Annotated in this window: 54 protein-coding genes, 1 tRNA gene and 1 pseudogene (1 of these 56 running past the window's edge); 10 read left to right on the top strand and 46 right to left on the bottom strand. The window is 35.2% G+C overall.

Annotated elements, in window-relative coordinates; translation table 11 throughout:
- The 5 genes and pseudogenes from RK01_RS13715 to RK01_RS05930 all read right to left on the bottom strand — a co-directional run.
- Positions 1–1,431, bottom strand: a 1,431-nt coding sequence (locus RK01_RS13715) for a GH25 family lysozyme (protein WP_016172377.1), incomplete at its 3' end; no start/stop codon positions are given.
- A gap of 63 nt (positions 1,432–1,494) precedes the next feature.
- Positions 1,495–1,974 (bottom strand): GNAT family N-acetyltransferase, encoded by a 480-nt coding sequence (locus RK01_RS05915; RefSeq protein ID WP_016172378.1) that lies wholly within the window; start codon positions 1,972–1,974, stop codon positions 1,495–1,497.
- Between the two features lie 167 nt (positions 1,975–2,141).
- Positions 2,142–2,595 (bottom strand): annotated as a pseudogene (tnpA, locus tag RK01_RS05920) (IS200/IS605 family transposase).
- Between the two features lie 201 nt (positions 2,596–2,796).
- Positions 2,797–3,405 (bottom strand): superoxide dismutase, encoded by a 609-nt coding sequence (locus RK01_RS05925; RefSeq protein ID WP_016172380.1) that lies wholly within the window; start codon positions 3,403–3,405, stop codon positions 2,797–2,799.
- A gap of 99 nt (positions 3,406–3,504) precedes the next feature.
- Positions 3,505–3,945 carry a GtrA family protein gene (locus RK01_RS05930; RefSeq protein ID WP_016172381.1) on the bottom strand — a complete coding sequence of 147 codons (441 nt, stop codon included), beginning with the start codon at positions 3,943–3,945 and terminating at the stop codon, positions 3,505–3,507.
- 156 nt (positions 3,946–4,101) lie between these two features.
- Here RK01_RS05930 and RK01_RS05935 point away from each other — a divergent pair, with 156 nt between their 5' ends.
- Both RK01_RS05935 and RK01_RS05940 read left to right on the top strand, forming a co-directional pair.
- Positions 4,102–4,911 carry a DUF1189 domain-containing protein gene (locus tag RK01_RS05935; RefSeq protein ID WP_016172382.1) on the top strand — a complete coding sequence of 270 codons (810 nt, stop codon included), beginning with the start codon at positions 4,102–4,104 and terminating at the stop codon, positions 4,909–4,911.
- An 89-nt stretch (positions 4,912–5,000) separates the two neighbouring features.
- Positions 5,001–5,945 carry a phosphoglycerate dehydrogenase gene (locus tag RK01_RS05940; protein WP_016172383.1) on the top strand — a complete coding sequence of 315 codons (945 nt, stop codon included), beginning with the start codon at positions 5,001–5,003 and terminating at the stop codon, positions 5,943–5,945.
- Positions 5,946–6,198: 253 nt separating this feature from the next.
- Here RK01_RS05940 and RK01_RS05945 read toward each other — a convergent pair whose 3' ends face one another.
- The 21 genes from RK01_RS05945 to RK01_RS06045 form a co-directional block, all read right to left on the bottom strand.
- Positions 6,199–7,134 carry a glycosyltransferase family 2 protein gene (locus tag RK01_RS05945; protein WP_016172384.1) on the bottom strand — a complete coding sequence of 312 codons (936 nt, stop codon included), beginning with the start codon at positions 7,132–7,134 and terminating at the stop codon, positions 6,199–6,201.
- A 22-nt stretch (positions 7,135–7,156) separates the two neighbouring features.
- Positions 7,157–7,450 carry a HesB/YadR/YfhF family protein gene (locus RK01_RS05950; protein WP_016172385.1) on the bottom strand — a complete coding sequence of 98 codons (294 nt, stop codon included), beginning with the start codon at positions 7,448–7,450 and terminating at the stop codon, positions 7,157–7,159.
- Positions 7,451–7,462: 12 nt separating this feature from the next.
- Positions 7,463–8,128 carry a potassium channel family protein gene (locus RK01_RS05955; RefSeq protein ID WP_016172386.1) on the bottom strand — a complete coding sequence of 222 codons (666 nt, stop codon included), beginning with the start codon at positions 8,126–8,128 and terminating at the stop codon, positions 7,463–7,465.
- 100 nt (positions 8,129–8,228) lie between these two features.
- Positions 8,229–8,858, bottom strand: a complete 630-nt coding sequence (locus RK01_RS05960; RefSeq protein WP_016172387.1) for a response regulator transcription factor — start codon at positions 8,856–8,858, stop codon at positions 8,229–8,231.
- A gap of 53 nt (positions 8,859–8,911) precedes the next feature.
- Complete coding sequence (locus RK01_RS05965; RefSeq protein WP_016172388.1) at positions 8,912–9,970, bottom strand: sensor histidine kinase; 1,059 nt, start codon at positions 9,968–9,970, stop codon at positions 8,912–8,914.
- Positions 9,967–10,698: a cell wall-active antibiotics response protein LiaF gene (gene liaF, locus RK01_RS05970; protein ID WP_016172389.1), complete on the bottom strand. Its 732-nt coding sequence runs from the start codon at positions 10,696–10,698 to the stop codon at positions 9,967–9,969. Before liaF ends, RK01_RS05965 begins: the two co-directional genes overlap by 4 nt.
- 333 nt (positions 10,699–11,031) lie before the next feature.
- Positions 11,032–11,511 (bottom strand): transcription elongation factor GreA, encoded by a 480-nt coding sequence (greA, locus tag RK01_RS05975; RefSeq protein ID WP_016172390.1) that lies wholly within the window; start codon positions 11,509–11,511, stop codon positions 11,032–11,034.
- A gap of 106 nt (positions 11,512–11,617) precedes the next feature.
- Positions 11,618–13,039: an endolytic transglycosylase MltG gene (mltG, locus tag RK01_RS05980; RefSeq protein ID WP_016172391.1), complete on the bottom strand. Its 1,422-nt coding sequence runs from the start codon at positions 13,037–13,039 to the stop codon at positions 11,618–11,620.
- Between the two features lie 70 nt (positions 13,040–13,109).
- On the bottom strand, positions 13,110–14,642 hold the full coding sequence (locus RK01_RS05985; RefSeq protein WP_016172392.1) for a glycosyltransferase family protein: 1,533 nt from the start codon (positions 14,640–14,642) through the stop codon (positions 13,110–13,112).
- Positions 14,635–15,645 (bottom strand): XcbB/CpsF family capsular polysaccharide biosynthesis protein, encoded by a 1,011-nt coding sequence (locus RK01_RS05990; protein ID WP_016172393.1) that lies wholly within the window; start codon positions 15,643–15,645, stop codon positions 14,635–14,637. The genes RK01_RS05985 and RK01_RS05990 overlap by 8 nt, the downstream gene beginning before the upstream one ends.
- Positions 15,632–18,025, bottom strand: a complete 2,394-nt coding sequence (locus tag RK01_RS05995; RefSeq protein ID WP_016172394.1) for a CDP-glycerol glycerophosphotransferase family protein — start codon at positions 18,023–18,025, stop codon at positions 15,632–15,634. The genes RK01_RS05990 and RK01_RS05995 overlap by 14 nt, the downstream gene beginning before the upstream one ends.
- Positions 18,026–18,054: 29 nt before the next feature.
- Complete coding sequence (locus RK01_RS06000) at positions 18,055–20,451, bottom strand: CDP-glycerol glycerophosphotransferase family protein (protein WP_016172395.1); 2,397 nt, start codon at positions 20,449–20,451, stop codon at positions 18,055–18,057.
- A gap of 16 nt (positions 20,452–20,467) precedes the next feature.
- Entirely contained in the window at positions 20,468–21,202 is a 735-nt protein-coding gene (locus RK01_RS06005; RefSeq protein WP_016172396.1) for a WecB/TagA/CpsF family glycosyltransferase, read from the bottom strand.
- Positions 21,199–22,338, bottom strand: coding sequence for a CDP-glycerol glycerophosphotransferase family protein (locus RK01_RS06010; RefSeq protein WP_016172397.1), 1,140 nt, complete (start codon positions 22,336–22,338; stop codon positions 21,199–21,201). The genes RK01_RS06005 and RK01_RS06010 overlap by 4 nt, the downstream gene beginning before the upstream one ends.
- Before the next feature lie 191 nt (positions 22,339–22,529).
- Entirely contained in the window at positions 22,530–22,721 is a 192-nt protein-coding gene (locus RK01_RS06015) for a hypothetical protein (protein WP_016172398.1), read from the bottom strand.
- Positions 22,722–22,996: 275 nt separating this feature from the next.
- Positions 22,997–24,295 carry an asparagine--tRNA ligase gene (gene asnS, locus RK01_RS06020; RefSeq protein WP_016172399.1) on the bottom strand — a complete coding sequence of 433 codons (1,299 nt, stop codon included), beginning with the start codon at positions 24,293–24,295 and terminating at the stop codon, positions 22,997–22,999.
- Between the two features lie 55 nt (positions 24,296–24,350).
- Complete coding sequence (locus RK01_RS06025; protein ID WP_016172400.1) at positions 24,351–25,544, bottom strand: pyridoxal phosphate-dependent aminotransferase; 1,194 nt, start codon at positions 25,542–25,544, stop codon at positions 24,351–24,353.
- A gap of 90 nt (positions 25,545–25,634) precedes the next feature.
- Positions 25,635–26,138, bottom strand: coding sequence for a cell wall elongation regulator TseB-like domain-containing protein (locus RK01_RS06030; RefSeq protein ID WP_016172401.1), 504 nt, complete (start codon positions 26,136–26,138; stop codon positions 25,635–25,637).
- Between the two features lie 81 nt (positions 26,139–26,219).
- Entirely contained in the window at positions 26,220–28,970 is a 2,751-nt protein-coding gene (locus RK01_RS06035) for a helicase C-terminal domain-containing protein (protein ID WP_016172402.1), read from the bottom strand.
- Positions 28,971–29,229: 259 nt separating this feature from the next.
- On the bottom strand, positions 29,230–29,430 hold the full coding sequence (locus RK01_RS06040; protein ID WP_016172403.1) for a cold-shock protein: 201 nt from the start codon (positions 29,428–29,430) through the stop codon (positions 29,230–29,232).
- Positions 29,431–29,778: 348 nt separating this feature from the next.
- The gene (locus RK01_RS06045) at positions 29,779–30,900 is read right to left on the bottom strand and encodes a baeRF6 domain-containing protein (protein WP_016172404.1); all 1,122 of its coding nucleotides are present in this window, start codon (positions 30,898–30,900) and stop codon (positions 29,779–29,781) included.
- A 176-nt stretch (positions 30,901–31,076) separates the two neighbouring features.
- Here RK01_RS06045 and RK01_RS06050 point away from each other — a divergent pair, with 176 nt between their 5' ends.
- Positions 31,077–32,411 carry a Y-family DNA polymerase gene (locus RK01_RS06050; RefSeq protein ID WP_016172405.1) on the top strand — a complete coding sequence of 445 codons (1,335 nt, stop codon included), beginning with the start codon at positions 31,077–31,079 and terminating at the stop codon, positions 32,409–32,411.
- Between the two features lie 163 nt (positions 32,412–32,574).
- On the opposite strand, the gene RK01_RS06055 is transcribed toward RK01_RS06050, so the two are convergent.
- Positions 32,575–33,507, bottom strand: coding sequence for a DUF7916 family protein (locus RK01_RS06055; protein ID WP_016172406.1), 933 nt, complete (start codon positions 33,505–33,507; stop codon positions 32,575–32,577).
- Between the two features lie 272 nt (positions 33,508–33,779).
- Here RK01_RS06055 and RK01_RS06060 point away from each other — a divergent pair.
- Positions 33,780–33,853, top strand: a tRNA-Arg gene (locus RK01_RS06060).
- 34 nt (positions 33,854–33,887) lie between these two features.
- Here RK01_RS06060 and RK01_RS06065 read toward each other — a convergent pair.
- The 11 genes from RK01_RS06065 to sfsA form a co-directional block, all read right to left on the bottom strand.
- Positions 33,888–35,048 carry a GNAT family N-acetyltransferase gene (locus RK01_RS06065; protein ID WP_016172407.1) on the bottom strand — a complete coding sequence of 387 codons (1,161 nt, stop codon included), beginning with the start codon at positions 35,046–35,048 and terminating at the stop codon, positions 33,888–33,890.
- A gap of 200 nt (positions 35,049–35,248) precedes the next feature.
- Positions 35,249–35,662, bottom strand: coding sequence for a DUF3284 domain-containing protein (locus RK01_RS06070; RefSeq protein ID WP_016172408.1), 414 nt, complete (start codon positions 35,660–35,662; stop codon positions 35,249–35,251).
- A complete protein-coding gene (locus RK01_RS06075; RefSeq protein WP_244874954.1) occupies positions 35,659–35,853 on the bottom strand; it encodes a DUF3188 domain-containing protein in 195 nt (64 codons plus the stop codon). Before RK01_RS06075 ends, RK01_RS06070 begins: the two co-directional genes overlap by 4 nt.
- Positions 35,854–35,927: 74 nt before the next feature.
- Positions 35,928–36,149: a hypothetical protein gene (locus RK01_RS06080; RefSeq protein ID WP_016172410.1), complete on the bottom strand. Its 222-nt coding sequence runs from the start codon at positions 36,147–36,149 to the stop codon at positions 35,928–35,930.
- 171 nt (positions 36,150–36,320) lie between these two features.
- Positions 36,321–37,742: a PTS sugar transporter subunit IIC gene (locus RK01_RS06085; protein WP_016172411.1), complete on the bottom strand. Its 1,422-nt coding sequence runs from the start codon at positions 37,740–37,742 to the stop codon at positions 36,321–36,323.
- Positions 37,743–37,870: 128 nt separating this feature from the next.
- Positions 37,871–38,203 (bottom strand): PTS lactose/cellobiose transporter subunit IIA, encoded by a 333-nt coding sequence (locus RK01_RS06090; protein ID WP_016172412.1) that lies wholly within the window; start codon positions 38,201–38,203, stop codon positions 37,871–37,873.
- Positions 38,204–38,221: 18 nt separating this feature from the next.
- Positions 38,222–38,545, bottom strand: a complete 324-nt coding sequence (locus tag RK01_RS06095; RefSeq protein ID WP_016172413.1) for a PTS sugar transporter subunit IIB — start codon at positions 38,543–38,545, stop codon at positions 38,222–38,224.
- Positions 38,546–38,687: 142 nt separating this feature from the next.
- Complete coding sequence (locus tag RK01_RS06100; protein WP_016172414.1) at positions 38,688–41,393, bottom strand: sigma-54-dependent transcriptional regulator; 2,706 nt, start codon at positions 41,391–41,393, stop codon at positions 38,688–38,690.
- Between the two features lie 54 nt (positions 41,394–41,447).
- Positions 41,448–42,716 carry a DEAD/DEAH box helicase gene (locus RK01_RS06105; protein ID WP_016172415.1) on the bottom strand — a complete coding sequence of 423 codons (1,269 nt, stop codon included), beginning with the start codon at positions 42,714–42,716 and terminating at the stop codon, positions 41,448–41,450.
- Positions 42,713–43,735 carry a Gfo/Idh/MocA family protein gene (locus tag RK01_RS06110; protein WP_016172416.1) on the bottom strand — a complete coding sequence of 341 codons (1,023 nt, stop codon included), beginning with the start codon at positions 43,733–43,735 and terminating at the stop codon, positions 42,713–42,715. Before RK01_RS06110 ends, RK01_RS06105 begins: the two co-directional genes overlap by 4 nt.
- A gap of 65 nt (positions 43,736–43,800) precedes the next feature.
- The gene (gene sfsA, locus RK01_RS06115) at positions 43,801–44,541 is read right to left on the bottom strand and encodes a DNA/RNA nuclease SfsA (protein ID WP_016172417.1); all 741 of its coding nucleotides are present in this window, start codon (positions 44,539–44,541) and stop codon (positions 43,801–43,803) included.
- 126 nt (positions 44,542–44,667) lie between these two features.
- On the opposite strand from sfsA, the gene RK01_RS06120 reads away from it, so the two are divergent.
- From RK01_RS06120 to RK01_RS06125, 3 genes are all read left to right on the top strand, one after another.
- The gene (locus RK01_RS06120; RefSeq protein WP_016172418.1) at positions 44,668–45,024 is read left to right on the top strand and encodes a DUF4828 domain-containing protein; all 357 of its coding nucleotides are present in this window, start codon (positions 44,668–44,670) and stop codon (positions 45,022–45,024) included.
- Between the two features lie 95 nt (positions 45,025–45,119).
- A complete protein-coding gene (locus RK01_RS13720) occupies positions 45,120–45,266 on the top strand; it encodes a hypothetical protein (RefSeq protein ID WP_016172419.1) in 147 nt (48 codons plus the stop codon).
- A gap of 177 nt (positions 45,267–45,443) precedes the next feature.
- Positions 45,444–46,745, top strand: a complete 1,302-nt coding sequence (locus RK01_RS06125; RefSeq protein WP_016172420.1) for a serine hydrolase — start codon at positions 45,444–45,446, stop codon at positions 46,743–46,745.
- Between the two features lie 77 nt (positions 46,746–46,822).
- Here RK01_RS06125 and RK01_RS06130 read toward each other — a convergent pair whose 3' ends face one another.
- Complete coding sequence (locus tag RK01_RS06130) at positions 46,823–47,305, bottom strand: GyrI-like domain-containing protein (RefSeq protein ID WP_016172421.1); 483 nt, start codon at positions 47,303–47,305, stop codon at positions 46,823–46,825.
- A gap of 132 nt (positions 47,306–47,437) precedes the next feature.
- Here RK01_RS06130 and RK01_RS06135 point away from each other — a divergent pair, with 132 nt between their 5' ends.
- A complete protein-coding gene (locus tag RK01_RS06135; protein ID WP_016172422.1) occupies positions 47,438–48,640 on the top strand; it encodes a YdcF family protein in 1,203 nt (400 codons plus the stop codon).
- Positions 48,641–48,689: 49 nt separating this feature from the next.
- On the opposite strand, the gene RK01_RS06140 is transcribed toward RK01_RS06135, so the two are convergent.
- A complete protein-coding gene (locus RK01_RS06140; RefSeq protein WP_016172423.1) occupies positions 48,690–49,193 on the bottom strand; it encodes an HD domain-containing protein in 504 nt (167 codons plus the stop codon).
- Positions 49,194–49,310: 117 nt separating this feature from the next.
- Positions 49,311–50,069: a TrmH family RNA methyltransferase gene (locus RK01_RS06145; protein ID WP_016172424.1), complete on the bottom strand. Its 759-nt coding sequence runs from the start codon at positions 50,067–50,069 to the stop codon at positions 49,311–49,313.
- A gap of 98 nt (positions 50,070–50,167) precedes the next feature.
- On the opposite strand from RK01_RS06145, the gene RK01_RS06150 reads away from it, so the two are divergent.
- Positions 50,168–50,449 carry an acylphosphatase gene (locus tag RK01_RS06150; RefSeq protein WP_016172425.1) on the top strand — a complete coding sequence of 94 codons (282 nt, stop codon included), beginning with the start codon at positions 50,168–50,170 and terminating at the stop codon, positions 50,447–50,449.
- Positions 50,450–50,642: 193 nt separating this feature from the next.
- Positions 50,643–51,587 (top strand): membrane protein insertase YidC, encoded by a 945-nt coding sequence (yidC, locus tag RK01_RS06155; RefSeq protein ID WP_016172426.1) that lies wholly within the window; start codon positions 50,643–50,645, stop codon positions 51,585–51,587.
- 305 nt (positions 51,588–51,892) lie between these two features.
- Here the strand turns inward: yidC and glyS are convergent, their stop codons facing one another.
- The 5 genes from glyS to recO all read right to left on the bottom strand — a co-directional run.
- Positions 51,893–53,968 carry a glycine--tRNA ligase subunit beta gene (glyS, locus tag RK01_RS06160; RefSeq protein WP_016172427.1) on the bottom strand — a complete coding sequence of 692 codons (2,076 nt, stop codon included), beginning with the start codon at positions 53,966–53,968 and terminating at the stop codon, positions 51,893–51,895.
- 1 nt (position 53,969) lies between these two features.
- Positions 53,970–54,884: a glycine--tRNA ligase subunit alpha gene (gene glyQ / locus RK01_RS06165; protein WP_016172428.1), complete on the bottom strand. Its 915-nt coding sequence runs from the start codon at positions 54,882–54,884 to the stop codon at positions 53,970–53,972.
- A gap of 78 nt (positions 54,885–54,962) precedes the next feature.
- A complete protein-coding gene (locus RK01_RS06170) occupies positions 54,963–55,202 on the bottom strand; it encodes a hypothetical protein (RefSeq protein ID WP_016172429.1) in 240 nt (79 codons plus the stop codon).
- Between the two features lie 337 nt (positions 55,203–55,539).
- Positions 55,540–57,255 (bottom strand): formate--tetrahydrofolate ligase, encoded by a 1,716-nt coding sequence (locus RK01_RS06175; RefSeq protein ID WP_420864512.1) that lies wholly within the window; start codon positions 57,253–57,255, stop codon positions 55,540–55,542.
- A 198-nt stretch (positions 57,256–57,453) separates the two neighbouring features.
- Positions 57,454–57,671, bottom strand: the 3' portion of a protein-coding gene (gene recO, locus RK01_RS06180) for a DNA repair protein RecO (RefSeq protein ID WP_016172431.1). Its footprint extends 553 nt past the window's final position; the window shows 218 of its 771 coding nt (coding positions 554–771); its start codon lies beyond the right edge, outside the window; it ends in the stop codon at positions 57,454–57,456.

Raw genomic sequence — 57,671 nt, forward strand, 5'->3', positions numbered from 1 at the left:
CTGTTTTACTGCATCATTTCGTATCTCCGCTCTATAACTCGTACTGTCACTTGATAGAACTGGTTCATTAAATGCCTTCGCATCTAACCAACCAACCTTTCCATCAATCATTTCAATTTTATAATAAGTACCACCACTACTAGTCAATACCTTGCTAGTTACATTAAATTTCTCTCCTCCATATTTACCCGCATTCTCTAAGGACTCATTTGTTGAGGATGTGCGGTAAGGCTCAGTCCAAATAGAAAATTGTCTAGCTAGAGTAGAATTTTTAACTACAAGTGTATAGTTTACTGGACTGGTATTAACAACTTTATCCAAATTCAAATTAAAGGCATCTTTATCAATCCACACTATTTTCTGATCAAAAATAACTTTCCAGTAAGTAGAACGATTAGTCACTGCAACTTCTAGGACATTCCCCGTTCGACCAGCAAATTGTCCTGCATTTCCATAGTTTATTATTCCTTCTCGTGTATTGTAGATATCCGACCATACTCCGTGTTTAGAAGATAAGCTTTTATCTTTAACTTGAATAGAAAAATCAGTTTCATACGATTTATTAATAGAATCATATGTTTTACCTGTAAAGCGACCTCTATAATCAATGTTAATATCAAAAGTTCCGATTCCTGTACTAACATTTGGATATTTAAAATTTGAAGCCCATTGCCATGCTGTATAAGCAGAATTCAACAAATTATTTTTACTTGGATTTACAGGATATTGTGCTATCCACAAATTATTATTTCCAATTTTTTGAGAATCGAGTTTCGGATTTGGTCCCCAAACCCAACTTGCTGATGTATAATGAATAACATTTTTATATCCTCTTGAATTTAATTGTTTCGCAAAAGTTTGCGAATTATTAGTTATTGTTGTTCCCTCGACAGTATAATCTTCAATATCATTAACCATGACTGTATTTTTCGAAAGATTTAAAGAGTCAGCAGTACTTGCAAAAAAGTTTGCTTCTGAAATCGCTTCTTGACTGTTTTTAAACTTACTATAATGATAGACAGAAACCGTTAGTCCAGCAGCTTTAGCATTACTTATTTGAGAAGCCATATACGTTTTGTTCTGATAGTAAGTACCCTCAGTCAATTTTACTACGACTCCACGCAAGCCATAATTTTTCATCTGTTGATAATGATTTACGGAAATATATTCATTCCACGATGAAATATCAATAAAATCCTTGTTGGGCAAAGAATTATCTGTTGCCCAAAAATATGTATCTTTCATAGTAGTAAATAGTTTAGGTGATATTAGTGACTGTTGATTCATCTCTTTATTTGATTTGTCTAAACGCTGTTGTATTGGATCACTTGCAATATCTAACCCAAAATCATCAGCATACACATTATTTCCTACAATGCAACAAGCTAGTACGCAACAAAACAGTAATAAATTATAAATAATTTTTTTCATTCTTCTTCTCCATATTCTGTAATCGATACTTCATTTTATCATAAACTGGTTCTCGAAAATAAACTACTTTTCCAAAATGTAATCATTCATAATAAATCCGTTTCCAATTTCATCGTCTTGTGTGTTAACAATTTTAAAGCCACGATGTTGGTAAACTGCAATAGAATGCATGTTATCTCGATTCACTCGCAATTGTTGCTTCAAACCTAACTCTTCACTTAAAATATCATACCAATCAAAAATTTCTCGCATTAAACCTTGACCACGAAATTCTTTTTTGATGTAAAGTTTACTAATATAAATGACATCTTTTCTTATTTCATAAGCTGTGTAACCAATAATTTCATCAACTAATACTAATGCAAAATAATGGACACCATTTTTTATTTCAATTGCAATGTTTTCTTTGGATTGATAATTGTGTAACATAAAATTCACTTGTTCCGCTCCAATAATTGGCGTAAACCATTCTTGCCAAATTTCGACAATGACTGGATATAATGCTGTAATTTCTTGTTTTGTTTCAACCTTTTTCTTTTTCAAATTATCTCCCCCAAATCATAACCACCCTTCAAAAGGGTGGTTTGCACTAGGGCTATAAGCCCTTTACACCGGCCAGCGCCTAAAGACGCTGGCTTTCTCATTTCATGTTCAAGCCATATTGCCTTTGCCACTTTTGCTCACCTTTAAAAAGGTGATTGTATTACTCTCTAACCCTTAAAAGGGTCTTCATATTCTCGAACACTCAATTTATCTAGTGCTATATCACGTTTCTCTTGTTCTTGAATGTATTTTCTTATGGTCGCTTCATTCAGTCCCACTGTACTTACATAATAGCCTTCTGCCCAAAAATGTCGATTTCCAAACTTATATTTTAAATTTGCATGTTTGTCAAAAATCATTAACGCGCTTTTTCCTTTGAGATAGCCCATAAAACTGGACACACTCATTTTTGGTGGAATACTCAATAACAGATGAACGTGATCTGGCATCATATGCCCTTCTAATATTTCCCCCCTTATATTTACATAACTGTTTAATAATCTCTTGAATGCTTGCTCGATATTGATTATAGATGATTTTTCTTCTATACTTTGGTGTGAATACAATGTGGTATTTACATAGCCACTTTGTATGGGCTAAACTATTTGCTTTATTAGCCATTTCTTATCCCTTCCTTTCGTTATCAATATGACCTGAACAATCATATTTTAACGATATGAAGGGCTTTTTGGTAGAACCATTGATTCCCCACCTGCATAGCAGGTGGTTTTATGTTTCACTCGCTTTGCGAGTTCAACTAGGTCTAAAGACAATAATAAAAAAACTGTGATGAAAGTTTCCCTTCACCACAGTTTAGACTAATTACTTCACATTTTCAAAGTGTTCGTTTGCTTTATCCCAATTAACAACTTCCCAGAAAGCTGCAATATAATCAGGACGCACATTTTTATATTTTAGATAATAAGCATGTTCCCAAACATCTAAACCGATAATGGGAGTTTTGCCTTCCATTAATGGTGAATCTTGGTTCGCAGTTGACATGATAGATAATTTACCGTTATTTACCACTAACCATGCCCAACCAGAACCGAAACGTCCTGTCGCAGCAGTTTTAAATTCACTTTTGAAATCTTCAAAAGAACCAAATGTTTCGTCAATAGCATCCTTTAAAGCTCCAGTTGGCGTTCCACCAGCATTTGGTGCCATAATTTCCCAAAAGAATGTATGGTTTGCATGTCCACCACCATTATTTTGAACAGCAGTACGAATATCAGCAGGAATTTCATCCATATAGGCAATTAATTCTTCCACACTTTTTTCTGCTAGTTCAGGATATTTTTCCAAAGCAGCGTTTAAATTTGTTACATATGTGTTGTGATGTTTATCGTGGTGTAAGTGCATTGTCTCCACGTCGATATAAGGTTCCAATGCGTCAAATGCATAAGGTAATTCTGGTAAAGTATAAGCCATTTTTGAACTCCTCCTAAATGTTATTTACAATGTAAACACTATCAGAGAAAAGTTAATTATTCAAAAAATATGCCTCGTTTTACTGAATTTGAGCAACATTTACATTATCTTATCTTTTGGCTTAAAAATAAATAATTTACTAAAAAGATAGTTTGCAATGACAACCAATACTTGGGTAAATAACTTCGCCAGTAAATCACCAGTTTGTAATATATCAATAAAAATCACCATAGAAATCATATCTAATCCAAAAGATAGTAATCGATAAAATACAAATTTACTAAATTCTATAATTAATTCTTTTATATCCTTCGTTTTCGAATGAAATACCCATATCTTATTAGTGATAAAAGCAAATACTATTGCCACCGCATTAGCAACAATATTTGCGATAACATAGTTTGTTTTTATTCCTTCTCTAAAAATAAAATAGATTATTATATTTACAAGCGTGGTTAAACCGCCAAAAAATAAATAAATAAAAACTTCCCATAAATGTCTTTTTTCTAATTCGTTTCTAAATTTCAAATAGTAATTCACAAAATTACTCCCTTACTTGTTCATTTCGTTTTTTATCATACACAAAAATCACCTTCTATTCTAGCAATTTCGAATATATTTAATCAATTCTCCTTGTAAAAGCCCTAGACCTTCGATAGAATGGATTGAATACTTATAAAAGGAGTCCTGCTCTGAATGTTATCATTAATTAAAAGTTCTTTTTTTCAGTTTCAACAATTACTGGAAGCAAAAAAATTACCATTTGGTAAGGTAATTGGTTATATTTTTATTCTGGGTGGTATTCTTACTCTACCTCTTGCCTATAAAGTAAGTAGCGTATTCCACGATATTCAACAAGATGGCCAAAAAATTGCCGCTAAATTACCTGATTTTACTATTGAAAACAACCAACTTAACCCGGTAAATTCCAATGAAAAAGGATTCATCTATCAAACAGATTCGATTATTTTTACTTTTGATCCTGAAGGAAAACGGACCGAAAAAGATATTACAACCGATATGGTAGGAAATTTTTTAAGCATCGGTCTTTTAAAAGACCGTTTAGTTGTTGCGATGCCAAGTACTGGAGCAAGTACGGCACTTTTAGGAGATAATCAATTAGTTATTCCATATTCTGAAGCTGCGCTAAAATCTTTAGATGGCGAACATATCCGCGAATACTTAGAAAAAACCAAGATTCCTTGGTGGATGTATCTTGTTGCCTTTTTAGTTTCTCTTTATCCAAGCGTAATCAATTTATTGGTGACTTTACTATTTGCTACTCTGGGAGCTACACTACAAACAAAGATGCGACGTACTCAATTAAGTAGTTTTGAAAATTTTAAAATTGTTGTTTTTGCCGCAACTTTACCCGTTATTTTAACGGCAGTGATTCACTTTATTACCATGAATTTTGATAGTACAATGTTTATTTTGATCGCAACCTTGTTTATTTACAATCAGGTAACAAAGGGAATGACACGTAAAGAAAAAAAATCAGACTAGACCTGAGACTCTTTTCAAAGTTTGAAAAGAGTCTTTTTAATATACCTTTGATACAATAGTAACAGCTAATCAATAAAGGAGAGATTGTCATGACAAAATTTATCTTATCCACCCGTCCTTTTAAAACGGAACATCTTGATAAAATTAAAGAGATAGCTCCTCAGTATCAGCTCATTACTAAGGTTAGATCAGCAGAAGATTGGCAAAACGTTAAAATCACAATTGGTTGGCAAAACGAATGGACGCAACTATTATCAAAGCAGACCAGTCTGAGATGGGTACAAAGTATTTCCGCCGGTGTGGATTATCTCCCGCTGCAAGAATTTAAAACACACAAAATTTTATTAACTAACGCAAAAGGCATCCACAAAGAAGCTATCAGTGAACATGTGCTAACGACTATTTTGATGCGGCTGCGTGGCTTTAATGAAGCTATAATCGGTCAACGCCATAAAAAATGGACGCACAATATTTTTTATGGCAAGTTAGAAGAACAAAAAATTCTGATTGTGGGCACTGGTCAAATTGGGCAAGAACTTGCTAAGACTTTGAAACTACTGGGCAATCAACCAGTAGGTGTTAATACAACTGGCCATAAAGTAGAAAATTTTGAAAAAACCGTTGCTATTTCAAAATTAAAAACAATCGTTGATCAGTTTGATTTTGTAATAAATATTCTACCTTTAACGGATGAAACTTACCATTTATATGATGCTGATTTTTTTAATGCGATGAATCAAACTGCAACTTTTATTAATGTAGGGCGAGGAGCTAGTGTTGATACAACAGCCTTAACTTCAGCTTTACAAAGAAGGTTAATCGCTTATGCAGCATTAGATGTTTTTGAAGAAGAACCACTTCCTCTAAGTAGCCCTTTGTGGGATTTAGATAATATTTTAATTACGCCTCATATTGCTGGAATGGTACCACATTTTCAAGATAAATTTATGACAATTTTTTTACAAAATCTAGCATCCTTTGTTACTAATCAAACTGTTACAAAAAATCATGTAGACTTGACAAAAGGTTATTAAATTCGGGAATATTTTGTCCTAGAAAAGCTAAACAGAATCACTCAACTCTTAAGCAACAAGACGAAATCTTGATAATTACATTTGAATTTTTCAATATTTTGACTTATTGCCAGAGTATGTATATTCGTACAGTTAGACATTGATATCCTGTTATATCGGCTTTATTTCTTGGGCCAATCATCCAATCCCCTTACAAAAAATAAAAATCTCCGTGGATAGTTAAGAAGTTATTCTTTAACTACCCACGAAGGTTTTAGCGATTATCCTGATCTGATTCTTTTACTAAGTAATGAGGTCTTTTTTTTGTTTCTAAAAATATTTTACCAATATATTTGCCGATAATTCCTAAGCAAAGCAACTGTAAGCCACCCACAAATAGAAAAATGGAAACCATGGAAGGCCAACCACTTGTTGGATCTCCAAATAGCAATGCCCGTACCACAATAAAAATTAAAGCAATACCAGAACCCAAACAAGAAAACGCCCCTACAAAAGAAGCAATATTTAATGGTAAATCCGAAAAATTGACAATACCATCAATCGAATATTTCAAGAGTTGCCAAAAAGACCAAGATGTTTTCCCCGCGATGCGTTCCACGTTTTCATATGCAATATATTCTGTGTTAAAACCTACCCAACTAAAAATTCCTTTTGAAAATCGGTTATATTCCGTAATTTGTAAAACTGCATCCACCATTTTTCGCGTCATCAATCGAAAATCCCGTACACCAGGTACAAGTTCAGTATCACCAATTTTATTCATCAAACGATAAAACAGGCGGGCAAAGAGACTTCTGATTTTTGGTTCCCCATCGCGATTTTTTCTTCTGGTAGCAACACAATCCAAATTATGGTCAATTAACAAATCATACATTTTAACTAACAACTGCGGTGGATCTTGCAGATCAGCATCCATCAAAGTGACATAATCTCCTTTGGCGTTTTGTAGACCGGCATAAATCGCCGCCTCTTTACCGAAATTACGAGAAAAGGAAAAATAATGTATTTTTTGAGGTCTCTCTTGTGACTGCTGCTTCAATAATCGCAGTGTTTGATCAGTAGATCCATCATCAATTAAAATATATTCCACTTCTAGTGGTAAATTTCCCTCTATTTTTTTCATTTCTTTAAAAAAATAAGGTAAACTTTTTTCTTCGTTAAAACAAGGTACAATCACCGATAAAAGCATCCACTTAGGCTCCTACTAAATTTTATTCTTCATGAAATAAATACTTGGGCTCATTTAATTTTTCATCTAAATCGACTGTCAAATCATACCCTTTGAAAAACCATTCATCTGCCTCATCAGCATAAAATAAAATTCCATCTGCAGTTGTTTTTGCAATGGGATTTTCTGGTGTATCAACTGACATCCCCACCGAAAAACCTTCATGGACTTGGGTATTCCCATAAACTTTTCCATAAAAACGAACACCCATTTCAGATTCAACTGTTAATTCATTTTTAAACCATTGTGCTGCTTTTGGTGTTATTGTTATTTTCATCAATATCCCTCACTAATCATTCATTTTTTCGTCTAAAATATCGACATCATCGGTTTCCCCAATTACTAATAAATTATCATTTTTTAAAACAATTTCATCAGCAGTAGGTGAAACAATTACTTTGCCATTAACCCGTCGAATTCCTACTACCGTTAAACCAAAATTTTGGCGAAAATTCAAATCGGCTAACGTTTTATCATAAAATTTTGGATTGGTTACGCGAATTTCTGCTAAAGAATAATCATCAGATAATTCAACATAATCTAAAATATTTTTAGAAACTAAATTATGCGCGATCCGCACACCCATATCCCGTTCTGGGTGCACCACGCGATCCGCTCCAATTTTTTCTAATACACGCGCGTGATATTCATTTTGTGCTTTAGCTAAAACATTTGGCACACCCATTTCTTTGACCATTAATGTTACCAGAATGCTCGCTTGAATATCTTCTCCAATTGCTACAATGACATGATCAAAATTTCGAATCCCTAATGATCGTAAAGTCATTTCATCTTGTGCATTTCCCACAACTGCATGGGTTGCAATATTCATATATTCATTTACCCGGTCTTCACTGCTGTCAATGGCTAGTACTTCTTGACCGGATTCAATTAAAGTACGACAAATACTACCACCAAAACGTCCCAAGCCAATAATGGCATAATTTTGTTTCATTTTATTCTCCTCATCTCACATATTAAAAAAATCAGTGGCTTCAACTTATGAAGCTAGTATAACAAAGACCCCTTCGTTGTGCTATCGAAGAGGTTTTTTTCTATTTAGCTAAGCCGTGTTTAAAAGCATAGATAGTAGCTTGCGTGCGATCTTCTACTTCTAATTTGGATAAAATATTGGACACATGTGTTTTCACCGTTTTTAAAGTGATAAAAAGTTCATCGGCAATCTCTTGATTACTTTTCCCTTGAGCAACCAATAATAAAATCTCCCGTTCTCGGTTCGTTAAATCTTCATGTAAAATTGGTGTTTTATTCGTTAAACGATTCATCATTTTACTGGTAACTTCCGGTTCTAAAATTCGTTCTCCACGATACGTAGCACGAATGGCATCCGCAATTTCATGTGCTGTAGAAGTCTTAAGTAAGTAGCCAGATGCCCCAGCTTCAATAGCCGGATAAACTTTTTCGTCGTCAATAAAACTTGTGACAATCAAAATTTTGGCTTCTGGCCAAGCTTTTAAAATGGCTTTTGTCGACTCAATGCCATCCATAACATCCATCACTAAATCCATTAAAATGACATCTGGTTTTAATTCCAACGCCTTCTCATAGCCAATTTGACCATTTTCGGCTTCTCCAACAACTTCTATATCCTCTTGAATAGATAAATACGAAGAAACACCTAACCGCACCATTTCGTGATCATCTACAAGTAAAACTTTAATCACACCCACATCCTCCTTCAAACAAAATCCTATTTTTCAGTATTGCATTTTACATACTAGACAATGGGAATTTTTATTTCCACACTTGTTCCTTGTCCTTTAAAACTAATAATTTTGCATGTACCCCCAACACTTGCTACCCGCTCTTTAATATTCATTAAACCATAACTACCAGCATTTTGCTCGCCTGTATCAAAGCCAACACCATCATCGATCACCCGTAACAAGACATTTTGTCCTACTTTGTGCAAGTATACTTCCAATTCCTCTGCTTTAGCATGTCGTAAAGTATTAGATAGTAATTCTTGGACAATCCGAAAAAGTTGATCTTCAATCGTGGGCGCCAAAATGATTTCTTCAGCTTCCCATTTCAATTTGATTTTTATTTTGGACTGCAACTCCTTTAATAGCTGCTCTATTCCCATCTTCAAGCTTTTTCCTTCTAGACTAACCGGGCGTAAGTGCAAGAGTAATGCGCGCATTTCCGATTGTGAAGCATTGATAATATCTGATACCATTTGCAATTGTTTCTGCTGAGGAAGCGGAAGTTCCATTTTTTTTGCTTGTTCATTTAAAGCCGATAACATCATCATCGCTGCAAATAGTTGTTGTGAAACAGAATCATGTAGCTCACGGGCTAGCCGATGCCGTTCAATTTCCAAAATTTCTTCTTTAGTTTGTCCGTCCATTAATTGTGGACGACTATTTAAAACTTGCAGTTCAGTGGACAATTCGTTTAATTTTCGACCAATTTGGGTAATATCTTGATCAATAGCAGTTAAATAATGGTTTTCTTTAGAATGTGATAGCGGTTCACCGACTAAGTCAGAATCATAATTGCCGGCTACTAATAATCTTAGCTTTTCTTCCACGCCACCATAAGAACTCTTACGAAATAGAGAAATTAAGATATATGTGACAACGCCAAAACCAATAGATATAGCTAAGATATAAAATATCAAAGGTAAAAAGAAAATTCGCGTTTGAAGAGAAACTAACCACCAATTTTTGACGTTATTGGCATGAAGATAAGAAAATAAAACCAAAATCAAGGTAATAAAAATCGCAATACCGGTATAAAGTGCAATCATTCCTTTTGAGATTTTTGCCATCATACACGAATCACCTCAATATCACCAATTAAGGTACTCGATAGAATTTTAATCCGACGTTCACTCGTATCATAATCTTCACTGTATACCGTAATTCTTTCACTTCTTAGTGTAGTTTGTTCCCCTACAAAAGTTACATTGCCAATAAAGCTGCCATGTTCGATTGCAATCCCAATTCCTAAGGGAACTAAAATTCTTGTTCTTCCAAAGCCTTTTCGCAACATAATAATATTATCCCGTTTTGGTAAAATTGTATTCCCTAAATCAATAATCGTATCCCCGGAAAGCATATTAATATTAATATCATCCCACTCAAAGACTTGATTGCCAATTCTCTCATTGCCAAACAAATTTTGGCGCTCTCTTTTATTAGGATGTAAGCTAGGAACTGTAGTTTCTACCATAACCATCTGTTTTTTCTTCCAAAAAGCATTTTTTGTTAAATCAATTCCTGTCAGCTCTACCCCTTTTAAGCCAACAAATAAAACACCAAATACCAACATCAACCAAACAGCAGGATTATTTAATAAGCTAATAAATACAGCAAGTCCGCCAACAATTAACCAAAAATTCGTTCTGCGGCCTCTTTTTTTTGTACGAGATGTTGCGTATAAGCATAGCACGCCAAAAATTAGCAATAATAATAAAGGCGGACTGTTGAAAATCTGCCATAATGCATAAAGAAACAATAACGCTTCAACTACAAGAAAAAAACGCCATGGACTTTTCAAATTTACCACCTCCTACAAAATATATTTCTCAAAATTTTATCTTTAAATTTCTATTTTTATTTTCCACAACATTTCTATTTTATCATACCGAAAAAGGAATGAAATAAAATCAGACTTTAGAATGAAAAAATTGATGAATTTAGCTACTAAAACTCGGAAATTTTTTATTTATTGTTTTTTTAACAACTTTGAAAATTTTTTTCCAATAGAAAACTATTTTAGAAAGTAAAAGCCAGTTTAAGAATCCCGTGATACGGTTCTTAAACTGGCTTTTACTATACTCTAAAACTTTCAATAATTATATTGCTTTTGGAAAAGTTTCACCGGCTTTTATTAAGCTTGTTCCACTTTTGTTATTTTCACTAACATACTCCCACCAGGGGTTTGAATTGTTACTTCTTCGCCAACTTTTTTCCCAATTAATGCTTGCGCAATTGGAGAATCGTTAGAGATTTTACCAGAAAACGGATCTGATTCGGCACTTCCAACAATTGTATATTCTTCTTCATCTCCATCTGGTTGTTCGATAAAAGTAACTTTTTTTCCAAGAGAGACTTCATCAGTATCCACGCCGTCATTATCAATAATTTGGGCAAAACGAATCATATTTTCTAAAGTAGTGATCCGGCCTTCTACAAAAGCTTGTTCATCTTTAGCAGATTCATATTCAGAGTTCTCAGATAAATCACCAAAACCACGGGCAATTTTAATTCGTTCAATAATTTCGCCACGTTTTACTGTTTTTAATTCTTCTAATTCTTGTTCTAATTTTTCTTTACCTTCAACTGTCATTGGATAAACTTTTTCTACCATGGTAAATTCTCCTTCATTTTCAACTCTAAAATCGCAAATAGTAACCTTTTCGCAATTAATATCGAAAAGGTTACCATGCTTTTTTTAAAATGTAAATGACAATAATCTAATTATTGACATATTTTTCGACTAAAGCCAAATGTTCTTCATAAGTTTCAGCGTAATAAACTTTACCAGTTTTAATATCTGCTACAAAGTAATAATAATTGTTGGCAGTTGGATCTAGGACTGCCTTAATTGATTGTTCACTTGGACTATCAAATGGCCCAGGACCATAACCAGTATTCGTATACAAGTTATAAGGTGAATCCACTTGTAAATCTTTATTATAAACTTTTTCTTTATGTTCACCTAGCGCATATAGTATTGAGATATCTGATTGTAGTGGCATCCCTGCTGCAATCCGGTTAAAGAAAACTTGAGCAATTTTTTTACGGTCAGTTTCTGTTACGCCTTCTTTTTCCACTAAGGACGCAAGTGTTATAACCTCTTGTACATCCATATTTTTTTGCTTAATCGTATCATAATATGCAGACATAACCGTATTCGTTTTATCAATCATTTGTGTCACAATATCTTCTAAAGATGATGTTTTATAGTAATCATATGTGGCTGGGAACAAATAACCTTCTAAACGATAACGAACACCTTTAGCTTTAGCAGCGCTTGTTAAAAGATCTGGATATTTTTCTTGCATTTTTTTAAAGAAATCTTCATTTTTCATTAAATCAAGAAAATCAGATTTTTTAATTTTGGTATCTTTGGCAATAATATCGCCAATTTTATCAATATCAACACCCTCAGGGATCGTCAATTTGGCATCAGCACCCGCAGTTCCAGCACCGCCGCCTTGCAAATTCTTACTAATGTCATCTAAAGACATCGAAGGTGAAAAATGATAACTTCCGGCTTGAAAACCGGTTAGATTATTAAATTTTGTATAGTAGTTAAACACCATACCACTTTTAATTACTTTATCTTCTTGTAAAATCTCCCCAATTTGCTTATTCGAGGATCCACTTGGTATTTCTACAGCAACAGTCTTTTTATTATCCGGATCTAACGGCTGTAAGCTGCTGGAAACGTAGCGATACACAGAAAATCCCAGAATACCACCAATTACTAGCAAAGCGAGCACGACGACTGTCACTATTTTACTAACAATCCGATCTTCTTTTTGCCGCATCTTGCGTCGTTGCATTTCATCTGCAGAGACACTAAGCGTTGGTTTTGTAGCATTACTCATTTTTTCATTTTTAGGTTTCTTTTTTACTGGCGCTTTTTTCTTTTCAGTAGATTCTTTTTTTGTATTTTGGAAACTGTCCTTTGCGCCACTACTTCTTCTTGAACCGACTGATTCTTGGGATACATTTAAACGCTCTCTTTGGTTCTTTGATTGACTATTTTTATTTTGTTGGCCTTGACGATTTGAACTTCTTTTTTCCTTTGAAGTTCCCTCATCTGAGTTATTTAACGAATTTAAAATCTTGTCTTTGAAAGATTCTTCTTCTGGATGTTGTTTAGACAAAACAACTCCTCCTTACTCTCATGATACTAGCTTGTACCATTATACACGAAAGTAAGAAGGAGTAAAATGCTTAATTTAATATATTCAAATTTCTTGATAAAATCGATTCTCTAATTCTCATAATACTGTTGAAGAATGTATGATAGAAAACAGGAATAAAACAATATAAATATCTAGGATTTGTTTCCCAAAGCGTCAAAAATATTATTAATCCTATTATCGAAATCTGCATCGTCCATTCAAAAATGTTCCCCTTAGGTATAAAAAAGCCGCTAATAAGAACTATAATTAAAAACATTCCCCATATAAATTGAAAATATCGTTCAAAACTTTTATCTTTCATTTTTTTCTGCAGAAATCCACTATTATTTTTGGTACCCCAAAGTGCATATAAATCTGTGAACATATCTCCCGAAGTCCATGTTCTACTCATTTTTTTGACAAACAAAAATTGGAATAAATCTTGTTTTCCAAAACTGCGAACTCTTTCTTTTATTACAGTCTTAGAATTTTTTTCTTTTTCTTTATATCCATCAATTGATCTTGTTTTGATCAAATCATCAATAAAAAAACCTCCATTTGTTTTTGTATTTAGTCCCATTGCTACCCAATGTGCAAGAGGAATTTCAAATTTTTCTCGTTCACTATTAGTAATGGGCATAAACCAAGAAAAAAATAGGTTCATTAAAATTAAAATACTGAAAAATGAAGCACCCAAAGTTAACCCAGTTTTTATCAAAAAATTTTTTTCAGATATTTTTTTTACAATTATACTTATTATCAAAGCAACAAATATAATAATTGCAAAAGCTTTTATTTTATAGCCGAGAGCACAAAATATAGCTATACAAAATAATATCGATATTTTTTTGTAATCTGATTTATAACGTGATACTAAATAACATATAGTACTAATAAAAAACAAGCCCAAAGTATCAGTATAAAGAAATTCACTGAAGAATAAGATAGGAAACATCGTAGTCAATAAAAATAAAGGTAAAAACATATTCTTTAATTTCCATTCTCTTTTTGCAGTTTTACCAATCATAAAAATACTGATTGTTATAATCAAGGAATTTATAATTATCATAAATTTGTAACCATCTTCAACTCCAACGGAAGGGTGAAAAAGGAACATTAGTTTACAGAGATTATACACAATGAAAAAAATAAAATCATTGTTAGGATAGTTACCAAAATAATCGACTCGTGTTAGATTTCCAGTTTTTGCATATTCAAACGCGCTTGTATAAACAGTTGCAAAATCCCAATTTTCTAGTCCAACCCTTAATGATAGTCCTATCGAGGCAATGATAAAAAAAATTAAAAGAAATAAGGCAAAAAGCATTAACTTATTAACGATTTTCAACTTACATTTCGTAAAATTTCTTTTTTTTCTACCTTTTTTATGTTTTATGTTTATCTTTAAATATGAACTAATAACATATCCAATCAACACCAAGGCTAATACTTGAAGAAAGAGTACACTGGGCATATTAAAAAGATTAAACCCAATATTTAGAATTATTATCCAAATAATAGCGAGAAGAAAAATCATCTGAAATATGTTCATTATATAACTTTCAAATTTTCCTTTATTCATCGATATTCTCCTCACATGATTTTATTTCTTCATGAATTAATTTATTTAAGAAGATGCTTATTTCTAGCTTTACATTACGCCCCATGTTTCCATTTTCGTCAAAAAAATTATAAGGAAAAATAATTGTAGTAGCCAACTTATTCATTTCTTCTTTTATAGTCATAATATTATCTTTAGTATATATCACAAACCTCTTGTCTTGTTTTTCAAAACTACTGAACTTCTTCTCGATATCAATTTTAGGCATGTATGAAACTAGTACGTCTAATTCATCATCTTCGGTTAAAGTCTCAAATTCTGCTTGAGGATCGCAAACTACACTTACATAATTACCAAGATACGAATGATACAGCGCAGCTATGGCTCCCTTATGGCTTCCTGTCAAGATTGTTTTATTTGATCCAATCCCATATTGTTCTTTAACTTCAGAAATTATATTTTGAACATTTGTTTCAATTTCTGTATTAGTTTCAGTATTCATATATGCACTTCCGTATAGACCATTGCTATCCATAATACGAAGTACAACTGAATTTCCTATAATGTAATTATCTATATTAGAAAAAAAGTCAGGAAAAATGCGTCTTGTAATTTTCGAACTTAGAATATCTGTACGTTTACTAGGATACGAAGAAAATACAACAATTAAGTTGTTATCTGCAGACTTACTAAAATCTTCTGGTTCATTTATCGTAAAAAGAAAGTCTCCAAGCTGCAATAAATCATTTCTTTGCCAAATAGTGTTTACTTTATCTTTTTTTACAAAATAGCTAATTTTCTTTTTATACCAATATAAAACATAGCCATTTTCATTTAACTTTCTAAGGACATTAGCAGATTGTTGATTTAACGTTGCACTTTTTAACAAGTTATAGTACTCATCCAATTCAATGCCAATCTTTTCTTGTGAGAAGTCAATTTTATCATTTATCCCATAAATTTTTGTACGCTTAAAAATTTTATTAAAAAGTTGATTACTCTGATTACTCTTAACAATTTCCATTCTTTTCCTCCATAAAAACATCTTCCGCTAAAATTTTCATCAACTCATTGGTAGAGTTTTCTGTATCATTACTCATTAAAACATCACAAATAATTTCATCATAAAAATCCATTTCAGGTTCAATTATCTCTCTAACCAATTCTTCTTCTGTATATGATTTACCGATTAATCCCGTTAGATCTTCTAAATCAAAATACCAACCGATATTTTGAGCGTATTGTTGCTTATCTTCTTGTAAAACGACAATTTTTTTTCTAGTATGGGCAAAATCAAACATAGCAGAAGAATAATCTGTAATTAGTGTTTCAGAAAGCAAATAAAGCTCCTGAATGTCTGTAATGTCATTATAGAAGCAATGGATACGCGAATCAAGATTAGCATAATGTCGCCGTAAATAAGCTTCATTAGGATGAAGTTTAACAATCAAATGATAATTTGTCGGTAATAGACTAATCAATTTTTTTAAATCAAGATTGGATAGGTCATCACGTTTTTCTTGACGCCAAGTAGGGCAATACAAAACATACTTGGATCCATTTGGTTCAGTTCCGAAGTATTTCAGATGTAATCGCTCGATTTCATTAAAATTAATATTATTTTCTATTAAATAAGTATTCTTAGGGGCACCAATTTCCAAGATTTTTAAATTCGAATTTTTTTCCAATTGAAATGCACTTGTAATATATCTGGTATTCCTTGGGGAACTACTTAATAAATAGTCCCATTTCATCATCCGGGGTTGAAATGCTTTCAACTGTTTTTGCTTTTCTTTTACATCGGCCAAATCAGCGACCATTTTCTTCAGTGGGAATCCGTGCCATGTTTGGAAGAATATTTGACCCTCTCGTTTACCCACCTTATCAAGAGTATTACCATTTACAATAACTAAATGAGATTTACGAAAAATAGATACATATCTATTACTTCCTGTTCTAATTGGAATAAAGTGATATTTATATATTTCCATATCTACCAACTGATTAACAGAGCTAACAAATATTTTGGTGTCTGGATAACGTTTCTTTATTGCAAGTGCTATATACTTAGGATCCCCAGAAAAATTTTTGCCATGAAAGGATTCGATAAAAACATAATCATTCTTTATCGTTTCCTCTACTATAGAATTTTCAGAATGAGTAGTGTTTTTTTTCAAAAAGTTGGTAATTTTTAAGGAATATTTTTGTAACTTTTTACTTTTTACAAATCTTCTAAAATAGGGATTTCGGTTTCCTCTTTTAATAAGCCTTCCCCATAAAGTTTTATTTACTAAATGTGAGGTATAAATTTCATTTACAATTTCCGAAGCATTTACATCACCATCAAAACTAGTTGTATAATCACTTTTTATTATCTTATCAATATACTCACGTCCATAGTTTTTCGTAATACAGTTTGTTTTAATGTATTGTAAATCATGCTGATATTTTCGGTCTAACCAAGGTAGTTCCACAAACTGAATCACAGTTTGTGCATCTGCTTTAATATCTTTGGTCAACCATGCCACGTTTTCAAGGTCCCCGTAAATCTCTTTTAAAACACCATCGTCACCAGGATATAAAATTGCGGGCATTCCTTGACCCAAGGCTTCCATAATTGAGTAACCGAAAGTTTCTGCTCTTGAAGTACTCAAATATATATAATTAGTGGGTGGTTCATAGTTAATAAATACATTATCATTTAAACCATAAGCATTAATAAGATTTTTATATAAAACTCTCGCTATCCCTTGTCCGTTTATGAAAAGCTTGTAGTTAGTCATACGTTTTTCTTTTACCAAATACCGCATTAAAGATATCGCGTACGCAATATCTTTAGAAGTTTCATCAAACCGAGAGAAGATAAAAAAATTAGTGGGTTTACTTGGTTTGTCTTTAATTTCATTTACAAAAAATACATGACGAATACTAATTGAAAAAGGAATCACATTGTCTTTGCCAAGTTTTTGTTTTAGTAATTTGGCAGTATTAATTGTTGAAACACGATAAATATCGACAGCATCCGCGGCAAAATCTGATCCTATTTCAACATTATAAATTGGCGCATGAACTTCCCCAATAATTTTACTATTTGGATACGTCTTCTTTAGTGCTCTTGCTAATACAAACAAAGATTCTCTGGTCAGTATGTAACTATCTAAGGCTTCGCCAGACAGAACATCATTTATATTTCTAAATGACACATTTCTTCCAAGTGACTCTCTATTAACTAGTTCCTTTATGTCTTCTTCTGAAAAATTACTAGTATTAAAGAAAACAATGTCACAATCTTCCTGTTGTAATTCTTGTATCAAATTGATATTACTACGGCTAGTACCGCCCACACCAAAAATATTAAAACCAATTATTCCAATTTTCATATATATATTGGCAAAAAATGCCACTCCCCCCTACTTAATACTTTAAATATTCATTAAATTAACCTATTGTTAGACACAGCAATACTTTTAGTTTCAAAAAGCTCATCAAACAACTGGTTGGTAGAGTTACTTGCATCTTCATTAAGAAATACGTCTATAATTTTTTTGTTATATAATTCCATATTATCATTATCCAACTTTAAAATTTCTCTGGATAATGAGACTTCATTATATCCTTGAGGATGTATATCAATTAGTTCCTCTATATCGAAATACCATCCTATTTGACTGTCGTACTCATTCAAATCTTCTTGAAATACAATAATTTTTTTATTCAAATGAGCATAATCAAACATTGCCGATGAATAATCTGTTATTAACATATCACTTAATAAAAATAATTCTTGAATGTCAGATATTTCATTTGGAAAACAATGAATACGTTCATCTAAGTTTCTGTATTGAGCAACTAAATTCGACTCAAGCGGATGTAGTTTAATAATTATTTCATAATTATTAGGTAATAGTGAAATCAGTTTTTTAAAATCCATAGTAGCTACTGCGCTTCTTTTGTCTTTACGCCATGTCGGACAATATAACACATATTTTTTCGTAGAGTCATAAGGTCTCATAAAATACTTAGTAATTAACCGTATTCTCTCGGTTTCATCATCTTTATGTTTAATAAGATACGTGTTTCTAGGAGCACCATACTCCATTATTCTTAAATCATGATTCTCATTTAGCATAAAAGCACTTTTTAGTAACTCTGTATTCTTTTTTGACGATGAAAGTAGATAATCCCATTTTTTCATCCGAGGAAGAAAGGCTTGGCTTTCTATCCGCCGTTGTGTTAAGTCATTTAAATCAGCAACCATTCTTTTCAAAGGAAACCCATGCCACGTTTGAATAAACTTTTGGCCTCTGACTTTTCCGGTTTTATCCAAAGAATTACCATTCATAAAAACGTAGGTAGACTTACGAAATTTATCCACATACTGTGGGCTACCAATACGTACTGGTTTAAATCCATAATCCATAATTTCCATATCTACCCACTCGTCAGCCGAGCTAACATAAATAAACGCCTCAGGAAAATTTTTCTTTAATTCTAATGCAATATACTTTGGGTCTCCAGCAAAGGATTTACCATGAAAAGACTCTATAAAGAAAAAGTCTTCCATAAGTTCAGCGGACATTTCGTTCACATCAACCGTTTGATTTGAACGGCGTAAATAGCGCAACATTTTTTTTGCAGAGTCTTTAATAATAGGATTTCCAACTATTTTCCCAATCAAAGGGGCATATTTCATTTTTAAATAAAAATTTGTTACAAAATTATTCTGGCTGAAACTACTTTGTTTCTTCACTTGTTCTAAGATTCTACTAAATTCAATTTTTTCTTGATTCTTCTTTTTTGAAAAAGGAGCGTTTATAACTTTGGTTATATAATCAGAAGCATAATTTTTCGTATCAAGAATTTCTTTTGCCAAGGTTAGATCATGAAAAAAATTCTCTTCCACTTTTGAAATATCTTTATTATAAAATTGTAATAACGCATGTGAATCGTCTACCAAATTCTTATTTAACCAACACACAGAATCAAAACCTTTGTATATTTCAGCTAATGAACCATCGTCTCCACGATATAAAGCTATTCGGTTTCCAGATGCGAATGCCTCCATAATGGAGTACCCCAATGTTTCAAACCGTGCAGTTGAAAGATAAATATAATCTTTTGGAAGTGTTTGATTAATAAAAATATGATCTGTTAGCTTATAGAAAGTAACTAAATTGCGATAAAACTTTTCACTCTTTCCTGTTCCATTTAAAAATAATTTTATTTTATTCTTTCCAAGACCATGAACCATATAGTCAACTAACTTTATCGCGTAGCTAATATCTTTTTGACGCTCATCAAAACGTGAATAAATAACGAAATTAAGAGATTGATAATTACACTGAATTTCTTTTACAGAAAAATCAATATGTCTGGCACTAATTGGAAATGAAATGACATTATTTAGATTCATACGTTCCATAAATCTCATTTTTATCTTTTCTGTAGCAACACGATAGACATCAATTGCCTCACTTCCTAAGTCTAATTCAGGCTCAATTAAATCTAGTGGAGCATGAACTTCTCCTACCACGACTGCCTTGGGCCACTTAAACTTGATATAACGAGCAAAACTGAATAAACTTTCCCGAGTTAATATATAGCAGTTACACGCAGCAACTTTTGGAAATTGTTGCAGTGAATAGAATGAAATATTTTTAGGCTTCTCCAGTTCACTTTGAATATTTTTAACTTGTTTTGTACTAAATGGAAGTAAGTTAAAAAATGCAATCTCATCGCCGTGTATAGAAAATTCATTAATTAAATTCAAATTACTCCGTTTTGTTCCGCCTGTACCAAAAATATCATAACCAATAATTCCAATTTTCATCGTATTTGACTATAAATTAGTCTCTTCCCCCATTCCTCATCTTCCACCACAAACTTTTTACCACAAAAACTGGCAGCTGTATGATGCGACCAATTCTTGTGGGGTTGCTTAATGACCGATACAGCCATTCTAGATGTGTCGTAATAAAGAAATCTGGTGCGCGCTTCACGTGACCACTTAAAACGTCAAAACTACCGCCCACATCTTGAAAAACATAGCTGTTTACAATTGATATGTTTTCTGCCAACCAAAGTTCTTGGCGCGGAAAACCTAATGCAACAAAAACAAAATCTGGCTGTACAGAATTCATCTGGGCAACAATTTCACTATCTGTCATTTTTGTGTACCCGTCGATACTACCTGCGACTATTAAGTTAGGATAATCTTTTTGAATATTTTTGATTGCATCCTTTAAGACTTCTGGTTTAGCACCATAAAAAAAACACTTTTTTTGAGTTTTATTAGCATATTGCAAAAGTTTTACCATCAAATCAAAGCCAGCGACTCGCTCTTTGATTTTGCCACCGGTCATTTTCGAAACCAAAACAATTCCGATGCCATCAGGAATGCGATGACTACTTTTTTCAAGTAATTCCATTATAGCAGGATATTTCTTCGCTTCTAGCGCAATTTGCGGGTTCACACTGATAATACTCATTTTCTGCTTATTTGCTAAAAAGTTCGGCACATCCGCTATGATATCACCATACGTAATTGGATCAACGGGTAATCCCAGAATCATTTCCCTCATTTGTTTTCAATCCATCCTATCAATTGTTTGTGGGCATTTCCTGTATTATATGTATTCCATATATTATTGAAATCCTCTAAATTTTTATAAGGATAATCTAAAATCATGTTCACTAAATTTGTTTCATTTGTAATGAAAACTTTTTCTAACCCTTCGTTAAAATTTTCCTGTAGTCCAACTGTTTCAGTATACCGCTCAATATCTGGACAGTAATAAATCAATTTTCCACAAGGATTTGCTAAAGCATATTCAAAGGGAACCGAAGAATAATCTGATATTAAACAATCCACATTTTGTAATAACGCCTGTAAAGATAATGAATCAAAATCGGTTACCACATTTTCAGAGGTTGCAATTCTTGCTTGCAACTCTTTATCATGAGGATGAGCATGAGCAAGTAATTGCCATTCTTTGCCTAATTTTTTGCTTAATGTTGCAAAATCCAACAGTGGTGTCGCATAGTTTTCTCGATAAGTTGGCGCATAAAGTAAAGTCTTTTTCGTTCCAAATTTTGCTACAAATTGTTTTTTATTTTGTCTTTTCAACTCCCTATCAAAATATATATCGGTTGGGAGATAACCAAAAGGTAAAAATTTCGCATCATTACTTTGGTAGTTGGTTTCAAAAATAGTCTTCATCTTTTTAGAACCGATAACATAATGGGTAAAACGTTGATAAACGGCCTTATAGCGTTCTTTATCGGCATTACTTGCCATTTTTGTATAGTTTGCTGCCAAGCCAAACAACTTGGCAGCACCATCTGCATGCCACAATTGAATCACAGCTGTCGTTTTAGGAAATATAATACCTGCTAAAAAGGCAAAATAGTTATCACATAATACAACATCAGCATTTTTTGTTAATGCGACAATATTACTACTAAAAATTTTTTGTGTAGCCAATGAATAAGACGTACAACCAAATTTTTTATAAGACTGCGCAACTTTTTCACTATTACCAGTGTAACCAATCACTAGCTCATGTTTGAAATAAGGTGCCAGAAAATCAAGGATAATATTGCTAGTCGTCGGAAAACTCAGCAAAAATACAATTTTCTTTTTTGGCGCTTTGCGCTGGCTTAATAGACTTATTAATTTTAGATAACTATTCTTTGCCGTTGAGCTGATTGTTTTCATAATTACTCCTTTTTCACACTATTGTCTATTGTACATGAAAAGCCCATGATTGAAAATAATTGTAAACAAACTGTCATATTAAGATTATCCATTTTCGACAAGTCTTTCTCTTAATTTCTCAAAACAAAGAGGATGTTAAAATAAAAAAATGTCGTAGTCACAATGGACTACGACATTACGGAGTATTCAAATTAACTAAAGAAACAATTTTCACCAACAGCACGCTTAACATCATAGCTGGTAGCTTTCACATAGGGATTGTCCTGTGATACTTTATCGCGGTCACAAAGCTCACAATGATCGACTTTAAAAATAATGCTGTCATTGTCTACTTTTGTGGCTGTTGCCAAAATCGCACGATGAAATCCTTTCGGTTGGATCATATACTGTTTTCCTAACAAAATTGAGTTTTCTGTTATCACTTTCATAACCCCTTTTCTTTCCTTGCGTTGCCTTCATAATAACATACCTTTTGCAATTTAATCAAATCAAATTCGCTTTATACCAATTATTTTAACTTGTATATACATATATACCAATTTTGTTTTTAAGTTTATTCTACCAAAATAAAATAATAATCTTTATGTAGCGCTGTCTTGCCAACAAGAAATTGGCAAAATAAAAAACTGTCGCAAATTACTAGCGACAGTTTTCTTATTTATGGATAAATTCGATTTAATAAGCGCGGGAATGGAATAGCTTCTCGTACATGTTCAATGCCAGATAACCAGGTAACTGTTCTTTCCAGCCCTAAACCAAAACCAGAATGTGGCACAGAACCATATTTCCGCAAATCTAAATACCAAGAATATTCTTTTTCATCTAAACCATGAGCACGAATTTGTTCTAAAAGATATTCATAATCAGTTGCCCGTTCAGAGCCGCCAATAATTTCACCATATCCTTCTGGGGCAATCATATCAGCACAAATCACCAAATCTTCACGAGTTGGATGTGGTTTCATATAAAATGGTTTGATTGCTTTTGGATAATTCAAAATGAACACTGGACGATCAAAGGAATTAGCAATAAAAGTTTCATGAGGAGAACCAAAATCATCGCCCCATTCAATGTCTTCAAAACCGTTTTCTTGTAATAATTTAATCGCATCATCATAAGTAATCCGTGGGAAAGGTAGTTGTGTATATTTTTCTAATACACTACGATCCCGTTTTAAAACATGCAACGCGTAATCGCAATTATCTAACACACTTTGGACCAAATAGGCCACATATTGTTCTTGCACTTCTAAACTTTCTTCTTGGTGCATGAAAGCCATTTCTGGTTCTAGCATCCAAAATTCAATCAAATGACGGCGTGTTTTAGATTTTTCCGCCCGAAAAGTTGGACCAAACGAAAATACTTTACCAAAAGCCATCGCAGCAGCTTCCATATAAAGTTGGCCAGACTGGGAAAGATAGGCTTTTTGATCAAAATAATTTGTTTCAAATAAATCAGTAGTACCCTCTGGGGCAGAACCAGTTAGAATTGGCGGATCAATTTTAACAAAGCCTTCTTTATTAAAGAATTCATAGCTAGCCCGAATCAACTCGTTACGGATTTGCATAATGGCATGTTGACGAGAAGAACGTAACCACAAATGGCGATGATCCATCAAAAAGTCAGTCCCATGTTCTTTTGGTGTAATAGGATAATCATGACTTTCACCAATGACTTCAATAGTTTGTACACCGATTTCGTAGCCAAATTTTGAACGGCTGTCTTCTCTAATTTCACCGGTCAATAAAATAGAAGTCTCTTGATTTAAATTTTTTGCCAATTGAAAAACTTCTTCAGGTACTTCACTTTTCACAACAACACCTTGGAAATAGGCTGTGCCATCTCGTAGTTGTAAGAAAGCAATCTTACCACTAGAACGTTTGTTAGCGACCCATGCGCCAATTGTAACAATTTCGCCTACGTGGTCTTTTGCATCAATAATTTGAATTTGTTCCACTTGTGTCTCTCCTATTCTTTCACAGTAATTACTGTGAGCATTTCCTTCTAGCATTCTAATCTTTATTGCGTTTGTTTTCAACAAATTTATGCATGCGACGCGCAGCTTCTTCTAAAATCTCCCAACTAGCTGCGTAGCTAATCCGAACATTTTCTGGTGCACCAAAGCCAGCACCGGTGACCAAAGCCACATGTCCTTCTTCTAATAAATCTTCTACAAAGACATTGACGTCATCATATCCGCACATTGCCATTGTTTTTTTGATATTTGGAAATAGATAAAAGGCACCTTGTGGTTTTTTCACTTCGACACCTGGAATTGCCGCAATTAGAGGATACAACTTGTTTAAGCGCTCTTCAAAAGCAACCCGCATTTTTTCTACTGAACTTTGATCACCAGTTAAAGCTTCAAGAGCAGCATATTGACTAGCAGCCGTAGGATTACTTGTTGATTGGGAAGCAATGGTTGTCATCGCTTTAATGATTTTGGCATTACCCACAGCAAAACCAATTCGCCAGCCGGTCATGGAATAAGTTTTTGAAACACCATTGATAATAATTGTTTGCTTAGCAATAGCATCTGACAATGTGGCAATCGGTGTGAATTCATTATTGTCATAAACCAAACGACCATAAATATCATCTGCGACAATTAGAATATCATTTTCCACGGCCCAGTTGCCAATTGCAGTTAATTCTTCTTTGGTATAAATCATTCCGGTAGGATTTGAAGGTGAGTTAATGATTATCGCAACAGTTTTATCTGTTCGTGCCTGTTCCAGTTGATCGACAGTAACTTTAAAGTCGTTTGCAAAGGAACCTTTTACGTAAACAGGGGTACCTTCCGCTAGCTTTACTTGTTCACCATAACTAACCCAATACGGGACCGGAATGATAACTTCATCCCCTTTATCCAAAATAGCTTGAAACAAGTTATATAGCGCATATTTTGCGCCGTCTGTCACAATCGTTTCATCTACCGTATACTCAAGTCCGTAGTAATTCTTCATATAATCAACCACAGCTTGACGTAATTCTGGAATACCAGCAGATTGGGTGTAAAAACTTGCTTGGCCAGAAGTAATAGCAGCAATAGCCGCTGTTTCAATGTTTTCAGGTGTAGTAAAGTCTGGTTCACCAACTGTTAAGCTTAAAACATCTACACCTTGAGCTTTTAATGCTTTTGCTTTGGCTGCCGCTGCCAGGGTGACAGATGGTTCTAATTTTTGGGCCCGTTGCGATAATTTCATACTCATCATCTCCTTAACAAAATTAAAAAATTCGTGAAGCGGTTATTTTAACCGAAATTATTTTTTCGGAATAACAAACAATATTCTGACTTACACATCTTTAATAACTTTTACTTCTTCTCCTTTTTCAAAGGACAATAAATAATAAGTAATCTGCCCCGCTTTGTCAGTAGCCATGACTTCCCAAACAGGCTTTTTATCATAAATACCCAGTTCCGCCTTTTTAGCCGTTTGACTATGAAAAGTATTATTAACTAAAGCTTTTGCTTTATCAGCCGTGATACCTTCTTTTTGCGGCAATACCGTAATTTTATCGCCGGACTTTGGCACAATTACCGCAATTTCTTGTCCTTTTTTATCGCTGCCAATTAAACTAAAATAAGTTTGTTGCCGGTTATACCAGTAAAATTCGTCTACGTTCACTAAGTCAGTGTGTTTTTTTGCTAAAGCTGTCGCTTCTTTTTTTGCTTGTTGCATCGGACTTTGTGCTTTCAGATAACCCAAAATGCCCAATGCAATTATTACGACTAAAACACCGGAAATAATAAACAAAATCAGTTCCTGGCGTTCTTCTTTTGCCAAGTTTTTTTTCACAGGTTGACGCTCCTTTTGTGATAATTGCTTTTAATTATAGCAGATTTTAACTAAAAAAGTTTTTCAATCCCACAAAATCCATTAATCTTTTAGAAATTTTGTAATCTCCAAGGTCATCTCTAATAGTGACAGTTCGTTAATGACAACTTTTTTAGGGATAGCCTGTCGCAATTGTTTCCCATAGGTGGTATTTACAAAGCGTCTATCTAAAACCACCATCACACCTCGATCTTTAGGGGAGCGGATCAGGCGTCCATAAGCTTGCCGTAATTTCAACATCGCATTTGGCAAAGATTCCTCATAAAAAGGATCTGCTCCAATGGAACTCAAAAAATCGTAGCGGGCATGAACAAATGGCCGCTTGGGATTTTCAAAAGGCAAGCGCGTTACAATGACTAATTCTAACTGTTCCCCCGGCAAATCAATCCCTTCCCAAAAACTATCGGTCCCAAATAAAATTCCTGCATCACTTTGGCTAAAACGCTTCAACAGTTTATCTCGACTACCCCCTATGCCTTGTGCGAGAATTTCTCGTCCATTTTCCAAAAATTTTAAATGCATCTTTTCATATACTTTTTGTAAAACTTCATGAGAAGTAAATAATACTAGCGCGGGGCGATTAAAATCTTTCAATAAGATTGTTAAATTTTCAGCTAAAAAATCACTATATTCACTCGGAGAAAGCTGCGGAATATGGGTAGCTTTAATAGGAACTAAAATTTCTGTCTGCTTATCATAATCAAAAGGCGCAGGAATAATCTTTAAATTGGCAGCAGGCAATCCTAATCTTTTGGCAAATAAATTGCGATCTTTGGTAAGTTTTAAAGCCCCTCCAATGTAAACAATTTTTTCAAAGCGAGAATACCATTTTGTCTGTGGCAAAATGGCCGCTTCAAAATCAGTCACTTGAAAAGTCAAACCATGCTGATTTTCTCTTCTTAATACCCAATGAATGTAACGTGGCGTAAAATCATGACAAAAACGTTGCATGACCCTTTTATGTTTGGCTAAATCATTGAATAGCTCATCTAAAATTGCAAAATCAAATTGTGCCATGGTTCCCCAAGCAAACTGTCGTTTCTGAATAAATTGTTGCCAACTATCTCGAATTTCAGCACTTTCCTGCAAAAACAGTTCAATTTTTTTGAAACACTTCATCGTCTTTTTATCAAACTTAACAAAATCTTCTGCCGTAACAATCTCTTGATGCTCCGCTAACTCTTGAGCTAATAAATCTGCGAGCATCTCATAACTAGCTCCAAGTTCCTTCAACTCTTCTTGCAAGAGATTTACCAATCTTTTTCCCTCAAGTTCTTCTTTTAGCCAGTTATCGAGTCTTGCAAAAAGACCATCCTCACCTAAGACTTGCTGTACCTTCTTCTCAAAAGAAAATGTATTAAAAGATTCAGCAGCAATTCTTTCGCAGATTGTAGGTAAATGGTGTGCCTCATCAACAATAAGATAAGGAGATTGTGGTAATAATGGTTCTTGGCGCAAACTTTCTTGAGCGAGAAAAGCATGATTAATAATTAAACAATTACTTTCTTGCATTTGACTATTCAAAAATTTTAAAAAATCATGGGGATAAAAAGGCGACTTAGGTGATAAATAATTCACCCCACGATGCGCCACATCTTGAAAGAAGAGATGGTTTAAATTAATTAAATTAAGTTCGCCAAAATCTCCAGTTGTGGTTTTTGTTAACCATACTAAAACCGCCATCTGATAAAGAGCGTATTGTTTTTGCGATACTGGACTAAGTAACGTTTGTTTAAATCTTGCCAAGTCTAAATAATGCCGTTTACTTTTCACTACAACCGCTTGTATTTTTTGCTCTAAAAAACGATTAAGTAGAGGGATATCTTTTTTTATGATTTGCTCTTGTAATAATAAAGATACTGTACTTACGATAACGGGATTTTCGGGTGTGGCTAAAAAACTAGCTGGTAGCAGATAGCCAATTGTCTTGCCCATGCCAGTCGCTGCTTCAATTAGTAAATCTTTTGTCTCATCTTGGGTAAAGTGCTGATAGACTAAATTCATTAAACGAGCCTGCTCTTTGCGAAAAGATAATTCATTTTGATAGAGCTTTTCTTTTTGGCTTTTCTTTTGAGGATATTTTTTTTGATAATAACTATCTTCGTATAAAGTGATGGCTTTTTTTCTTAAAGCAATCCCTGCAACTATTTCCAACTCTTCTGACAATAGTGGGTTTTCCTTTAGTTGTTGCTGATAAATATTTTTTATATAGTCACCGGTCTGCATAGCTGTTAGTATCGCCAATTCGCTGATAGTCTGTAGCGTTACTAACGGCAATTGCCGCATTACCGCTTCAATATAGAGCAATAGTGCTGCAGTAACTTCTGCATCACTATCGGCTTGATGCGGATTATCATGTTGCAAACCAAAACTTTCCGCCAAATCACTTAACCGAAAGCTACTTTCCTCAGGTAAAAAAATTTGCGCTAATTCTACAGTATCGATGCCAGAAATTTTCAGTGGGGTCACACCACAACGCTTTAGTTCAGCATTTAAAAATTGATAATCAAAAAAAATATTATGCGCTACAAAAACCGTATCCGCTAAAAGATCCGCGATAATAAATGCTACATCCTCAAAATAAGGCGCTTTTTGGACGCGACCATTTGAGATATGCGTTAAATTTTGAATTTGTTTGGGAATCTTTCTTCCCGGATTAATATCAGTAGCAAAACGATTGATTAGACGGCCATTTCTAATCAAAACACAGCCAATTTGGATAATGTGATCAACTTTGGGGTCGGTACCTGTTGTTTCAATATCCACCACGGCATACGTTGTATTTCGGTTCATGATCAGCCATCTCCTAGTAAATTGATAATCGTAATAAAGGTTCTTTTGGAATTATACTATTTTTTCAATAGTCATGAAATAAAAACCTGCTTTTAATAAAAAGAGAATGTATTGGCGCCTGAAAAAAATACGAAACCATCTCCTGACTAAAAAATAAAAGAAGCATGATAAGAGATACAAGCAAAATACTTTTTCGTAAATTGACCATAAAAAAAAAGCCTGACGAGAAATCTCGTCAGGCTTATAAGTTTAATTTAAATTAAGCTTTGTTAACGTTTGTTGCTTGAGGGCCACGTTGACCTTCTTCAACATCAAATGTTACTGCTTGGCCTTCTTCTAAAGTTTTGAAGCCGTCGCCTTGGATAGCTGAAAAGTGAACGAATACATCGTTACCGTCTTCTGCTGTAATGAAACCAAAACCTTTGTCTGCGTTGAACCATTTAACTGTACCTGTTTGCATATTAAAAATCCTCCTTGTGTGAAACACACGTATTTGTGCAATTCCTTGTATCCGGTGAAAAAGTGGAAGATGTTTAAATATGAAACAAGCTTGCCATTAATTACCTTTACAATAACTACAAAAAGAATTGTACCACATATATTTTATAAAAGCGAATTTATTTTGACTAAATGTTAAGAAGAATTAATAAAAATTCTAAAAACATGATGAACAGTGGGATTAGAGCCTCACTCAACTATTTTTTGCGTAGTCTTAATAAACCGTAATTTATTTTTTGATAACTAATAGCTCTCCAAGAAACTAAAAAGACCGTTTCGTACGAAACGGTCTTTTTAGATCTAACTTTAATTAATACCGCAAAATCGCGGTTAAACTCTTTTCATCTGGTGCATCTTTTTGATCTAAAATGAAGACTTTACCACTATTTTTGACCACGTCTGCTGCCAACTTGTTCAAAACTTGGCGCCGATCATATTCGGTATCAGGATCTTCGCCAAAACCATCAACGAGATTAGAAGTTGCGATAAATAAATGGGAAATGCGGCCTTCTTTAGCTGCCAAAGCAATATCTGGCAATTGATCTACAAATTTTTTATCCAAAAGTTTTTGATAAGAAGCGACTTCTGTTTGTGATAAAGTTGTAGTAATCTCATTTAAATCTTCTTTAATTTTTTTTATGTCTACTTGTGCTGGTGAGCCCGATATAGCTGCATCAGAGCGATAATAGGAAGTTTTAGCGTACTTCTTGAACATCGTTTGATTTTCTGGCAAAGCATACAAATAAAGTGGATAATTTTCGGGATTTTTAAACGTATCCTTAAAGAACGTATCTACCGCCTGGTAATAGTTGACCCAATCGATTTCCACTTCTTCATCCTTGGCATTGACACCATGATAAGCAATACCTTCTTTGGAGCCGGCTTGGCTTCCCTGTGAGCTGTAATTCAAGTTTCCCCCGGTTAACTCATCACCTAAAGCAGTTTTCACATCAATTGGGGCCCCCTCAGGTAAAGTGACCTCGCTGATTTCTTTATTATCGACAAAATAAAGTTTCATCGAATCACGATTTAAAGCTAACAAGTAGTAAGTATAGTTGAATTGACCATTTTTAATAAATGCCAATAAATATGGTAAATCGCCTACATAATATTGATCATCTACGGCAATGTTCAAGCGATGAACTAGCGTTTCTTCGGGTGATAAGAAAACGGCAACACTTTTAGTACCACTGCGCCAGAAGGAAGCATCTGCTAAGAGGACATCAATTTTATCTTGAATTTTTTTCCATTCTTTTTCAGGATATTTCTTTTCAAAACGTTTTTTGGCTTCTTTGGCAAAGTTTTTAAATTTTATTTGATCTTTTTCTACATCTTGATGGGCAACATGTGTATTTAGCATAATCGTAACAAAAGGCCCTTTTTCAAGATCAGCAGTTAACTGCTGCAAAACTTCATTTCCAACTTTGGTCATAAAACATTACCTCCTAAAAATAATGAATAACACTACAATAAAAGTGTAACACGCTTACATTTTTACATAAAGTAATACGACCTTTGTCTAAAATTTATCTAAATGGACGCTGCGAGTTTCTCTTTACAAAAACAAACGCATGTTCGTATAATAGAATAGAGAAAGTAGGTGATGAGATGACTGCTAATTTTGATTACCGGAAAGAAATTATTCAAGATATTTTATTTATTGACGTGAAATCATTCTACGCAACAGTTGAGTGCGTTATGCGCGGATTAGATCCTTTAACTACGCGTCTAGTGGTGATGAGTAGTGAAGATAATACCGGTAACGGCTTAATTCTGGCTTCTTCGCCAGCCGCAAAAAATGAACTAGGAATAACCAATGTCACGCGTGCCGATAATTTACCAGATGATCCCACCCTGTGGAAAGTTCCTCCTCGCATGAGTCTATATATTAAAGAAAATGTGCGTTTTAATGAAATTTTCCAGCAATATGTTACCGATGAAGATTTACTTTCTTATTCTATTGATGAATCCATTTTGGATGTCACTCATTCTTTAAATCTCTTTTATCCTGACACTACTGAATCTCGTTACATGAAACGCATGCGGCTAGCCTGCCATATCCAAAACGAAGTCAAAGAAAAATTGGGATTAGTTTTATCGATTGGAATTGGCGACAATCCCCTTTTAGCAAAATTGGCTTTGGATAATTTTTCTAAATATAATACAAATTTTATCGCCGAAATACGCTATCAAGATATTTTAACTAAAGTTTGGTCTATTCCCGAATTAACTGATTTTTGGGGAATAGGAAATCGCATGAAAAAAAGACTTTACCAATTAGGTATTGATAGTGTTAGACAGCTTGCTAACAGCGAACCTAACCTATTACAACAGCATTTTGGTATTTTAGGTCTGCAACTGTATTATCACGCTAACGGCATTGATCGCACTATCCTTTCGGAAAAAGTCCCTCCGACCAAAGAAAAGTCTTATGGTAATCGTCAAGTTTTGCCAAAAGATTATACCCATCAAAGTGAGATTGAAACAGTCATAAAAGAAATGGCCGAACAAGTTGCTATTCGTATTCGCCGCCACAATTGTTTAACCCAATGTGTCGCATTATATATTGGGACTAGCCGTGGTAAAGAAACAGATAGCTTTTCCCATCAAATGAAAATTACAGCCACTGATAATACTAAATCATTAGTAAACCATTGTCTGACAATTTTTCGCCAATATTATACGGGTCAAATTGTCAGGCATGTTGGAGTCAGCTATTCCCAACTTATTTTTACCAATGCCAAGCAACTAAATTTATTTTCACCACCAGAAGTCCAAATAAATGAAGAACGCTTAGATAAAACAATTGATAAAATTCGAGCAAAGTATGGTTTTGCTGCCATTATCCATGCCACAAGTAAATTAGATGGTGCACGCAGTCTTGCCCGTAGTCACTTAGTCGGTGGTCATAATGGCGGTGCCGGCGGCTTAGACGGTTTATAAAAGCTTACGCAATAAAAAACTACTTTTGGATAATTGAACTTTTACCAAAAGTAGTTTTTTTATAAGAAAAGGAATTATATTTTTTAACCAAAAAGAAGTGGGATATACCAATGAGTTTGGCTATCACTTCACGAACTAGTTTTTTCTTATTTTACGCATTTATTTAACGATTGATGGATCGGGAAACACGATTTAAAGTATGGCGCATGCCACGAATAGCCACAGACATCTCGAAAATATTTTCTGCAGGTGCCATCCCACCGTAACCAGCATCGCCAATATGTTGTAAATCAACACCACAAATTTTATTGGTAATAGCCATTTGGCGTAATGTTTCGGGGCGTGCACTTTCCTGACTGGTTCCAATTGCAGTCATTGTTAATAAGTCGTTTTCTTTTGCCAATTTTACGGCTTCAATTAAATCTTGTTCTAAAAAGCCCTGTATCGTCCCCACAGCTGGCAGCAATAAAACATCTACGCCTGCTTTGGCATAAGCCATAACAGCTTCTTTTGTTACCACGGCTTCACTTGAGCCGGCACTATGCATTTTGCCAGCAATAACCAATCCTGAAAAATTTTCTTTGGCTATTTTCACTGCATCCGCAATTGCTGCATTGGTGACTCCAGTGCCTGGATTTCCAGTAAAACAGATAAAGTCAACACCTAGTTTTTCTGCTTCTTGAATCGTTTCAAGGGAACTTGTGCGGCCTTTTGAAATCACAACTTGTTCACTCATTAAATCTAAATCTGCTGGAATCGGTTCCAAATTAATTCCAATTGGTCGGCCAGTTAATTTTTTTAAAGTAGGAATAGGATTTTCAATCACCGTATTTTCATCAAAAACCATTTCTGGCGTTAAATTGGGCATACCAAAAACTACCGGACGAAAACAATCAAAACCGTTTAATAAAATAAGATCCGCGCCAAAAGAAGCTGCCACTTCTGCATTGGTAATATCACCGGCTTGAGGGATTGTTTGAACAACCGTTTCCGTTACAATGACACGTCCTTCACTGGCTTTGATGGATTGTTTCAATTCTTGCGCACTCATTTTTTTGACATCACTATAATCTGCACTAATTAATCGTTTTACCATTTTTCTTCCTCTTTCTTTACGGATGGTTCGCATCCTTTGTTACATCACAAAATAATCGTATTTACCTGAATTAATAAATTATCTGAAATGATTCTTCCTTAGCCAATACAAAGCTCCCTTAAGCAGAAATGTCCACCGTTATGACATGGCTAAGCAACAATTGACCTGATTAGGAATAATGCGTTATACTTGGACACAGGTATTTAGCCTTTGAATAACAGGTTGCCACTACTATTAAGATATTAACGCAATAGTAGTTTCTACGTGGTTATGTTCCCGTAGCTCAGTCGGATAGAGCAGTCGCCTCCTAAGCGACAGGCCGCTGGTTCAATTCCAGTCGGGAACGTTGTTGAAGTCCTTTTGGGGGCTTCTTTTTTTGTCTAAAAATAATCGCCTAGTAATGGTTTTCCTTTTGGTAAAAGTTCTGCTAACTGTTCAGCAAAGTCTTTAGCGATGACAACTTTTTCTGCTGCAAGGAGTTTATTTAGCGGAACACTGCCTAAAAATAATTGTGTAAAACTTTGGGGAGTTGCTTTTATATGTGAGAACTCACTATTTGGAACCTGTTTAACACTACCTTCTGGCATAATTTCATAGCACCCATTATTAATTGGTAGAAAAGTATCTTCGACAATTTCGATTGTGAAACTTTTGCTGATCTTATTTTGCCAAGGATAATCTTTTAAGAATGCTAGAACATTGACCACCCGTGCCATCATATATGGCAATATTTTTACTTCCACTTGGGGATTAGAAACTTGTAGCAATTTTGTCTCACCATTAAATGGGCAGCTCCAACCAATCACTTTCACTGTACCACTATGAGCTTTAATAAATGCATGTAATGCAGTAAAGCCTAGTTGTGTTAACGCAATTAATTCAACAATTTCCAACTTATCTTGGACAATTTGATAGACAACATATCCTTTGGGTTCACCTGATTCTTCATACAACGCAAAATTGAAATCTTTGTGTAATTCAAATTTGTAACGCAACCACCAGTCTTCTCTTAGCATACCGCCTTTTTGGCTTTCATCACTTTTTTGATAAATTTTCTTAATTGTTTCTTTTGCGGCCAGAAAAGAAACACGACGGACACCCTTTTGTTTTTGGTCACCAAATGGCCATTTCTCCACAGGTGATTCATACCGAATCTGCAAAAAAACAGACTCATAGCCATAGCGACGATAAAATGGATATGAAAAAGGAGCCAAATAAGCCAGGTGGGTCTCCTCGTCGTAACTATCCTGTAGAATTTGTTTCATAATAGTATCGATACGTCCTTGTTTCCGAAATTCTGGATAAGTAGAAACAAAACCAATTCCTTTCATTTTGAAAGTTTGTTCCCAAAAGTTAACTAAAAAAGGGGTAGCCATTATTTGACTCGCTAAAATTTCATCGGCAAAAGAACCATAATTTTGCGAGTTCCGAGCTAAATATTCAAACCGCTCTACTTGTGCCACGCTTTTATTTTGTCCAAAAGCATAAGCAGCTAAATCAAACATCTGTTGAAAGTCCCCTTGTATCTTTCTGACTGCCACAAAAATCCCTCCAAAATAAGCAAAAGCCTCTTAATTTATCCTAGACTGCCGATATTTGACCCTTCTTTGGACTTTTTCTTAAAATTTATGTTCTCTTCGAAAAAGTTACTTACTTTATGAACCAATTATACTTGGAGTATAATCGCTTTCATCTTTCAAAAATCCTTATAAAAGCAAAAAAGGTGTCCGCAGACCCCTTTTTAATTGGCACTTGCCATATTCTCCAACATTTTACCAAATTGGCGTTTCCGGAAAAAACCTAACATAATACCTAATAACATATCATTCATCTGCTGCATAAAACCAAAGGATTTCATATTTTCGTTATAAATAACCTGACATTTGTTTTCGTCAATTGGCGTAATTTCATAGCGGACAACAAACTCATTACGGCTAGTGGAAGTTTTAAACTGATAAATACGATTTTCAACAAGTTCTTCAATGACAATTTTAGCACTACTGTTTTTTGAGAATTGCTTGACGTATGTTAGATTTTTTAATTGTTTGCGGGTAATTGATTTTCCAGTTGCTTTTCGAACATCAAAAATAACTGAGTCCATCATTTTGTCATAAAAATTTTCTGCTGAAGTATTCAGTTTTTTTTCTACTTTCATGCTTTATCGCCTCTTTCATCCTCTTTTGTGGTCTTTTTCTCACGCCAAATCATGACACCACCAACTAAGACAAACGCTAACCCTACAATCAAGCGCCCCACATTCATTTGTTGACTCGGCCCACTGAAACTGTAGATTGTGATTAAAAAGCCAATACTGCATAAAAACAAGCCGTTTTTTACCATGTTCATCATCCTACTTCCTACTTTTGTCACCAATTGAAAAAGTTTAGTTCACGTTGTCAAGCTACAAATTATTCTACTTCTTAGCCTTCTACGGCTGCTTGAAAATACAAAACTGTTCCCCAAGGTTGCGCTTTAATTAATTGTTTAGCAGTTGCTGCTGCTTTTTGTGCATCTCCTGTTACATCAAAGTATAATTTAATTCCTTTTTTTTCTTTAAATGTATAACTGATGCCATCTTCACTGTAATCAGCTAATAACTTTTTAATTTCCTCTTGTTGCATTGCACTGGCAATACTAATCATTTCAATTCCTCCTCATAACTTCAACTAATCGTGATACTTGATAAGTAATTCTCAAAACTTTTATTATCATCTAAAACGAATACCATTTTCAACACTATTTTCTCACAACTTCTATTAGAAGAAAAGAACTGCCTCCACCTCTTTGGAAGCGAAAACAGTTCTTTAACAATTTTAAAGATCAGTTGGTTGTACTTTATTAGCTGCAATTACAAATGGTGTGTAGATTGCAAAAGTCACTGCCATACAAATTACCGATACGACAACTGCGCGCCAGTCCATTGCTGTTGCTAATAATGCATTTAAGATTGGTGGTGTTACCCAAACAACTTGTTGTGATACTGGGTTTACCCAACCAGCTTGTGTTGCAAAGAAACCAATTGAAACAGATACTAATGGAGCTAGAATATAAGGGATGAATAATAATGCGTTTAATACAATTGGCATCCCGAACATAACCGGTTCATTGATATTGAAGATACCAGGTCCGACACCTAATGTACCTACTGCGCGGTAATCAGCTCGTTTGGAGAAGATTAAAATTGCGATTAGTAGCATCAATGTACCACCGGCACCACCAAACCATGCGTAAATATCAAATGAACCACGAACCCATTTGTAACCATCGTCTAAGACTGCAGACATACCGCCTTCTTGGAACAAGTTAACGTTTTTAAGTTGTGCTACAGAGAAGACACCTTCTAGAATTGGTGCCAATACGTTGGTACCATGAATTCCGAAGAACCAGAATAGTTGGACAAACAATGTTACGATTAACACAGCACCGTAACCTTGTGAGAAACCTAATAATGGTTTAGCAATCATTTCTTGAATCCAAGCTAACAATGTCATACCTGGAACTAATTTAGAGAAGATCCAGTAGAAAATTGCTACTACATATAAAGCTGCTGTTGCTGGAATAATTGCCGCAAAAGCTTTTGATACTGCAGGTGGTACTTGTTCTGGCATTTTGATTGTAATGTTAGCTAACATTAATTTACAGAAAATAATACTTGCTACAAAACCGACAATCATTGCTGTAAAGTAGAAGTTGGCATCCATATTGTTTAACGGAATCCAACCCCAAGCGTTTGCAGTAATGCCATCAGCAGTTGCAGACCAACCACTTGTAGCAGAATTTGCATTGATTTGATCCATCAAATCAGCAGGAACTTTTTGTGCTAATGTTCCTGAGTATGAATATGTCACACCAGAAATAGCAGCAGCAAGCGAAACGATACCACCGGCTAAATCATTGACACCATAAGCACGGGCTAAGTTAAAGCCCCATGAAAAGGCGAAGATAATCCCGGCAATTGCTAATGTACCATTCCAAACGTAACCATTAATTGTAATGATCGTACTAATAAGAGCAAAAATACCTTTTCCTTCAGCAATACTTGCACCCCAAGTTGAGATGAACTGACCAGGTAAATCACGAATAATTGCGTTGATCATAACGGCTACTGACCCCGCCATTGTTGCTGGCATTGTGCCGATGAAGGCATCCCGCAAAGCAACTAAATGTTTTTGGGCCCCAATTTTTGCTGCGATTGGAAGCACGTGCTTCTCTAACCACGCTGTTAATGCGTCCATTTTATTTCCTCCTAGTAAAAAGATTACAGGTGCCACCTTTTTAACAAACAACCACTATGAAAAAAGATGAATTAAACTGCTCACCTGCTCAGCAGTAAACTAACAATTTGATAAATTGAGCCGAATGCCTATTTTTCAGAGGCCATTTCAGCCATTCTGCGATAAACATCAATAACTTCTTTTGCTAAATCAGTCACAGCGATAGCTGTCATTAAATGGTCTTGACTATGAACAGTCAAAAGTGTCACGGCCACATGTTTTCCTTGTGCTTCTTGGGTCAACATATTTGTTTGTGAATGATGTGCTTCAGTCAGAGAATTTTCTGCATCTGCAATTTTTTTATCAGCCAATTCAAAATCACCTTTTTTAGCGGCTTGAATAGCTTCCATCGCATCGCTTTTTGCATTCCCGCCATACATGATTAAACCCATGATAGCTTCTAAGCTTTGTTGTTCTTCCACAAAATCCCCTCCTTACGATTATTCTTCATTCATCAATTTTTCAGCTTGCGCTAAAACTTTTTCACCATTCATCATGCCGTAATCCGCCATGTTGATAACATCTAATTTAATGCCTTTTGGTGCAACTTTTTGTTCAAATTGCGCTTTCATAAAGCGAACTTGTGGGCCAAGCAGTAATACATCAACATTTTTTTCTTCTAAAATATTGTCTGCTTCAGATGCTGAGACTGCGAAAATATCTGCATCAATTCCTTTTTCTTCGGCAGCTTTTTCCATCTTTGTGACAAGTAAACTTGTACTCATCCCTGCTGAACAAACTAACATAATTGTTTCTTTTGCCATTTTATCTCACCTCTTTTTCATTTGTCTTACACTTAACTATAATGCAAGAAGTATGCCAAAATAAAAAAACGATTAAAACACTGTTATTAAAGCGTTTTAATCGTTGTTCTTTTATACACAGATTTCACACACTAGTCACACACTAACCATAGCGTGTAAGCGCATACTCACTGCTGATTTTATTTCGTTGAATCATTTGTACAACATAGGCAATTTCATCATCGCTAAATTCTACTTGATAACTTTTAGCAATTGGCATTAAGCTTGTTTTTAGTAAATCGCATTCCAAGCGGAATTTTCGTTGAAAAGCATCTAGGTTGTCAAATCGCCGCGAAGTCCCGCCATTGCGTAAATTATCAACTAGAAAAGCAAGATGTATCATAATCCCCGCGTCCACACTCGGCTCTAAAACAGCATGCATTTGTCCTTCGACATGATGCAAAAGTTGTTGTAATTGCAGTATCAATTGCTCAACTCCACTGACACTCGTCAATGCCTCTTGTAACGATTTTCCAATCTTTTCTAATGGAATTTCATCTTTTACAATTTGTTTTAATACACGCAATCGTGCGTTATCAAATAGCTCATAAGCTGAAAAGAAAGGTATATTTTGGTAATCAATTTCTACTGTCCCCGCAATTGCTTTAATATCATATTCCGTCATCAGAGCATCAATGTGCTGCAAGAAAGCATTTTTTTCAATAAATTGCATTTGAATCACTTCTGTTTGCGCCTGATCGACAACCGGTATAATTCTGTCGTAAAGTTTACTTGCAACCCCTTCCCCGGTAAAACACGTCACCACAACCGCTTTCTTTTGTTTTTGCTTATGCAAATTAAATTCATCTTTTACAATTGCTTTAAAAGATAAGAGTGTATTTTGATAAATATCTTCTAGCGTTCTTCCCATATCTACCATGCGCAAAGCTTCTAAGACAACCATTGTACTTGTCATGGATACCGCTTTGGTCCGGATACCTGTTTCTTCATAAATCAAATCACCAAAGGAATTCAAAGAGCCCATATCTGTCAGTAATAAGATGCCGCCATTCCATTTATCAGCATTTTCTTGCACATAATGCAGCAGTTGATTGTAAATGGTTTGAACTTCCATATCCAAACTCATATTAAAAGCGACTCCCGTTTTTGTGTCCAACAATTCTTGTGCCGTTTCTAGCATAGAAGTTGCCGTTTGTTTGCCATGCATTAAAACGATAACTTCAACATTTTTTTCGGGCAGCGGTGTATTTTGTCCCACTTGAATGGATAAAAACATGCTGATAAAACCAATTTCATCAAAAGGTATTTCAATTTGACAACGATCTTCAATAATCATCGACAAATCAAGTGCAACTTGAAATTCTTGTTTAAAGTTTTTGCGGATATTATTTAAATCAGGATGAATAATTGTGTGGCCGTCTTTTAACCGCTCAATAGTGCTTTGTAAGTGTAGCGCAAAGGCAAAACGTGCTTTTTCATTGTATTTTCGCTCTAAACGTTCTTCGGCAACTTCATATAACTCACTGGTCAACTGCCAAATTTCTTTTGGTAATAATTCTTTGTGCAACGAACTTTGGGTCAATTCTTCTACATAGGTTTCAAAATATGCATCGACATCACCTAAAATCAATTGCTCTAAATCCACATTATTTAAATCTTGGCTAGACAAAGTCGTGACTTTTTCTTCAATCGCATTATATACTTGCATATTTCGTTCTGGATCGTGACTCCAAACGACTTCAGTTGCTCCTGGTTCAAAACTAAGCAGACTGCCTTTTCCTTCTAAGAACTGTTTCAAATCTTCACTATGGTCTTTCCGCATTAATAAACCTTTTTGTACCGGCAAAGATAGATCTTCTTTTCGAATTAAAAGCGTATTTTGTTGTTTGGTCCGATAATGTAAAAATGCTTTGGCACAGACCAGTTTTAAATCTCGTTTGATTTGACCAATATTACCTTCTGCTTGATAAAGCATAAAAGCGATAATAGCATCTTGTTCTACTTCAATTTTTTGTTTTAGTCGATTAGCTTCTTGTTTGATAAATAAAGTTATAATTTCATAACGTTCATCTAATGAACGGGCTTTAATACTGGGTAATGTAATAGACATTGGGATTCGTCGATTAAATGTAGTTAAAAAATTTTCCGATGATTCTGTTGTTGCACCAATAATTTGGACAGCGGCTTCAAATGTTTTATTACTTTCTCCTAATGGTCGATACACACCTTTGTCAATAAAAGTGAACAACATTTCTTGTCCTTCCGGAGGCAAGCGATGAATTTCATCTAGGAATAAAATTCCATTATCCGCTTTTGCAATTAAGCCCGGACTGTCTTCATTTGCTCCTGTATAGGCGCCTTTTTTTATCCCAAAGATATGACCAAATAGCAATTGTGGATTTTGAGCATAATCGGCACAGTTAAAGGAGACAAAAGGGGCATCTTTTTTTAATGTTTGCGATTTTAAAGCAAATTGATACATACACTCCGCAAAAAGTGATTTTCCCGTTCCGGTATCGCCAAAAATAATCGTATGCAACCCCCTTGGAGGATATAAAATTGCCGCTTTTGCTTGTTGAATAGCCACCTTTAAGGACCCTTTTTCTCCCACCAAAGCATCAAAAGTCACCGCGGAAGAATTGTCTACATGAACTTGTTCTTCAGATAAAGGCTCGTAAATGACAGGACGCCCCGAATTTTTAACGATTCGCTGTTCTTTTGCCAGTTCATTTAAATAGCGGCTGGCATTGGTCCGATCAATATTTAATAACTCTCCAATTTGAACTGCCGTCATTCCTTGTTTGCGCATTTCTAATGTGTGTAAAATTTCTTCTTTCCGTGAATTCATGACAAGCTCCTTGCCTAAATTTTTTACACTCTAAGAATAGCACAAAAAAAGGCGCTAAACGCGCCTTTTTCCAATATTTTTTTGTTTCTTGTGTCGTTTTTTATTTTTCTTTTTGCTCATCTCTTCGTTAGTGTGCACTTTCTGTGGCACACGACTTTTTTCTTTTGCTGGCTTTTGGGATTTTTTCTCATTTTCATTCATAACAGGACGTTCTGTGACGAATTTCCCTTCATAGAGAAAAATTTCTGTTAGTGGTAGTGCCAATTTTTTCGCCATCTTTTTTAAATACGATAATTCGTTTTCAGCCACTAATGTAATTACAGTTCCTTTTTTTCCCATTCGTCCAACCCGGCCAGCCCGATGCAAGTAGCTCGCATCATCCATCGGAATTTCGGCGTTGACTACCATTGGCAAGTCTGCCAAATCTAGTCCCCGAGCAGCCACATCTGTAGTTAACAAACCATTGATTTTGGCTTCTCTAAAAGCGTTTAAAGCAGTCTTACGCAACATTTTGTTTTGGTCTGAAGCAAGAGTGGCTACTGGTAAATGATGAAATTGTAATTTCTCGGCGACTGCTCCCAGTTCTGTTACTTCATTGAAAAAAATCAAACTGCGAAAATCTTTAACGTGAAGTAATTTTCGTAGTGTATCTGCTTTTTTACGTTTTGAAGTGATTAAATACAAATGGGCAACTTCCCCTTGGCTTTCATCTTCTTGGGTTACATCGATTAAAGTAAAATTATCCTGTGTAAATGATTTAATTTCTGGTAAAACAGCCAATGCAGTGGCAGAAAAGAAATTCAATTGACAAGATTTATCGAGATGTTGCAAAATTCCCTTGGCAATTTCTAGTGCTTGTCCCGTTAATAGCTGATCTGCTTCATCAAAAACGACAGTTTGTAATTGATGGCTTTTAATTTTTTTCGTTTTCATCAATTCTAATACGCGTCCGGCTGTGCCCACTAAAATTTCAGGTTTTTCTTTCAACTTTTCTAATTGTCGTTTGGTGTTAGCCCCACCAATTAACGGTTGTACTTTTAACGCCATGTTTTCAGTCCAAAAGCGCACTGTTTCAACGACTTGCATCGCTAATTCCTGTGATGCCGTCAAGATCAATAACTGATTACCACTGCTGGGATTTAGTTGCATTAAAATAGGCAGTAAATACGCAACTGTTTTGCCAGAACCGGTAGGCGCGACTCCCACTACATTTTTTCTTTCTTTTAAAGGTAAGAAGACCCGCTCTTGAATTAAGGATGCATCTTTATACTCGGCTTTTTGCCATTGTTGCAAAAGTGCTTCTGGTAAGTTTTCTGGTATCATGAATTTTTTCCCTCATCTTTTTGGTCAGCAGTAAAGGTAATACCTGCTTGCTGACGTAGATCATATATTAATTGATTTACATTTCGTGCTAGCTCCACCCATTCTTCATATAACACACCTTGAGTTTTATCGGTAGGATTATTCAGCACATTGGCAAACGCCAGTGCTTCTTCTTCCATTGGATTTTCTTTTAAAGTAATAGGTAAGAGTAATCTTTTTTTGGCATTACGATCGTAAAACTCTACTTTTTCAAAAGAATTAACCCCATTTAAGGTTAAGGTGCCATTATCAAAATAAATTTCGGAGGGTAAGAAAGAATCCCCAATTTTTCCTTGTTGAATCGTAACATCAAATAGATCATAACGTAAAATAATAGTCCCAATCCCATCGACATCAGTGGCGATTTTGCGCGCAAAATAATGGCCTTCATTGGGAACACCAAACCAGCCTAAAGCCGCATATAATGGATAAACACCCAAATCCATAATCGAGCCACCGGAAAAATTAGGTGAAAAAATATTAGGCTCTTGTCCAGCCAAAACAGCATCATATCGAGAAGAATACTTCATAAAGGTAAAATTTGCCCCAATGATATGGTCTTTTAACGGTAAAAAGTCACTAATGGTATCAAATGCTTTTTCATGAATATTTCGTGCTGCTTCAAAAAAATATACATTATGCAGATTCGCTAATTCAATTATTTCATCCATTTCTGCTGGGTTAGAAAATGCTGGTTTTTCAACAATCACATTTTTTCCAGCAGTGATCGCCGCTTTAGCTTGTTCAAAATGCAACGCATTGGGAGAAGCGATATAAACCGTGTGTAGATGGGCCAAATTGAAAAAAGTTTTCAAATCCGTCGCATACTCTATATCTTCATGGTAGCGGCTGCCAAATTCTTGAGCTTTTTCCAATGAGCGGGAATAAACAGCCACCAAATCGTATTTTTTAGTTGCTAGGGCTGCTTCTACAAATTGATGGGTAATCCAGTTTGTACCAATAATACCTAAATTAATCATATTTACCACTCCTTCACTTTCTTATGTTCATAAAAAAACAGCAAAAATTATTGCTATGAATCATTTCAATTTTCCTGTGAATTGGGATCAACAAAAGGATAAGTTAAATCAAAGGGCACCTGTTTTTTGACAGTTACCTCCCCAGGCTCCACTTTACAATTATACGCTAAAACTTCCACGCCGTCTGCCATTGCCAGTGCGAAACTTTCTGCTAACCGAGGTTGCATCTGGGTGTGAATTGTCGCAAGCCTAATCTTTTCAAATTGAACAATGAACAACACATAAGTAAAATAGCCATTCTCATGTGCTACTTGAAGTTCGTTCACATGTTTTAAACCTCTCAAAGTTGGCGCATCTGGAAAAGCTCCCACCTCTTTATTTTCCAAAGTCATCCCCTTTACTTCTATAAAAGCTTTAGCACCCGCATCACTGGTGGCAAATAAATCGAATTTAGAATTACCATAAGTCACTTCTCTTTTTAAGGAGATAAGTTTGCCGGGAAAATGAGGCAAAGAAATTTTTTCGCTTAAAATCCCTTCATAAGCCAAACTGTTAGGTAATTGGCTATCAATATTAATCCACATCAATCCTTTTTTTACCGCAACTAAATCGTAGTCAGTTTTGCGAGTGGGGCTTGGCTGATAATTTAAAGCTACTAAAGCTCCAGCTATCAACACTTCTTTGCCCCGTCCGGTATTTTTGACGTGAACAGTTACTACTTCATTACTTTTGATTAATCGGCAATGACAAATAAAACGATTGTCTCTGATAATGAAATGTGCCATGTTGATATTTTCGTACTTCATCTTCTCACCTACTAGCTAAATCCTAACAAAAAAAAGAAAACCCGACAATCTCCAACTTTAGACTGAGGGATTAAAAAACATCCTATGCTATACTTACAACCATCTTAGAAAAAGGAGAGGCATCTGATGAAAAAGCATTTTCCCTTACTGCTAGGACTATCTCTTGTAACTGGTATTGTCGGTACCATTTTTTTACATAAAAATAAACGAGAGCCTTCTGTCTTTATTGGAAGTTGGTTTTATCAGACGCCTTTAGAAAAAGTTCATTTTACCATTGATGAAAAATGGCACCTCACTCGAAATTCTCGACCAGTCAAGACTGTACTAGTGGAATTGACTCCTGAGCGCCTAGTCCTTTTAGATGCCATGGGATATAAGTTGACTTTTCTATTAAAAGAGGGTCAATTGTACTTTTATGATGAAACAGAAATTGACGGTAGTTGTCATAGACTAACACTGGAAACAGCAAAAAAAGATAAATAGAAGCTTTCCAGTGGCTTGATTAGATAATTATTGTTATACTAATTGTGAGGATTTGTAACCGTAGCCAAGTAACTTATAGAAAGAGGGTTTTGCTGATGCTTGCAACGATGATTACATTATTTACCATGTTTAGTTTGGTCGTATTATTGGGCATTTCAGCCTATGCAGTTTTTCGTTATATTAATGACGAAAATCAATTGGAAAAAGTTCCTGTTCGTGTAAAAAGTCACCATCGTAATTAACGCTATCAAATAAGGCTGTTCGCCGCATAAGATTAGTTGAGGGATACTTCGCAACTAATTCTTATGCGGATTTTTTAGCTTTTTTGTGAAACTTCTCGGAGAAGAATTGTTTTGTCCGCTACACTTTGTTAAAATTACAATTTGTAATGTCTAATTGTCTAATTAAAGGAGCTTATCATGAAAAAAATCCAACAGATTCTGATTACCCTTTTACTGTTTTGCTTTACTTTTGGTTTTACACCACATGCGAAAGCTACTGAGGAGACCGCGGATTTTTCCGTTGCTGCAAAAGGTGCCATTGCAGTCGATTTCAAAACAGGAAAAGTACTTTATAACCAAGATGGTGATACACCGATGGGGATTGCTTCTATCACGAAAATTATCAGTCTTTATTTGGTGGAAGATGCCGTGAAATCTGGGAAATTAAACTGGGAAGATAAAGTAGCTATTTCTGATTACGCCGCTGATTTAAGCGTAGCACCTGATCTATCGAATGTGCCATTGCACAAAGAAAATGAATATAGCGTCAAAGAACTATTTGATTCTGCCGTTATTCAATCCGCTAATGCTTCTGTGGTGGCTTTGGCAGAAAAACTTGCGGGTTCTGAAGCAAAATTTGTTGATCAAATGCGCAGCCAATTGGAAAAATGGGGAATTCACGATGCAAAGGTCTACAATGCTTCTGGTCTAAACAATAAATATTTAGGTGAAAATCGCTATCCTGGCTCTGCTCAAGATGCCGAAAATCTACTCTCTGCTCGCGACGTTGCGATTGTAGCCAGCCACTTAATTAAAGACTACCCCGATATTTTAAAAGTTTCTGCTACCACGACGCAAATGTTTGGTGCCAATACCCAATCCCCTGTAGAGATGGTGAATTGGAACTGGATGTTACCCGGATTTATTAATGCAAAAGATGGCGTTGATGGACTAAAAACGGGAACAACCGAATTAGCGGGAGCTTGTTTTGTCGGCACAATTGAAAAAGATGGTCAACGTTTGATTACAGTTGTATTGAACGCCACAGACCACAAAAACAATCCCAGCGCTCGGTTTGTTGAAACGGGTAAACTAATGGATTACTGCTATGCACATTGGCAACAAAAAGAAGTTTTAAAAGCTGGTAGTCAATTACCAGATAAAAAAGAAATTGCGGTCACCGACGGCAAACAACTAAAAACGGGTATTTCCTTAAAAGATAGCGTAACACTATGGGTACGGGATGATTTAAACGAAAATGATTTAGTAATTACGCCAAAATTTGCTAAAAAAGTAAAAGCTAACGCCATTACAGCCCCTGTTGAAAAAGGAGATGTGATTGGGACAGCAAATGTCAGCTTAAAAGGTGATGACCTTGGTTATTTGGAAAAAACACCTAATCACACTACAGATATTATCGTAGATAAAGCGGTAGAGAAAGCGAATGTTTTTGTCATTTTTGGCCGTAGAATCGAAAATTTCTTTCAATCTATTTTTTAATCGCCCAAAAAATGCGTAGTACAACTAGCTAAGTAAGCTAGCGTACTACGCATTTTTCTCTCATTGTGATTTATCTTTTAAACACCTGTAACTGGAAAATATAACTCTACTTCTCCAGGTGCAAATTCCGGTAAATAATGTTCTTGAATAGCGGCACTCAAAGTCATATTGTTTTGTGGTAAAATTTCCATTAACATTTTCTCTGTCATGGCAGCTAAGTTGTCCACGTTGGTTTTAATCACAAAATAATTGGATGGCGGCATTTGCCACTTTTGCCAACCGGCAGGTACTTCTGTGTGCGTGGGCACTGCAATGCCCGCTAAGTATCGCCCAATTTCTTGCCAGGGTTCAAGCCAAGCACTTTCATCACTCATTAAGCCCCATAAATGAATCTCACTGGGATGAAGGGTAACATTGGCTGCAATTTCTTCAAAATGTTCATTTACATTATCCCATAACAGCGGCACCCATGATGATCCTTCAGCAGCTAAACCACTACCTTCTTTACCAATCACAGTAAAAGCCGGTAAATTGACTTTTTTTATCTCCCCTAATTCCATCTTCTTCCTTCTTTCTAGTAACCTTTTTTCCTTATTGTACTAGAAAACAACTTTTTTAAAAAATCATATCTTTTTAGCAAGCAAAATAAAGCGCAATCCGCTATACTAAAAAGAGATTAAGGAGTTGAATATATGAATTTTTTACCCGAGGTTTTACTATTTATTTTTTTAATTGGCGGTATTTTCGCCATCATTTCGTGGCGGAAGAAAAGCCCAGATCCTGATACGATCTTTTTTTGCTTAGTCTGGACGTGTATCTGCTTAATTTTCTATTTTTCAGGAATTGAAATTTTACAGGGCAGTTATTTTTTTATTTTACCGCTTCTATATCTGGCTGTGTTTTTATGGCAGTACTTTAAAAATAAAACGCAATTACGCAATGGATTACTATTCAATATTTTAATTTTTGTTTTTGGAATTTATTTAGTCTATAACGCAAGTATTACTGCGAGTCTAGTTGCTTTTGCCATTTTAGGACTTGCATTTGTCTTTTTGGCCGCTGTTTTGATTTTTGGCTTTGTATCATTGCTTGTTTTTCTTTACTGGAATGCGTTGGTTGTATTAAAAAGAGAATCCCGTTCACTAGCAAATATGTTAACCTTATTATTAGCCATTTTTTTAACTTTCTTTTTGGTTTATGACTTTTTTATTGCCCAGCGTTTACCTGAATGGTTAACTAGTCTTTTAGCGGCATTACCGTTTATGATGTTTTATTTCGCACTCGTTTTCTTCAATTTTTTAAGTGTGTCAATTTTATATCAGTTTAATCATCCCAAGCCAAATCAAGATTACATTATTGTGTTAGGGGCTGGCCTTCTAAATGGCGATACGGTTTCTCCGCTTTTAGCCAAACGTATTGACGTTGCCATAAAATTTTATCAGCACCAATTAAAAGTCGCAGGCAAACACGCTAAAATTTTAATGTCTGGTGGACAAGGTGCTGATGAAAAAGTACCTGAAAGTGTTGCTATGGCAGCTTACGCTAAAGATAAAGGCGTGCCACAGGCGGATTTACTTGTGGAAGAACATTCTACTACTACTTTAGAAAATATGCAGTTTTCTAAAGAAATTATGGATGACAAACAACCTATTCCTTATCAAGTAATTTTTACTTCGAACAACTACCATATTTTTCGTGCTGGCATTTATGCGCATGAGGCGGGCTTAAAAGCAGATGGACTTGGAGCAAAAACTGCTCTTTATTATTTACCTAATGCCTTTTTACGGGAATATATTGCTATTGTAGCCTTGCATAAAAAAAGACACCTCATTGTTTGCGGGTTTATCCTAGCATTTTTTATCTTCATTTCGATGATGTCCATTTTTGTGGGCTAGATAATCTTTCCTACAAAAAAAGAACGTTCAAAATTGAACGTTCTTTTTTTTAAATGGAAGTTTTACGCCCAAATAAATGATTAAAGCGCACACGCATTGATTTTGTCATTGGTTCGGATGCTTCTTTAATTGCGCAATATTTATCTACCATAGTGACGATATAACTTTCTTTATACTTCGGTGGTGCAATTGTTGCTCCCCACATATGTTTTAAAATAATATCTCTTTCTAATGGTGATAATTCCGTAATTTTTTCTGCATTTTTAATAGCAATTCTTGGATGCATATAGGCATGCGAGCCTTCATCAAACTTGGTGGTGCGCCAGTCATAATAAAACAAGTCATGTAAGAGCCCTGCTCTCGCAGTAGCTTTCGCATTTGCGCCCCATTTTTTTGCTAATTTATAACTGTAATAAGAAACACTTATGGAATGTTCTAAACGTGTCGAATTAACGTGTTGTTTGTATTGGCTCAACTTTTGTACTTCAGGTGTTGCCAGCAAATCTGCGACATAAGACATATATTCAGAATCTTTGCGCCAGTTTTCAGTCATGTATTAAATAGCCACCTTTAGCTTATCTTTTTTCGTACAAGTGTAAGTATAGCACCTTTTTTAAACATTTAAAGAAAGCGGACTCAAGCTTAACAGTTCTTTAAAATATTTCATTTATTACAATTTGAAATGGTAAAGTAAAATCCCCGCAGCAACGCCCACATTCAACGATTCTGCTTGACCAAAAATTGGGATATAAAGATTTTGAGTGGTTATTTTTAGTAGTTCTTTTGTCACGCCTTGTCCTTCATTGCCCACTAAAATCGCCGCATCGCCTTTTGGTACCGTCTGAAATGATTTGGCCTCTTTATTTAGTTCCGTACCATAAACTGGCACACCTAATTTTTTTAATTCGGTAATAGCTAATGTCAACTCCATTGTAATGACTGGTAAATGAAAGTTGCTTCCCTGCATACTTCGCAAAACTTTCGTACTATAAATATCCGCACTGCCTTCGCCCAAAATAACACCTGTATAGCCCGCAGCATCCGCTGTACGAATAATTGTTCCTACATTTCCTGGGTCTTGCACCCGATCCAATAAAATCCAAGCCCCTTTTTTTAAGGCTGTTGTGGTTTCTTTTTTTTCGACCACAGCTATAATTCCTTGTGGGGTTGGCTGATCAGAAAGTTCTTTTAAAATACTATCTGTTACCAAGTAACTATTCTCTGGATAGGCCGCTAAAAAAGATTCACCTTCTTTTTGGCCTCTTTCATTGACTAAAATTGTTTGAATCTCAGTACCGCTTTTACGCGCTTCTTCTACTAGATGGAATCCTTCAAGCAAATATTGTTGCTGTTGGTCACGATACTTTTTTTGATGCAATTTTTTTAACGACTTAATAAGTGGATTTTTATTTGATTGAATTTCTTTCATGGTTTCACCTCGTCTTATTATAGCATTTTCAGCAGAATGCTTGTGAGATGTTGGCAAAAAAGCTATCATTAAATTAAGATAAAAAAGAGGTGATTGGGATGCGGAAAGTAAGAATGAATGTCCAAGGACGAGTACAAGGTGTCGGATTTCGTTATACGACCAAAATGTTAGCAGATCAATTGGGAATTCACGGAGCAGTTTGGAATGAAAACGATGGCTCAGTAGGGATTGAAGCATGTGGCCCTGAAGAAGCGCTAGATAAATTTATTGCCGGTGTAAAATCTTCCCCATCACCAGCTGGGCATGTGACTTACCTGGATTTAACTGATGATCCAATGATTAAAGAACGGGATAGTTTTGAGGTAACTTTTGGTTATTAGCGGCTTAGCCGCTTTTTTTATAGTCTGACTATTGCTCTTTTATATGACTTAAACGTTTATCCTCATTTCTTAGGATCACACGGTTTACTGCAACGCGGCTAAATCTTGAATATTTTGTGAAGCACGTTTACAGTTCCTTATTTTTCTAGTATGATTACTTTTGTGTAAATTTACAAAGTAAAGGACGAAGCAAATGACAAAATTAAAAAACTGGCTCTTGGCATCTGGCCTGATTGGGATTATGATCACTCTTTCTGGCTGTGTCTCGATGGATAAAAATGGCAATCCTGATAAGAGTGGGATTGTTTATCGTATTTTAGTAGAACCATTGGGTGGCTTTTTACAATATTTAGCCAAAGATTTTAATTGGGGTTATGGTCTAGCGATTATTATGGTAACGATTATTGTTCGCATTATCTTATTGCCCCTAGGCATTCATCAATCCAAGCAAACAATGGTCCAATCAGAAAAAATGCAATTTTTAAAACCACAAATTGACCAAGCCCAAGCAAAAGTAAAAGCTGCCACTTCACCGGAAGAACAAATGCAAGCACAACAAGAAATGCAAGCTGTTTACAAAGAAAATAACGTTAGCATGTTCGGCGGTATGGGTTGTTTACCATTACTCATTCAAATGCCAATTTTTTCTGCATTGTATTATACCGCACGCTTTACGCCGGGTATTCAAAATGCGTCATTTATGGGGATTAATTTAGGGGAACCTAGCATTGTGCTCGTTGTAATTGCTGGTCTCTTTTATCTGGTTCAAGGTTTCATTTCACAAATTGGCGTACCAGAAGAGCAAAAGAAAACGATGCGGTCAATGTTAATTGTTTCGCCATTAATGATTGTCTTTATGTCCATGAGCGCACCTGCTGGGGTCACATTATATTGGGTAGTCGGCGGTCTAATTAGCTGTCTGCAAACTTTTATTACAAATGTTATTATGAAACCTCGAATCAAAGCACAAGTTCAAGCAGAAATGAAAAAGAATCCACCAAAAACCGTGGTCACTCCTCCACGAAAAGATGTGACACCAAAAGAAATGAAAACAAACGTAGCAGATTATACCAAGAAAAATAAAAATCGTAATGCTGGGAAACAAGGGCGTAACGCAGGAAAACAAAAACACAAATAATTTTTATTCTATACAGTGCGCTTGTGGCGCACTGTTTTTTTATAGTTGAAAAATTATATGATTTTCACAAGAAATAAGAACAATACAACAAAGTTATTGAAAATTATTTTCACGAATATCCTAAACTTGAATTTCAAGAAATTTAAAGAACAATTTATGAAAGTCCCTCTTAATGTTTGAGAGCTGAAGGCGTTCCTTCCGCTTCTTTTATTTGATTTTTTACCCATATAAAAAGTGACCGCCAAAAGATAGTTTTATTCTATCTTCTGGCGGTCACAGTTATTATGAGTATGTTTTTTTCATAATTATTTTTTCGTAATTAATGCATCTAGACTCGCCACAGCCAATGCCATTTTGGCAATTTTGTTTAATTGACTTAAACGGTTGCGACGCACTTTCTCATCGTCTACCATGACCATTGTTTGATCAAAATAGTTTTCAATTAATGGACGCAAAGCCGTTAGAGCATCGTAATTTTCTGCCATTGTTTGCCGAGCAAAACGATTTTCTAAATCGGTCACAGCATCAAATAACGTTTTTTCAGCTTCGTTGTCAAAAAGTTCTGGTTTAACATTTGCATCTTCTACCTCTGCTTTTTTAGCAAGATTAATCACTCGCGTTAATGCTTCCATGGTTGGTTTAAAGTCAGGATCATTTAAGTGCTGACGCAAAATTTTAGCAGAAGAAAAGATTGCAGTTAAATTGGTCTGTTCGGCATTAATAACCGCATCAATCACATCATGTCGTAAGTTTTTAGTCAATAAAAATTGTTTCAACCGTGCCTTCACAAAATTAACAACTTCTGTTTGACCACTATTTAATTTAAGGCCATAACGTTGTTCATCTTGACTAATGGCTTCATTAATTTTTTCTTGTAATTCTACTAATGGAAAGGCCCAATGTTTATTTTCAATAATTCGTACAATCCCATAAGTTTGCCGACGCAATGCATAAGGATCATTTGAACCACTTGGTATCATGCCAACAGCAAAGAAAGAAAGTAAACTGTCTAATTTATCTGCAATTGCTAAAACAGCGCCAATTTCTGAGGTTGGCAGGTTCCCTTCACTAGAAATCGGCAGGTAATGTTCACGAATTGCTTGGGCTACGCTTGGTTTTTCGCCTTGTAATAAAGCATATTTCTCCCCCATTACACCTTGTAATTCCGGAAATTCTCCGACCATATTGGTTACTAAATCAAATTTATAAATTTCAGCTGCACGAGCTAAATCCTCTAATTGTTCATTGGATAAACCAACTGTTTCGCCAACAATTTTTGCAATTTCAGCGACCCGTTGCATTTTTTCATAAATACTTCCGATTTTTTCGTGGAAAGTAACTTGTTTTAGTTTTTCAACACAAACATCAATCGTTAATTTTTGATCTTCTTTATAGAAAAATTCAGCATCTTCTAAGCGCGCAGTTAAAACTTTTTCATTTCCTTTCACTACATTGTCTAGTTTTACTGCATTCCCATTACGAGCAGAAATGAAATGTGGCAATAATAAGCCTGCACTATTACGAACGTCAAAATAACGTTGGTGTTCTTTCATTGAAGTAACCAAGACCTCTTCTGGCACAGATAAAAAACGATCTTCAAAATTGCCCACAAAAGCGGTAGGATATTCCACTAAATTATTTACTTCTTCTAGTAAGTCTTCATCTAATGTTACTTGCCAATCATTTTTTGTAGCAATTTCATTAATTTGATTAACAATCATAGCTTTTCGTTTTAAAGGATCTGCAACAACAAATTGTTCATTTAATTTTTCTTCGTATTCTTGCGCATTTTCCAGTAAGGCGTCATCACCTAAGAAACGATGCCCTCTGGTAGTATTTCCCGTTTCAACATCTAAAATTGAAAATGGGACAATTTCTTCTCCTAATAAAGCCACGATCCAGTGAATTGGACGAATATATTCAAAATCATATTTATTCCAATGCATCGTAACAGGAAAAGTCAGACTAGTAATAACGTTTTTTAAGCCTGTCAAAACCTCAATTGCAGGTTTGCCTTTCGCGTATTTAGTCACATAGACATATTCTACACCTTTTAATTCTCTAAACGTAATCGCATCAGTCGTCAGTCCTTGCCCGCGGACAAAACCTTCTGCTGCTTTGGACCAATTGCCCTCACTATCTAAAGCAATTTTTTTAGCTGGACCTTTTACTTCTTCTTCCGTATCAGCTTGCTTTTCAGCTACTTCACTAACAAGAACAGCTAAGCGCCGCGGCGTACTAAAGGACTTAATGGAAGAAAAAGTCAATTTTTCTGTCGCTAAAAATTCACTTACTTTTTGCTCTAATTGCTGCATGCTATTTGTTACAACGTGAGCTGGCATCTCTTCTAAACCAATCTCTAATAATAAATCTTTTGCCATCTTAGTTTTCCTCCTGTAATAGTTTTGCTGCTTCTTTGGGATCTAATAATGGATATCCCAATTTTGCTCGTTCCGCCACAAATATCTTCGCAACTGCTCTAGCCATATTCCGAATGCGAGCTAAATATCCCGCCCGTTCAGTAACTGAAACTGCTCCTCTAGCATCTAATAGGTTAAAAGTATGACTGCATTTTAAAATATAGTCATAGGCCGGGTGAACTAAATCTTGATCAATACACCGTTTTGCTTCTTGTTCAAAGCGATCAAAGTTACCTAATAATAATGCTTGATCACTTACTTCAAAAGAATATTTAGAATGTTCATATTCTGGTTGACGGAAGATTTCGCCATATTTGACACCATCTGCCCATTCTAAATCATAAACACTTTCAACTTCTTGAATATAAGAAGCTAAGCGTTCCAAACCATAAGTAATTTCTGAAGTCACAGGTTTACAAGGCAAGCCGCCAACTTGTTGGAAATAAGTAAATTGTGTAATTTCCATTCCATCTAACCAGACTTCCCATCCAAGACCAGCACAGCCCATCGAAGGATTTTCCCAATTATCTTCAACAAAACGAATGTCATGTTCTAAAGGATCAATTCCCAACAATTTCAAACTTTCCAAGTATAGTTCTTGAATGTTTTCAGGTGATGGTTTCATTACTACTTGAAATTGATGATGTTGGTATAAACGATTTGGGTTTTCTCCATAACGTCCATCAGCAGGACGGCGAGAAGGCTCGACATAAGCTGCATTCCATGGTTCTGGTCCAATAGCCCGTAAAAACGTATAGGGACTCATCGTACCTGCTCCTTTTTCCGTATCGTAGGCTTGCATTAACATACATCCGTTACCCGACCAAAATTGTTGCAGTGTCAAAATAATATTTTGCACAGTCATCTTCTTACTCATTTTATTTCCTCCTAAATTTTTAAAATAGCATTATAAAATTAGTTTGCTTTCTATTTCGCTTTTAAGGCCAAAAATTACCTACAATGCGTTTACAACAGGATAAAACTCAACTGGGTTTCCAGGAATTAAGTGTACTTCTACTACCATTCCTTTTTCCAAGAAAGCCAAATCATAAATCATTTGACTTGGCTCAGTTGTAAATTCTTCTACTAATTGCCCACTATTATCTTTTACCATCACTTGTAGTGGTACACTAGCTAAAATTTTTAGTTGCTTTTTTTTAAATTCGCTGGCATGGATTTCCATATCAAATTGCATTCTTACGTCCTCCTTTAAAAAGCATAACTATCTGTTAAAGAAATGTAACTCAAACTTATTTCTTATAAAAGCCATATAATCACTTTACCCACAAAAAAAGCCCTGCATAGATTTTCATCTATGCAGGGACGAATTAATCGCGGTTCCACCCTGCTTCCGATTGCTCGGCAGCTTTGAGATATTTAACTGAATACTCCCAAGTTGCCCCCAAATAAGTTACTGTATGCGGCTTTCACTTTCCCGCAATCGCTGTTCAGTTTCCTATTTTTCGTCTTGTTCAACGTATTAATCTCCGTTAATCATAGCCGTTTCACCTAAGTTTTGTCAATCAAAAAAATTAAAACAGACCCGTAATGTTGCCAGCAGCATCTACATCAATATTTTCAGCAGCTGGTTTTTTCGGTAGTCCAGGCATTGTCATAATATTACCAGTTAGCGCAACAATAAAGCCTGCACCAGCTGATACTTTAACAGAACGAATGGTAATTGTGAAATCCGTTGGCGCTCCTAAAAGATTCGGATTATCACTAAAAGAATACTGCGTTTTTGCCATACAGATTGGATAATCGGCAAAACCTAATTCTGTTAGCTTCGTCAATTCTCTTTTGACTACAGGTGTAAATTCAACATCACTTGCACCATAGATTTTTTTAGCAATTGTTTCAATTTTCTCTACTAAAGAAAGCTCAGTTTCATAAGCAAATTTCACGTTACTTTTCATCTCAGCTAGCTCTACTACTTTTTCTGCTAATTCAATGCCACCTGCGCCGCCTTTACCCCAAACATTTGAAAGAACGACAGCCACGCCTCGTTTTTGACAAGCATCTTTAACAGCGGCCAATTCTGCAGGCGTATCATCGGGAAATTGATTGATACAAACGACAACCGACAAGCCAAAATTTTCTTGCAAATTATGCAAATGACGTTCTAAATTCGGCAGGCCTGCTAGGACTGCTGCTACATTTTCTGTTGCCAAATCGGTTTTAGGTACACCGCCATGCATTTTTAATGCTCGAATGGTAGCCACCAATACCGCTGCATCCGGTTTTAAGTCGGCTAAGCGGCATTTAATATCCATGAACTTTTCGGCTCCTAGATCTGCGCCAAATCCTGCTTCTGTAACTGCATAATCAGCATATTGTAATGCCATTTTTGTTGCTTGCACACTGTTACAACCATGGGCGATGTTAGCAAAGGGGCCGCCATGAATAAAAGCTGGTGTTTGTTCCAATGTTTGCACAAGATTTGGCTTTATTGCATCTTTTAATAAAGCCGTCATAGCGCCGGCAGCTTTTAAATCGCCACAAGTAATTGGATTACCTGTAAAGGAATAGGCCACAATAATTTTTTCTAAGCGTCTTTTTAAATCTGCTAAATCAGCTGCTAAACATAAAATAGCCATAATTTCAGAGGCAACAGTAATTTCAAAACTGTCTTCTCGTGGGACGCCATTTAGACGTCCTTGCAGGCCATCAACAATGTGGCGTAACTGGCGATCATTCATATCCACTACTCGTTTCCAAGTAATTTGTCGACTATCTATTCCCAATGTGTTTCCTTGGTGAATATGATTATCTAACATTGCTGCTAATAAATTATTCGCTGCACTAATCGCGTGAAAATCGCCGGTAAAATGCAAATTAATATCTTCCATGGGTACTACTTGCGCATAACCGCCACCCGCGGCTCCACCTTTGATTCCAAAAACTGGTCCCAATGAAGGTTCTCTTAATGCAATAGCCGCCTTTTTACCAATCTTTCCTAAAGCATCCGCTAAACCGACTGCAGTTGTAGTCTTGCCTTCTCCTGCCGGCGTGGGACTAATAGCTGTGACTAAAATTAATTTCCCATTTTGATTTTTTGCGGCGCTAGGTTTGATTTTTGCTTTATAATTGCCGTACATTTCCAAATCTTCTGCCGGGATACCCAATTTTTCCGCAATCTTCGTAATATTTTCCATTTCTACTTGTTGGGCAATTTCAATATCTGATAACGTCAAGTCTTTCTCCCCTTTATGTGTATAGTTGGTAAAAATTCTATTAATCTTCTTCATTTTACTTTATTTTTCTAAAAAAATCTTTAATATACGACTGATTATCCAAAAATACTTATTGATTGTTCGTTAAAATCAAAATTAACAAAAAATACCCAAATAATATTAACAATCTCATCGAAATTCAGCACCAGTCGCTAAAGTATTTTAGAGATAATACAATATTATTCGGATATTTTCTAAAATAGAGACCGCTTTTTAAGAATCGGGTTTCATTAAATTTTGCCATTTGTGCATATCATCAATAAATTTTTTGCTTTTTAAATGAATCCCAACGTATTCTTCATAAAATAAATCAATCACGCGGCGAATTTCCTTTTTCACTTCGGCATTGACTTTGATAGTCTTCACTTTGGTTAAATCAACTTGGTTAAATAGACGGATAAAATGCATAGCAGTAGGATCTGCATGGTAGC

The organism is Enterococcus dispar ATCC 51266 (assembly GCF_000406945.1).
Classification (GTDB): Bacteria; Bacillota; Bacilli; order Lactobacillales; family Enterococcaceae; genus Enterococcus_C; species Enterococcus_C dispar.

Coding starts and splice junctions, on each gene's coding strand:
- RK01_RS06100 (WP_016172414.1), bottom strand. CDS start 41,393: ATGAATTCACGGAAAGAAGAAATTTTACACACATTAGAAATGCGCAAA.
- glyQ (WP_016172428.1), bottom strand. CDS start 54,884: ATGAGTAAGAAGATGACTGTGCAAAATATTATTTTGACACTGCAACAA.
- RK01_RS06040 (WP_016172403.1), bottom strand. CDS start 29,430: ATGCAAACAGGTACAGTTAAATGGTTCAACGCAGACAAAGGTTTTGGT.
- RK01_RS06075 (WP_244874954.1), bottom strand. CDS start 35,853: ATGAACATGGTAAAAAACGGCTTGTTTTTATGCAGTATTGGCTTTTTA.
- sfsA (WP_016172417.1), bottom strand. CDS start 44,541: ATGAAGTACGAAAATATCAACATGGCACATTTCATTATCAGAGACAAT.
- RK01_RS06125 (WP_016172420.1), top strand. CDS start 45,444: ATGAAAAAAATCCAACAGATTCTGATTACCCTTTTACTGTTTTGCTTT.
- RK01_RS06010 (WP_016172397.1), bottom strand. CDS start 22,338: ATGAAAACAATCAGCTCAACGGCAAAGAATAGTTATCTAAAATTAATA.
- yidC (WP_016172426.1), top strand. CDS start 50,643: ATGACAAAATTAAAAAACTGGCTCTTGGCATCTGGCCTGATTGGGATT.
- RK01_RS06105 (WP_016172415.1), bottom strand. CDS start 42,716: ATGATACCAGAAAACTTACCAGAAGCACTTTTGCAACAATGGCAAAAA.
- RK01_RS06135 (WP_016172422.1), top strand. CDS start 47,438: ATGAATTTTTTACCCGAGGTTTTACTATTTATTTTTTTAATTGGCGGT.
- RK01_RS06170 (WP_016172429.1), bottom strand. CDS start 55,202: ATGCAATTTGATATGGAAATCCATGCCAGCGAATTTAAAAAAAAGCAA.
- RK01_RS06035 (WP_016172402.1), bottom strand. CDS start 28,970: ATGAACCGAAATACAACGTATGCCGTGGTGGATATTGAAACAACAGGT.
- RK01_RS06070 (WP_016172408.1), bottom strand. CDS start 35,662: ATGAAAGTAGAAAAAAAACTGAATACTTCAGCAGAAAATTTTTATGAC.
- RK01_RS06050 (WP_016172405.1), top strand. CDS start 31,077: ATGACTGCTAATTTTGATTACCGGAAAGAAATTATTCAAGATATTTTA.
- RK01_RS05950 (WP_016172385.1), bottom strand. CDS start 7,450: ATGAAAATAACAATAACACCAAAAGCAGCACAATGGTTTAAAAATGAA.
- RK01_RS06140 (WP_016172423.1), bottom strand. CDS start 49,193: ATGACTGAAAACTGGCGCAAAGATTCTGAATATATGTCTTATGTCGCA.
- RK01_RS05990 (WP_016172393.1), bottom strand. CDS start 15,645: ATGGAAATTGTTAAGAGTAATCAGAGTAATCAACTTTTTAATAAAATT.
- RK01_RS05945 (WP_016172384.1), bottom strand. CDS start 7,134: ATGCTTTTATCGGTGATTGTACCTTGTTTTAACGAAGAAAAAAGTTTA.
- glyS (WP_016172427.1), bottom strand. CDS start 53,968: ATGGCAAAAGATTTATTATTAGAGATTGGTTTAGAAGAGATGCCAGCT.
- RK01_RS06095 (WP_016172413.1), bottom strand. CDS start 38,545: ATGGCAAAAGAAACAATTATGTTAGTTTGTTCAGCAGGGATGAGTACA.
- RK01_RS06000 (WP_016172395.1), bottom strand. CDS start 20,451: ATGAAAATTGGAATTATTGGTTATGATATTTTTGGTACAGGCGGAACA.
- RK01_RS06150 (WP_016172425.1), top strand. CDS start 50,168: ATGCGGAAAGTAAGAATGAATGTCCAAGGACGAGTACAAGGTGTCGGA.
- RK01_RS06175 (WP_420864512.1), bottom strand. CDS start 57,255: ATGAAGAAGATTAATAGAATTTTTACCAACTATACACATAAAGGGGAG.
- RK01_RS06025 (WP_016172400.1), bottom strand. CDS start 25,544: ATGAAATTATCGCAACGGGCCCAAAAATTAGAACCATCTGTCACCCTG.
- RK01_RS06085 (WP_016172411.1), bottom strand. CDS start 37,742: ATGGACGCATTAACAGCGTGGTTAGAGAAGCACGTGCTTCCAATCGCA.
- RK01_RS06120 (WP_016172418.1), top strand. CDS start 44,668: ATGAAAAAGCATTTTCCCTTACTGCTAGGACTATCTCTTGTAACTGGT.
- RK01_RS06055 (WP_016172406.1), bottom strand. CDS start 33,507: ATGGTAAAACGATTAATTAGTGCAGATTATAGTGATGTCAAAAAAATG.
- RK01_RS06045 (WP_016172404.1), bottom strand. CDS start 30,900: ATGACCAAAGTTGGAAATGAAGTTTTGCAGCAGTTAACTGCTGATCTT.
- RK01_RS06130 (WP_016172421.1), bottom strand. CDS start 47,305: ATGGAATTAGGGGAGATAAAAAAAGTCAATTTACCGGCTTTTACTGTG.
- RK01_RS06080 (WP_016172410.1), bottom strand. CDS start 36,149: ATGATTAGTATTGCCAGTGCAATGCAACAAGAGGAAATTAAAAAGTTA.
- RK01_RS13720 (WP_016172419.1), top strand. CDS start 45,120: ATGCTTGCAACGATGATTACATTATTTACCATGTTTAGTTTGGTCGTA.
- RK01_RS06005 (WP_016172396.1), bottom strand. CDS start 21,202: ATGAGGGAAATGATTCTGGGATTACCCGTTGATCCAATTACGTATGGT.
- RK01_RS05965 (WP_016172388.1), bottom strand. CDS start 9,970: ATGATGGCAAAAATCTCAAAAGGAATGATTGCACTTTATACCGGTATT.
- RK01_RS05935 (WP_016172382.1), top strand. CDS start 4,102: ATGTTATCATTAATTAAAAGTTCTTTTTTTCAGTTTCAACAATTACTG.
- RK01_RS06145 (WP_016172424.1), bottom strand. CDS start 50,069: ATGAAAGAAATTCAATCAAATAAAAATCCACTTATTAAGTCGTTAAAA.
- RK01_RS05940 (WP_016172383.1), top strand. CDS start 5,001: ATGACAAAATTTATCTTATCCACCCGTCCTTTTAAAACGGAACATCTT.
- RK01_RS06110 (WP_016172416.1), bottom strand. CDS start 43,735: ATGATTAATTTAGGTATTATTGGTACAAACTGGATTACCCATCAATTT.
- RK01_RS05955 (WP_016172386.1), bottom strand. CDS start 8,128: ATGAAACAAAATTATGCCATTATTGGCTTGGGACGTTTTGGTGGTAGT.
- RK01_RS06015 (WP_016172398.1), bottom strand. CDS start 22,721: ATGATCCAACCGAAAGGATTTCATCGTGCGATTTTGGCAACAGCCACA.
- greA (WP_016172390.1), bottom strand. CDS start 11,511: ATGGTAGAAAAAGTTTATCCAATGACAGTTGAAGGTAAAGAAAAATTA.
- RK01_RS05925 (WP_016172380.1), bottom strand. CDS start 3,405: ATGGCTTATACTTTACCAGAATTACCTTATGCATTTGACGCATTGGAA.
- RK01_RS05985 (WP_016172392.1), bottom strand. CDS start 14,642: ATGAATAAAGGAAAATTTGAAAGTTATATAATGAACATATTTCAGATG.